The 57,193-nt window shown below is 39.9% G+C and carries 61 protein-coding genes and 1 other annotated feature (2 of these 62 cut by a window edge); of the genes, 43 read left to right on the top strand and 18 right to left on the bottom strand.

Features of this window, described 5'->3' with window-relative positions; translation table 11 throughout:
* From ACTHRG_RS08570 to ACTHRG_RS08555, 4 genes are all read left to right on the top strand, one after another.
* Positions 1-178, top strand: the final stretch of a protein-coding gene (locus tag ACTHRG_RS08570) for a serine aminopeptidase domain-containing protein (protein ID WP_076256663.1). 560 nt of this gene lie to the left of the window's left edge; 178 of the gene's 738 nt are visible here — the last part of the coding sequence; the start codon falls outside the window, past its left edge; its stop codon occupies positions 176-178.
* Positions 179-258: 80 nt separating this feature from the next.
* Complete coding sequence (locus ACTHRG_RS08565; protein ID WP_440231007.1) at positions 259-1,086, top strand: hypothetical protein; 828 nt, start codon at positions 259-261, stop codon at positions 1,084-1,086.
* Between the two features lie 109 nt (positions 1,087-1,195).
* On the top strand, positions 1,196-2,152 hold the full coding sequence (locus ACTHRG_RS08560) for a BMP family ABC transporter substrate-binding protein (RefSeq protein WP_076256667.1): 957 nt from the start codon (positions 1,196-1,198) through the stop codon (positions 2,150-2,152).
* 29 nt (positions 2,153-2,181) lie between these two features.
* Positions 2,182-2,370, top strand: coding sequence for a ComZ family protein (locus tag ACTHRG_RS08555; protein ID WP_076256669.1), 189 nt, complete (start codon positions 2,182-2,184; stop codon positions 2,368-2,370).
* Positions 2,371-2,426: 56 nt separating this feature from the next.
* Here the strand turns inward: ACTHRG_RS08555 and ACTHRG_RS08550 are convergent, their stop codons facing one another.
* Positions 2,427-2,780 (bottom strand): hypothetical protein, encoded by a 354-nt coding sequence (locus ACTHRG_RS08550; RefSeq protein WP_076256671.1) that lies wholly within the window; start codon positions 2,778-2,780, stop codon positions 2,427-2,429.
* A gap of 214 nt (positions 2,781-2,994) precedes the next feature.
* Between ACTHRG_RS08550 and ACTHRG_RS08545 the strand changes: the two genes are divergently transcribed.
* The 9 genes from ACTHRG_RS08545 to ACTHRG_RS08505 all read left to right on the top strand — a co-directional run bounded on the left by ACTHRG_RS08545 (position 2,995) and on the right by ACTHRG_RS08505 (position 13,316).
* The gene (locus tag ACTHRG_RS08545; protein WP_076256672.1) at positions 2,995-3,927 is read left to right on the top strand and encodes a beta-ketoacyl-ACP synthase III; all 933 of its coding nucleotides are present in this window, start codon (positions 2,995-2,997) and stop codon (positions 3,925-3,927) included.
* 46 nt (positions 3,928-3,973) lie between these two features.
* Positions 3,974-5,212: a beta-ketoacyl-ACP synthase II gene (fabF, locus tag ACTHRG_RS08540; RefSeq protein WP_076256674.1), complete on the top strand. Its 1,239-nt coding sequence runs from the start codon at positions 3,974-3,976 to the stop codon at positions 5,210-5,212.
* 240 nt (positions 5,213-5,452) lie between these two features.
* Positions 5,453-6,118: a DUF2268 domain-containing putative Zn-dependent protease gene (locus ACTHRG_RS08535; RefSeq protein WP_083675286.1), complete on the top strand. Its 666-nt coding sequence runs from the start codon at positions 5,453-5,455 to the stop codon at positions 6,116-6,118.
* A 147-nt stretch (positions 6,119-6,265) separates the two neighbouring features.
* The gene (locus ACTHRG_RS08530) at positions 6,266-7,291 is read left to right on the top strand and encodes an ABC transporter ATP-binding protein (RefSeq protein ID WP_076256677.1); all 1,026 of its coding nucleotides are present in this window, start codon (positions 6,266-6,268) and stop codon (positions 7,289-7,291) included.
* Positions 7,291-8,307 carry an ABC transporter ATP-binding protein gene (locus ACTHRG_RS08525; protein ID WP_076256679.1) on the top strand — a complete coding sequence of 339 codons (1,017 nt, stop codon included), beginning with the start codon at positions 7,291-7,293 and terminating at the stop codon, positions 8,305-8,307. Before ACTHRG_RS08530 ends, ACTHRG_RS08525 begins: the two co-directional genes overlap by 1 nt.
* Before the next feature lie 35 nt (positions 8,308-8,342).
* Complete coding sequence (gene opp4A / locus ACTHRG_RS08520) at positions 8,343-10,073, top strand: oligopeptide ABC transporter substrate-binding protein (protein ID WP_076256680.1); 1,731 nt, start codon at positions 8,343-8,345, stop codon at positions 10,071-10,073.
* A 97-nt stretch (positions 10,074-10,170) separates the two neighbouring features.
* The gene (opp4B, locus tag ACTHRG_RS08515) at positions 10,171-11,136 is read left to right on the top strand and encodes an oligopeptide ABC transporter permease (RefSeq protein ID WP_035327217.1); all 966 of its coding nucleotides are present in this window, start codon (positions 10,171-10,173) and stop codon (positions 11,134-11,136) included.
* A 12-nt stretch (positions 11,137-11,148) separates the two neighbouring features.
* On the top strand, positions 11,149-12,069 hold the full coding sequence (gene opp4C, locus ACTHRG_RS08510; protein ID WP_076256682.1) for an oligopeptide ABC transporter permease: 921 nt from the start codon (positions 11,149-11,151) through the stop codon (positions 12,067-12,069).
* Positions 12,070-12,569: 500 nt separating this feature from the next.
* Positions 12,570-13,316: a YjbA family protein gene (locus tag ACTHRG_RS08505; protein WP_076256685.1), complete on the top strand. Its 747-nt coding sequence runs from the start codon at positions 12,570-12,572 to the stop codon at positions 13,314-13,316.
* Positions 13,317-13,339: 23 nt separating this feature from the next.
* Here the strand turns inward: ACTHRG_RS08505 and trpS are convergent, their stop codons facing one another.
* Positions 13,340-14,329 carry a tryptophan--tRNA ligase gene (gene trpS, locus ACTHRG_RS08500; protein ID WP_440231006.1) on the bottom strand — a complete coding sequence of 330 codons (990 nt, stop codon included), beginning with the start codon at positions 14,327-14,329 and terminating at the stop codon, positions 13,340-13,342.
* Between the two features lie 112 nt (positions 14,330-14,441).
* Positions 14,442-14,659, bottom strand: a binding site (T-box leader).
* A 613-nt stretch (positions 14,660-15,272) separates the two neighbouring features.
* Here trpS and ACTHRG_RS08495 point away from each other — a divergent pair.
* From ACTHRG_RS08495 to ACTHRG_RS08470, 6 genes are all read left to right on the top strand, one after another.
* Entirely contained in the window at positions 15,273-16,919 is a 1,647-nt protein-coding gene (locus ACTHRG_RS08495) for a peptide ABC transporter substrate-binding protein (RefSeq protein ID WP_076256689.1), read from the top strand.
* 95 nt (positions 16,920-17,014) lie between these two features.
* Positions 17,015-17,950: an ABC transporter permease gene (locus tag ACTHRG_RS08490; RefSeq protein ID WP_076256690.1), complete on the top strand. Its 936-nt coding sequence runs from the start codon at positions 17,015-17,017 to the stop codon at positions 17,948-17,950.
* Complete coding sequence (locus ACTHRG_RS08485) at positions 17,950-18,867, top strand: ABC transporter permease (RefSeq protein ID WP_048010957.1); 918 nt, start codon at positions 17,950-17,952, stop codon at positions 18,865-18,867. Before ACTHRG_RS08490 ends, ACTHRG_RS08485 begins: the two co-directional genes overlap by 1 nt.
* Before the next feature lie 11 nt (positions 18,868-18,878).
* Positions 18,879-19,946, top strand: a complete 1,068-nt coding sequence (locus ACTHRG_RS08480) for an ABC transporter ATP-binding protein (protein WP_076256693.1) — start codon at positions 18,879-18,881, stop codon at positions 19,944-19,946.
* A 2-nt stretch (positions 19,947-19,948) separates the two neighbouring features.
* On the top strand, positions 19,949-20,884 hold the full coding sequence (locus tag ACTHRG_RS08475; RefSeq protein WP_076256695.1) for an ABC transporter ATP-binding protein: 936 nt from the start codon (positions 19,949-19,951) through the stop codon (positions 20,882-20,884).
* 424 nt (positions 20,885-21,308) lie between these two features.
* Positions 21,309-22,460 (top strand): putative glycoside hydrolase, encoded by a 1,152-nt coding sequence (locus tag ACTHRG_RS08470; RefSeq protein WP_440231030.1) that lies wholly within the window; start codon positions 21,309-21,311, stop codon positions 22,458-22,460.
* Between the two features lie 113 nt (positions 22,461-22,573).
* Here ACTHRG_RS08470 and ACTHRG_RS08465 read toward each other — a convergent pair whose 3' ends face one another.
* The gene (locus tag ACTHRG_RS08465) at positions 22,574-22,762 is read right to left on the bottom strand and encodes a hypothetical protein (protein WP_076256698.1); all 189 of its coding nucleotides are present in this window, start codon (positions 22,760-22,762) and stop codon (positions 22,574-22,576) included.
* A 244-nt stretch (positions 22,763-23,006) separates the two neighbouring features.
* Here ACTHRG_RS08465 and ACTHRG_RS08460 point away from each other — a divergent pair, with 244 nt between their 5' ends.
* The 5 genes from ACTHRG_RS08460 to pepF all read left to right on the top strand — a co-directional run bounded on the left by ACTHRG_RS08460 (position 23,007) and on the right by pepF (position 28,758).
* Positions 23,007-23,582, top strand: a complete 576-nt coding sequence (locus ACTHRG_RS08460) for a GNAT family N-acetyltransferase (RefSeq protein WP_076256700.1) — start codon at positions 23,007-23,009, stop codon at positions 23,580-23,582.
* Between the two features lie 472 nt (positions 23,583-24,054).
* A complete protein-coding gene (gene spxA, locus ACTHRG_RS08455) occupies positions 24,055-24,450 on the top strand; it encodes a transcriptional regulator SpxA (protein ID WP_009331204.1) in 396 nt (131 codons plus the stop codon).
* Between the two features lie 351 nt (positions 24,451-24,801).
* Positions 24,802-25,467: an adaptor protein MecA gene (mecA, locus tag ACTHRG_RS08450; RefSeq protein WP_440231005.1), complete on the top strand. Its 666-nt coding sequence runs from the start codon at positions 24,802-24,804 to the stop codon at positions 25,465-25,467.
* Positions 25,468-25,653: 186 nt separating this feature from the next.
* A complete protein-coding gene (locus ACTHRG_RS08445; RefSeq protein WP_440231029.1) occupies positions 25,654-26,817 on the top strand; it encodes a competence protein CoiA in 1,164 nt (387 codons plus the stop codon).
* A 123-nt stretch (positions 26,818-26,940) separates the two neighbouring features.
* Entirely contained in the window at positions 26,941-28,758 is a 1,818-nt protein-coding gene (pepF, locus tag ACTHRG_RS08440; RefSeq protein ID WP_440231004.1) for an oligoendopeptidase F, read from the top strand.
* Between the two features lie 515 nt (positions 28,759-29,273).
* Here the strand turns inward: pepF and ACTHRG_RS08435 are convergent.
* From ACTHRG_RS08435 to ACTHRG_RS08420, 4 genes are all read right to left on the bottom strand, one after another.
* Positions 29,274-30,143 carry a ClpXP adapter SpxH family protein gene (locus ACTHRG_RS08435; RefSeq protein WP_061791578.1) on the bottom strand — a complete coding sequence of 290 codons (870 nt, stop codon included), beginning with the start codon at positions 30,141-30,143 and terminating at the stop codon, positions 29,274-29,276.
* A 2-nt stretch (positions 30,144-30,145) separates the two neighbouring features.
* A complete protein-coding gene (locus ACTHRG_RS08430) occupies positions 30,146-30,550 on the bottom strand; it encodes a globin domain-containing protein (RefSeq protein ID WP_048010947.1) in 405 nt (134 codons plus the stop codon).
* A 245-nt stretch (positions 30,551-30,795) separates the two neighbouring features.
* Complete coding sequence (locus ACTHRG_RS08425) at positions 30,796-31,437, bottom strand: lytic transglycosylase domain-containing protein (RefSeq protein ID WP_440231003.1); 642 nt, start codon at positions 31,435-31,437, stop codon at positions 30,796-30,798.
* Between the two features lie 29 nt (positions 31,438-31,466).
* Complete coding sequence (locus ACTHRG_RS08420; protein ID WP_440231002.1) at positions 31,467-32,060, bottom strand: CYTH domain-containing protein; 594 nt, start codon at positions 32,058-32,060, stop codon at positions 31,467-31,469.
* A gap of 198 nt (positions 32,061-32,258) precedes the next feature.
* Here ACTHRG_RS08420 and ACTHRG_RS08415 point away from each other — a divergent pair, with 198 nt between their 5' ends.
* The 4 genes from ACTHRG_RS08415 (at position 32,259) to ACTHRG_RS08400 (ending at position 35,182) form a co-directional block, all read left to right on the top strand.
* A complete protein-coding gene (locus ACTHRG_RS08415; RefSeq protein ID WP_440231001.1) occupies positions 32,259-32,636 on the top strand; it encodes a hypothetical protein in 378 nt (125 codons plus the stop codon).
* Positions 32,637-32,780: 144 nt separating this feature from the next.
* Positions 32,781-33,419 carry a GTP pyrophosphokinase gene (locus tag ACTHRG_RS08410; protein ID WP_076256710.1) on the top strand — a complete coding sequence of 213 codons (639 nt, stop codon included), beginning with the start codon at positions 32,781-32,783 and terminating at the stop codon, positions 33,417-33,419.
* Positions 33,420-33,445: 26 nt separating this feature from the next.
* Complete coding sequence (locus ACTHRG_RS08405) at positions 33,446-34,240, top strand: NAD kinase (RefSeq protein ID WP_009331194.1); 795 nt, start codon at positions 33,446-33,448, stop codon at positions 34,238-34,240.
* 39 nt (positions 34,241-34,279) lie between these two features.
* On the top strand, positions 34,280-35,182 hold the full coding sequence (locus ACTHRG_RS08400) for an RluA family pseudouridine synthase (protein ID WP_440231000.1): 903 nt from the start codon (positions 34,280-34,282) through the stop codon (positions 35,180-35,182).
* Positions 35,183-35,557: 375 nt separating this feature from the next.
* Here the strand turns inward: ACTHRG_RS08400 and prpE are convergent, their stop codons facing one another.
* Positions 35,558-36,292, bottom strand: coding sequence for a bis(5'-nucleosyl)-tetraphosphatase PrpE (prpE, locus tag ACTHRG_RS08395; protein WP_440230999.1), 735 nt, complete (start codon positions 36,290-36,292; stop codon positions 35,558-35,560).
* A 242-nt stretch (positions 36,293-36,534) separates the two neighbouring features.
* Here prpE and mgtE point away from each other — a divergent pair, with 242 nt between their 5' ends.
* From mgtE to ACTHRG_RS08375, 4 genes are all read left to right on the top strand, one after another.
* On the top strand, positions 36,535-37,914 hold the full coding sequence (gene mgtE, locus ACTHRG_RS08390) for a magnesium transporter (protein ID WP_076256716.1): 1,380 nt from the start codon (positions 36,535-36,537) through the stop codon (positions 37,912-37,914).
* A gap of 12 nt (positions 37,915-37,926) precedes the next feature.
* Positions 37,927-39,786 (top strand): monovalent cation:proton antiporter family protein, encoded by a 1,860-nt coding sequence (locus tag ACTHRG_RS08385; protein ID WP_440230998.1) that lies wholly within the window; start codon positions 37,927-37,929, stop codon positions 39,784-39,786.
* 138 nt (positions 39,787-39,924) lie between these two features.
* Entirely contained in the window at positions 39,925-40,695 is a 771-nt protein-coding gene (gene fabI / locus ACTHRG_RS08380) for an enoyl-ACP reductase FabI (RefSeq protein WP_440230996.1), read from the top strand.
* A gap of 113 nt (positions 40,696-40,808) precedes the next feature.
* On the top strand, positions 40,809-41,351 hold the full coding sequence (locus tag ACTHRG_RS08375) for a CotO family spore coat protein (RefSeq protein WP_440230995.1): 543 nt from the start codon (positions 40,809-40,811) through the stop codon (positions 41,349-41,351).
* Positions 41,352-41,415: 64 nt separating this feature from the next.
* Here the strand turns inward: ACTHRG_RS08375 and ACTHRG_RS08370 are convergent, their stop codons facing one another.
* Positions 41,416-41,919: a CotY/CotZ family spore coat protein gene (locus tag ACTHRG_RS08370; protein ID WP_035327288.1), complete on the bottom strand. Its 504-nt coding sequence runs from the start codon at positions 41,917-41,919 to the stop codon at positions 41,416-41,418.
* Positions 41,920-42,050: 131 nt separating this feature from the next.
* On the opposite strand from ACTHRG_RS08370, the gene ACTHRG_RS08365 reads away from it, so the two are divergent.
* From ACTHRG_RS08365 to ACTHRG_RS08335, 7 genes are all read left to right on the top strand, one after another.
* Positions 42,051-42,404 (top strand): DUF1360 domain-containing protein, encoded by a 354-nt coding sequence (locus ACTHRG_RS08365; RefSeq protein ID WP_440230994.1) that lies wholly within the window; start codon positions 42,051-42,053, stop codon positions 42,402-42,404.
* Positions 42,405-42,747: 343 nt separating this feature from the next.
* Entirely contained in the window at positions 42,748-43,221 is a 474-nt protein-coding gene (locus ACTHRG_RS08360; protein WP_076256724.1) for a YhcN/YlaJ family sporulation lipoprotein, read from the top strand.
* Positions 43,222-43,236: 15 nt separating this feature from the next.
* Positions 43,237-43,710 carry a stage V sporulation protein AC gene (gene spoVAC / locus ACTHRG_RS08355; RefSeq protein WP_076256726.1) on the top strand — a complete coding sequence of 158 codons (474 nt, stop codon included), beginning with the start codon at positions 43,237-43,239 and terminating at the stop codon, positions 43,708-43,710.
* Complete coding sequence (spoVAD, locus tag ACTHRG_RS08350) at positions 43,710-44,726, top strand: stage V sporulation protein AD (RefSeq protein WP_076256727.1); 1,017 nt, start codon at positions 43,710-43,712, stop codon at positions 44,724-44,726. Before spoVAC ends, spoVAD begins: the two co-directional genes overlap by 1 nt.
* Positions 44,727-44,739: 13 nt before the next feature.
* Positions 44,740-45,096, top strand: a complete 357-nt coding sequence (gene spoVAE, locus ACTHRG_RS08345) for a stage V sporulation protein AE (protein WP_035327302.1) — start codon at positions 44,740-44,742, stop codon at positions 45,094-45,096.
* A gap of 161 nt (positions 45,097-45,257) precedes the next feature.
* Positions 45,258-45,371, top strand: coding sequence for a YjcZ family sporulation protein (locus ACTHRG_RS08340; protein WP_019381501.1), 114 nt, complete (start codon positions 45,258-45,260; stop codon positions 45,369-45,371).
* Between the two features lie 152 nt (positions 45,372-45,523).
* Positions 45,524-45,778: a stage VI sporulation protein F gene (locus tag ACTHRG_RS08335; protein WP_076256981.1), complete on the top strand. Its 255-nt coding sequence runs from the start codon at positions 45,524-45,526 to the stop codon at positions 45,776-45,778.
* Positions 45,779-45,816: 38 nt separating this feature from the next.
* Here ACTHRG_RS08335 and ACTHRG_RS08330 read toward each other — a convergent pair whose 3' ends face one another.
* Positions 45,817-48,135: a UvrD-helicase domain-containing protein gene (locus ACTHRG_RS08330; protein ID WP_440230993.1), complete on the bottom strand. Its 2,319-nt coding sequence runs from the start codon at positions 48,133-48,135 to the stop codon at positions 45,817-45,819.
* A 203-nt stretch (positions 48,136-48,338) separates the two neighbouring features.
* Between ACTHRG_RS08330 and ACTHRG_RS08325 the strand changes: the two genes are divergently transcribed.
* Positions 48,339-48,623: a hypothetical protein gene (locus ACTHRG_RS08325; protein WP_076256731.1), complete on the top strand. Its 285-nt coding sequence runs from the start codon at positions 48,339-48,341 to the stop codon at positions 48,621-48,623.
* Positions 48,624-48,654: 31 nt separating this feature from the next.
* On the opposite strand, the gene ACTHRG_RS08320 is transcribed toward ACTHRG_RS08325, so the two are convergent.
* The 4 genes from ACTHRG_RS08320 to ACTHRG_RS08305 form a co-directional block, all read right to left on the bottom strand.
* Positions 48,655-49,329, bottom strand: a complete 675-nt coding sequence (locus ACTHRG_RS08320) for a DUF421 domain-containing protein (RefSeq protein ID WP_076256732.1) — start codon at positions 49,327-49,329, stop codon at positions 48,655-48,657.
* Positions 49,330-49,478: 149 nt separating this feature from the next.
* Positions 49,479-49,901, bottom strand: a complete 423-nt coding sequence (locus tag ACTHRG_RS08315; RefSeq protein ID WP_076256734.1) for a GNAT family N-acetyltransferase — start codon at positions 49,899-49,901, stop codon at positions 49,479-49,481.
* Positions 49,902-49,905: 4 nt separating this feature from the next.
* Positions 49,906-50,424 (bottom strand): YjcG family protein, encoded by a 519-nt coding sequence (locus tag ACTHRG_RS08310; protein WP_076256736.1) that lies wholly within the window; start codon positions 50,422-50,424, stop codon positions 49,906-49,908.
* A gap of 189 nt (positions 50,425-50,613) precedes the next feature.
* Positions 50,614-51,336, bottom strand: a complete 723-nt coding sequence (locus tag ACTHRG_RS08305) for an alpha/beta hydrolase (RefSeq protein WP_175609050.1) — start codon at positions 51,334-51,336, stop codon at positions 50,614-50,616.
* A 229-nt stretch (positions 51,337-51,565) separates the two neighbouring features.
* On the opposite strand from ACTHRG_RS08305, the gene ACTHRG_RS08300 reads away from it, so the two are divergent.
* The 3 genes from ACTHRG_RS08300 to ACTHRG_RS08290 all read left to right on the top strand — a co-directional run bounded on the left by ACTHRG_RS08300 (position 51,566) and on the right by ACTHRG_RS08290 (position 55,174).
* A complete protein-coding gene (locus ACTHRG_RS08300) occupies positions 51,566-52,558 on the top strand; it encodes a TAXI family TRAP transporter solute-binding subunit (RefSeq protein ID WP_076256740.1) in 993 nt (330 codons plus the stop codon).
* A gap of 137 nt (positions 52,559-52,695) precedes the next feature.
* The gene (locus ACTHRG_RS08295) at positions 52,696-53,226 is read left to right on the top strand and encodes a DUF1850 domain-containing protein (protein WP_076256742.1); all 531 of its coding nucleotides are present in this window, start codon (positions 52,696-52,698) and stop codon (positions 53,224-53,226) included.
* On the top strand, positions 53,216-55,174 hold the full coding sequence (locus ACTHRG_RS08290; protein ID WP_076256743.1) for a TRAP transporter permease: 1,959 nt from the start codon (positions 53,216-53,218) through the stop codon (positions 55,172-55,174). The genes ACTHRG_RS08295 and ACTHRG_RS08290 overlap by 11 nt, the downstream gene beginning before the upstream one ends.
* 122 nt (positions 55,175-55,296) lie before the next feature.
* On the opposite strand, the gene ACTHRG_RS08285 is transcribed toward ACTHRG_RS08290, so the two are convergent.
* The 4 genes from ACTHRG_RS08285 to ACTHRG_RS08270 all read right to left on the bottom strand — a co-directional run.
* Positions 55,297-55,887, bottom strand: coding sequence for a hypothetical protein (locus tag ACTHRG_RS08285; RefSeq protein WP_076256745.1), 591 nt, complete (start codon positions 55,885-55,887; stop codon positions 55,297-55,299).
* A gap of 157 nt (positions 55,888-56,044) precedes the next feature.
* Positions 56,045-56,263 carry a hypothetical protein gene (locus ACTHRG_RS08280; protein ID WP_048009084.1) on the bottom strand — a complete coding sequence of 73 codons (219 nt, stop codon included), beginning with the start codon at positions 56,261-56,263 and terminating at the stop codon, positions 56,045-56,047.
* A 109-nt stretch (positions 56,264-56,372) separates the two neighbouring features.
* Complete coding sequence (locus tag ACTHRG_RS08275) at positions 56,373-56,987, bottom strand: YczE/YyaS/YitT family protein (RefSeq protein ID WP_076256747.1); 615 nt, start codon at positions 56,985-56,987, stop codon at positions 56,373-56,375.
* A 127-nt stretch (positions 56,988-57,114) separates the two neighbouring features.
* Positions 57,115-57,193: the end of a SurA N-terminal domain-containing protein gene (locus tag ACTHRG_RS08270; RefSeq protein WP_076256749.1), read on the bottom strand. It continues 686 nt past the right edge of the window; the window shows 79 of its 765 coding nt (coding positions 687-765); its start codon lies off the right edge, out of view — the gene reads right to left on this strand; it ends in the stop codon at positions 57,115-57,117.

The raw sequence follows: 57,193 nt of genomic DNA, 5'->3' as shown, positions 1-57,193 counted from the left end.
CATTCAGGTTCTGTCCGGCGGGAGAGCTTACAAGCAATCGGATTATTTAAAGAAACGATCCATACAATGGGAAAATGAAAATAGCCCTATCTCAGTGTTTTATATCCTCCCAGATAAAAAACAGCGAATTTCTTCCCAAATGACAAGCTTCTTTAGAAAATATGAAAAAGTCCTGTAAATCTGCTTCAATTCCGCAAAGAAATAAAGACAATCCTTTGAGCATAGTATACATTAATATGCTTCCAAGGAGGGGTGAAGATGGACAGGGCAGTCATTTTAGGGACATTTGAATATATAGGTTTCAGCCTGTGCAAGCATCTTCTGGAACAGGGCTGCGAGATAGACGGAATTCATTTCGACAGAGAAAAAGATGACGCTTTAATTCACGAAAAACGTCTGACAATCGGACGGAATGCCAACTTCTATGAAAAAAACTATTCTGCATGGATTAAATCTCAAGAAATATTAAAAAATGACATGATTTATATAGATATATACGACTTATATATTAGGAGTGGGCTTGCCGCTTTAAGGGAGAAGGAGCTTATTGAAGGATTTCTTATGAAAAACCTGGCTATATTCCAGAACCTTCAGGTGAAATTTGCATTTTTGCTCCCCATTCAGTGGCTTAAAGACATCAGCAGAACACACAGCCGGCTGGAAGATGCTATTACAATTCTTAAAGAAAACAATATTTCAGTTTCATCCTTTTATCTGCCTGTTATTTATGGTCCCTGGCAGCCTAAGGAATTTAGTTTTCATCAGTCTATTGCGGAAGAAAGAGTAATGATAAGTGAAAGAGAATGGATACATGATGCTATCTATATTGATGATCTCATCAATTTCTTATCAAGTTGTGCAGATAGGCCTTTCGATGAGTCCTATCTTTTAAAAAGCAGCATCACCGGGCATTGGCGAAAATGCGCTGACTATCTTTCCTTTGACAATAATGAAAATTGGAGATGTCCCGATTTGGCAATAGGGAAAGTAACTGAAAGAACGATTCAGTGTTCAGTAAACTTATCCGATGGTCTCGAAAAACAAAGAAGACATTTTATTTCATTAGGAAACCCGGATGACTTGTAAATTGGAAAAAAATCTTTCCATTTGAGATAAAGAAAAGGTAGAATTAAATTAGTCTGGTAAATTAAACCGGTAGCAGGTAGCGAAAGACAGAGAGGCGGAGAAAAAGAAGATGCATAAGACATTAAAGAAATTAGGGATCCTTCTTTTGTGCCTTCTTTTATTGGCCTCCTGCAGACAGCCGATGTCTGCAGGAAAACTTGAGAAAGCTGGATTATTAGTGCCCGATACTGTCAATGACCAAGTATGGGGGACCAAAGGCTATAAAGGCATGCTAAAGATTCAATCCCATTATGATATTGAGGTTTATTATAAAGAAGGCATGAATTCAGAGATGGTTGTTGAAAGAGCTGTTAAAGAGTTTGACCAAAAAGGTGTAAACCTGATCTTTGGACATGGCAATGAATACGCTGCATACTTTAATAACATCTCAAAAAAATATCCTGACATTCACTTTGTCAGCTTTAATGGTGACGCCCAAAATGAAAACACCACCAGTTTGAACTTTGAAGCATATGCAATGGGTTTCTTCGGAGGCATGGTTGCAGGACATATGACGAAAACGAATAATGTAGGAATACTGGCGGCTTTTGAATGGCAGCCGGAAGTAGAAGGATTTTATGAAGGTGCAAACTATATCAATGATAATGTAAACGTGCAGATCCAATATGTCGGCAACTGGGATAATGATAACAAAGCCATCGCTCTTTTGGACAAACTTATTGCCAGTAAGACAGATGTTGTATATCCCGCCGGAGATGGGTATAATGTTCCTGTTATCGAAAAGCTGAAAGAAGAAGGGCTCTACGCCATCGGCTATATTTCTGATCAGTCTGATTTAGGGGAATCAGTTGTCCTGACCAGTACAATTCAGCATGTAGATGTACTATATGAACTAGTGGCAGAAAAATATAATGAAGGCGAGCTTGAATCAGGAAATCTATCCTTCGATTTCGAGGATGAAGTGCTTTCACTTGGAAAATTCAGCCCTGAAGTCGACGAAGAATTCAAAAAAGAATTAAACGCTGTCATTGAGAATTACAAAAAAACAGGCAAACTGCCTGAATAGTAATTACCATACATAGGAGGTACTGCAAGATGAACGAAAAAAACATGGAATTCATGCAAATCGCCATGAAATACCTGCCAGAAGCCAAACAGCAGCTTGACGAAGCAGGCATCGAACTATCCATGGAAATGATCCAGCCATTCATGAACCTATTCACCAAAGTCATGAACGAAGCCTATGAAATGGGCAAAGCGGATGCCTTGAATGAGAGTGAATAATTTAGGAAACCAGCCTTTTGGGCTGGTTTTTGTTGTTTTTTGAGGAAACACAGCCTCTACTTCTTCCAAAACATTTCCAGCAAAGGACCCGCTTTTTTCAGTAAAGGCTTTAAATGATGTGCTGAAGACATCAGTGTATCGATGTTGCCCATTAGTTCCTCTACGTTTATGTTGTTCAGGATATTGTTTTCATTTTTTTTGCCAGAACTTTCTCTTTCAGTAGTTTCGATGCTTTTTCCCCCTAAGAGCCAGTCGTCAGCTTCATGAGCATTTCTGCTTCTGCCACCGAAAAGCCAATCATCATTCCCGTGACCTTCTTCAGCACTGCTATCGAAACCTTCAGCCCGTTTATTTCCAAATAAAAAATGGGTTAAAGGGTCTTCTGTTTTTTCTTTATCCTTATCAAGCATATGCCAATTACCTCCTTTCAGATGCCTATATATCAGCATATGAAGAAAAATTGACCGGGTATAGACATTTGTGGAGTAATCAGCAGGCAAGGTAAAAAGTGTTGCGTTATAGTATAAACTTTTGATAAAATTAGTACCAAGTCATAATAATTGATATTAATATTTAAATAGAGAATACTTATGGGTTTGTAAATATGAAAGGGAGTGGGACTCCATGAATGCTGGTATTATAGGAATCGGAAGATATCTTCCTGAAAAAGTGGTAACAAATGCTGATTTGGAGAAAATAGTTGATACTTCTGACGAATGGATCCGGACCAGGACTGGAATTGAACAGAGAAGAATTGCGGATGACAGCATAGATACATCAGATATGGCCTATGAGTCGGCATTAAAGGCATTGGATAATGCAGGTATTGAAGCAGAGGATTTAGATCTGATTTTAGTTGCAACGGTTACACCGGATAAGCCCTTTCCATCTGTTGCCTGCATGCTCCAGGAGAGGCTAAAAGCAAGTAAGGCGGCGGCAATGGATATTAGTGCTGCATGTGCAGGATTCATGTATGGTATCATAACGGCAAAACAATTTATTGAAACTGGGACATATAAAAATGTTTTAATAGTAGGTGTAGAAAAGCTTTCAAAAATTACAGACTGGAATGACCGTAATACTGCCGTTTTATTTGGAGACGGAGCAGGTGCAGCTGTAATTGGGCAAGTCTCGGATGGCCGGGGAATATTATCATTTGAATTAGGAGCAGATGGAACGGGCGCAAAACATCTATACCAGGATGAATATATCATCATGAACGGGCGTGAAGTGTTCAAATTTGCGGTTCGTCAAATGGGTGAAAGCTGCATCAATGTACTTGATAAAGCTGGATTATCCAAAGAAGACGTGGATTTTTTAATTCCTCATCAGGCAAATATCCGCATCATGGAAGCTTCCCGTCAAAGATTGGAACTTCCTGTTGAAAAGATGTCCAAAACAGTGGATAAATACGGAAATACTTCTGCTGCATCTATTCCGATTGCATTGGTGGAAGAGCTGGAAGCTGGAAAAATTAAAGATGATGATTTGCTTGTGATGGTCGGCTTCGGAGGAGGACTAACCTGGGGAGCCATTGCGATGAGATGGGGAAGATAAGAAACTCATTTAAAAATGATGATAATTTAAAAGGAGCTGCAATCTTATGAATAAAAGAAGGGTTGTTGTTACAGGCATTGGAGCTGTAACACCGCTTGGAAATAATACAGAAACGACATGGAATAATATTAAATCAGGTGTTTCAGGGGTTGGGCCGCTGACTAGATTAAATGCAGATGAGTACCCGGCTAAAGTAGCTGCTGAGGTAAAGGATTTCAATCCTGAAGACTTTTTTGATAAAAAAGATGCCCGAAAAATGGACCGCTTCACACATTACGCTGTTGCTTCATCCATGATGGCTGTTAGAGATGCAAACCTACAGATTACAGATGAAAATGCTCATCGCATCGGTGTTTGGATTGGTTCAGGCATCGGCGGAATGGAAACATTTGAAAATCAATATGAAATATTTATGAAACGTGGATACAGAAGAGTCAGCCCATTCTTCGTGCCAATGATGATTCCGGACATGGCAACTGGCCAAGTCTCGATCTACCTGGGGGCAAAAGGGTTTAACTCATGTACAGTGACCGCATGTGCCACTGGTACAAACTCAATCGGTGATGCCTTCAAGGTTATTCAGCGAGGCGATGCCGATGCGATGATTTCAGGCGGAGCCGAAGCACCAATCACAAAAATGTCTGTAGCTGGATTTTGTGCAAACACCGCGCTTTCAACCAATCCGGATCCAAAAACGGCCAGCCGTCCATTTGATCAAAATCGTGACGGGTTTGTTATTGGGGAGGGTGCTGGAATTGTAGTACTTGAAGAACTGGAGCATGCACTTGCCCGCGGCGCAAAAATTTATGCAGAAATAGTAGGCTATGGTGCTACAGGGGATGCCTATCATATCACCGCACCTGCTCCAGGAGGAGAAGGCGGAGCAAGAGCTATGAAAATGGCAATCGAAGATGGCGGCTTAAAGCCGGATGATATCGATTATATTAATGCTCATGGTACAAGTACAGATTATAATGACAAGTTTGAAACGTTGGCAATCAAAGAGGTGTTTGGAGATCATGCCTATAAATTGGCAGTAAGCTCGACTAAATCAATGACAGGACATCTACTGGGAGCTGCAGGCGGAATTGAAGCCATTTTCACAGTTCTGGCAATGAAGGAAGGAATCCTGCCGCCGACCATTAATCTCGAGAATCCGGATCCTGAATGTGATTTGGATTATGTTCCAAATAAGGCCAGGGAAAAAGAAATAACAGCTGCAATGAGCAATTCACTGGGCTTTGGCGGCCACAATGCAACCATTGTTTTTAAAAAATATGAATAAGAAATAACCAAAGCTGATTTAAGGGAAGTCAAACCTCCTTTGAATCAGCTTTTTTTTGATTAACAAAATCCTTATACCTACATATTATCGAGTATAAGGAGGTGCAGAAATGGGATAGTTAGAACAGATTTATGGCTCGAGGAAGGCTTTAAGGAACCGCTTAAAATATGTGAAAAGCTTACCGGACCCTTCAATGATGATAACCCCCGAAAAATATACGAGTACCTAACGGGCTTCGGCATGTATACACCTGACCGGTTCAGCAGGAATATTTTCAAGGAGTTAAAAGAAAAGAAAGTGTGGGACCTGGCAAAAAGCATTCACTTAAAATATAGGAGGATGTGGGCGGGACCTGACATCAATGTTTACATTTTCCCTTCTGCTGGAGGAGGACTATTTACGCGTCATTCTGGTAAATCGGGAGTATCCTTTGCAAATATGCTCTTTCTGTTTCTTCCTTCTGAAATAGAAGAAGCTGAACTAGAGGCTTTATTTGTGCATGAATATCACCATGTCTGCAGAATTAACTCACAGAAAAAAAAGCTTGAAGAATTTACGCTGCTCGATTCCATTATACTGGAAGGGCTTGCCGAACATTCAGTAGAATTATACTGTGGAAAGAAATTCAGAGGGCCCTGGTGCACCAGGTATTCAAAAGAGGAAATCAGGAAATTTTGGGATAAATTGATTAAACCGAACCTGAAATTAAAAAAGAATGATAGTCTCCATCAAAAGATATTATATGGTGAGAGACCTTATCCTCTATTACTTGGTTATGCTGCCGGCTACGAAATTGTAAAGGAATTCAAAGAGGAAAAAAGTTTTTCTGCAAAAATTTCTTTTAGTGCGTCTTCAGAATATTTTGTAGATCAAACTTTATATAAACTGGATTCATATTCGCTTTAAAGTCCTAAAATGCGGGCTTTTTTTTTAATGTAGAAAAATGAATTTTAATAAATTTTAAAAAAATCTTGCAATTGTAATAAGTTTGTAATAATATTTTAGACAAATAGAATGAATTGACAGAATAATTAAAAATGTAAGAGGTGTCCTATGAGCGCAAATCCCCGTCAGCATAAAGACGCACCATTACTAGAGGTGAAGAATCTAGAAACGGCTTTTTCCATAGATGGTACATATTATAACGCAGTTGATAATGTTTCTTTCCGAGTAAAACCCCGACAAATAGTTGGAATAGTGGGAGAGTCCGGGTGCGGAAAATCTGTAATGAGCCTCTCTGTTATGAAACTCCTGCCTAAGGGCATTGGCAAAATCCGAAACGGTGAGATTCTCTTTGACGGTGTTCATTTGGAGAACATGACAGATTCAGAGATTAATAAGATCAGGGGAAAAGATATCGCGATGATATTCCAGGAACCTATGACTTCATTAAATCCTGTTTTCTCGATAGGGTTCCAGCTGCAGGAAGTATTATTCAATCATATGAAGATCTCCAAAAAAGAAGCACGGCTTAAAAGTATTGCACTTCTAAAAAGTGTAGGAATTTCAAGACCTGAAAAAATTGTAGATGAATATCCGCATCAGCTTTCAGGAGGTATGAGGCAAAGGGTCATGATTGCCATAGCCATTGCCTGCCAGCCGAAGCTGCTGATCGCTGATGAGCCGACTACTGCCCTGGATGTTACTGTACAAGCCCAAATTCTTGAGCTTTTAAAAGAAATCCAGGAAGTCAATGATATGTCCGTCATTCTGATTACTCATGATCTTGGTGTAGTGGCTGAGATGTGCGATGAAGTAATTGTTATGTATGCAGGGAAAATAGCAGAGCGGACAGATGTAGATTCTTTATTTCACAATCCCAAGCATCCATACACTCAGCTACTGATGGGAGCCATTCCGAAAATGGATGAAGAAGTGGAAAAGCTAAGCACAATAAAAGGAATTGTGCCTTCATTAAAAAATATGCCTAAAACAGGCTGCAAATTTGCGGCACGCTGCCCTAAGGCAATGCCGGAATGCCTGACAGTTACACCTCAATTGGCAGAAAATGAAGAAGGACATGAGGTTGCCTGCCTGCTTTACGAGACAAGCCAGCCGAAACACGAGGTGAACGCATAATGAGTACAGAGCATAATAATACAGCTGTTCTAAAAAAGGATAAAAGCAGCAATGAAGTGCTATTAGAGGTTAAAAACCTAAAAACATACTACCCGATAAAAGGCGGAATCCTTAGAAAGACTGTGGCGGTCGTTAAGGCTGTCGACGATATTTCCTTTGAAATTAAGAAAGGGGAGACGCTGGGGCTGGTGGGAGAATCAGGCTGCGGAAAATCAACAGCAGGCAGAACGATACTCAGACTTCTGGAACCGACAGAGGGGCAAATCATCTTTGACGGACAGGATATTACAAATGTAAGAGGAACCAGCCTGAGGAAAATCCGCCAGGACTTCCAGATGGTTTTCCAGGATCCTTATGCATCATTAAATCCCACGATGATGGTTGGGCATCTTGTGTCAGAGCCAATCAGGAACTATAACAGCAAATCCGAAAAGGAACTGAAGCCGGAAGTAATGGATCTTCTTGCGAAAGTTGGGCTGCCTGAGGATGCTTACTATAAATACCCGCATGAGTTTTCCGGCGGGCAAAGACAGCGTATCGGAATCGCAAGAGCCCTGGCTTTAAGGCCTAAGCTGATTATTGCGGATGAGCCTGTCTCAGCCCTGGACGTTTCGGTCCAATCACAGGTATTGAATCTATTAAAAGAGCTGCAGGATGAATTTGATCTTACTTTCTTATTTATTGCCCATGATTTGAGTGTTGTTAAACATATGAGTGACCGGATAGGGGTTATGTATCTGGGAGGCCTTGTAGAAGTTGCTGAAAAGGACAGCCTCTATGCAGAGCCTCTGCATCCATATACTCAGGCACTGATCTCTGCGATTCCTGAACCCGATCCGCGCAAGAAAAAAGAAAGAATCATATTAGAGGGTGATGTACCAAGCCCGATTGATCCTCCAAAAGGATGTACATTCCATCCGCGCTGCGCACATGCAATGCCGGAATGCCATAGTGTAAAACCGCAATTAAAGGAGGTGAAGCCTGGGCATAGAGTCGCTTGTCACTTATATAAATAAGGCTTTGTCAAAAAATATTTTTCGGGGGGAAAACAATGAAGAAATCAGCATTTTGGCTGCTTTCGCTTCTGCTTGTCATGTCTGTATTCCTTGCAGCATGTTCTGGCGGCGGAGAGAAAGCCAACACTGAAAAGGAACCAAAAGATGATGGGAAAGCATCTGGAGAAGTAAAAGAAGGCGGCAAAGTAACATTCGGTTACACACAGCCATTTAAAGGCGTTTTATCTTTTGCTTATTATGAAGGTGAAGATGATGCAAATGCCCTTCAATTTATGCATGAAGGATTGCTTAAAGTAAATGATGAGCTTATTTCTGAACCGAACTTGGCAGACTATGAGTTATCTGAAGACAAAACTAAATTAACCTTCAAGCTTAAGCAAGGTGTTAAATGGCATGATGGTGAAGAATTAACAGCGGAAGATATGGAATATGCATGGTATTTAATTGCAGATCCAACGTATGAAGGTGCTCGTTTTGCTAACGTAGCAATGATCAAAGGTGCTCAAGAATATAAAGATGGAAAAGCTGACAAAATTGAAGGTATCAAGGTAGTAGACGATTATACAATTGAGGTAACAGTAACTGAGCCTTCTGTTAACTTGTTGGAAAACATTTGGATCTATCCTGAACCAAAGCACTACTACGGAGATATTTCTTCTAAAGAGCTTCCGGATGCCGATCAAATCCGTAAAGCTCCAATCGGTGTAGGTCCTTTTAAAGTGAAAAACATCGTACCTGGCGAAATGATCGAATTTGAGCGTTTTGATGATTACTGGCAGGGACCAGCCAAATTGGATGGCGTAGTTTACAAAATTATTGATGGTTCTCTTGCGCAAGGTTTAGTGCAAAACGGAGAAATCGATGTTATTGAAGCTCCAAAAGATCAGTGGGAAGCTATTAAAGCTCTAGATAATGTAAATCCGGTAGAAGCAGATGCTATGTCTTACAGCTATATTGCTTTTGACTGGGGTCACTATGACACTAAAAAAGGTGTAGTAGTATCTGATAACAAGAAGTTCCAGAACAAATCCCTTCGCCATGCAATGGCACATGCCATTGACCGTCAGGCATTTATCGATGGTTTTGCAAACGGCTTAGGAAAACCATTAAACACTCCTTTCCCTTCAGTATCATGGGCTAAGATTGATGATTCAGAAATCAATCCATATGAGTATGATCCTGAAAAAGCAAAGAAATTACTTGACGAAGCAGGCTATGTTGATAAAGACGGCGACGGCTTCCGTGAAGATCCAGAAGGCAAGCCATTTACAATTAACTTTGATGCTATGGCAGGCGCTGAAACTTCAGAAGCACGTGCTCAATTCATCCTGCAATCCTGGCAGGAAGTTGGCTTAAACGCAAAGCTTAATGGCGGTTCATTAAAAGATTTCAACCTTTTCTATGACACTATCGAAGCAGATGATCCGTCTGTTGAGACATTCATGGGTGCATGGGGACTTGCTAATGATCCGGATCCAGCTGGAATCTGGTTATCTACGGATAAGTGGAACATGTGGAGATGGTACAATGAAAAGTCTGATGAGCTAATTAAGAAGGGTATTACGTTCCCTGAAGATGCAAGTAAAGATGTTACTGAACACCGTCAGGAAGTCTATAATGAATGGCAAAAGCTAGTAAACGAAGAATTGCCAATCATCTTCTTCGAACAGCGTGTAGATCCATGGGCGATCAACAAGCGTGTTGGCGGAGTTAAAGTAACTCCATTTGGAACAGATGAGTTCCACAAGTGGCACATTGTAGAGTAACAGAATAATAGGAACCTGTATTCCTTGGGGGAATTGCTCCTCCAAGGAATACAAGTTTAACCAGCGAATAAATTTTTGTTTGGTAAGGGGAATGGAAATGCTACAGTACACAATTCGACGACTTATAGGTATGATTCCCATAATTTTCCTTATCTCGGTAGTGGTTTTCACCCTGGCAAAGCTCATGCCTGGTGACGCACTATCTGGAAAAATTGACCCATTAAACTCAGATCCGGAGTATATTGAAGAAATGCGTGAGCAGATGGGATTGAACGATCCTATTCCTGTGCAGTATGTCCGCTGGATGAGTGGTGTGGTCCAAGGAGATTTTGGAGATTCATTTGTTCATAAGCGCCCGGTTATGGAATTAATTGGTGACCGTTTGCCGAACACGATTATTTTAGGAATATCAGCTCTTTTAATCACTTATTTATTAGCCTTTTTAATGGGAAGATACTCTGGGCGATTTGCCTATAGCATTGGAGATTATTTAATATCAGCGTTTAACTATCTAGCACTTGCAATTCCAAGCTTTGTTGCAGCTTTGGTTGCCATTTATGTTTTTGCCATCAATCTTGGATGGGTTCCAGCCAGTGGAAGTATCGGCAGCGGGGTAGAAGCAGGGACACTGGAATATTACTTAAGTAAAGCAAAACATACAGTCTTGCCGGCTATTGTGCTTGGAGCCATGGCTACAGCCGCTTATACACAGTTCTTGAGAAATGATATGATCGAAAGCTCTCGCAAGGATTATGTTCGTACAGCAAGAGCTAAAGGTACGAAAGAATCTGCGATTTATAATAAGCACATTCTAAGAAACTCAATCATACCTATTGTTACTTTACTTGGATTTGATATTGCCAATCTATTTGGAGGGGCAATTATCACAGAAACCATTTTCACATACCCTGGCATCGGTTATTTATTCGTAGAATCAGTTAATTCACGTGATTATTCAGTCATGATGGCTATTGCCATGATGCTTACAATTTTAACGCTAATTGGAAATTTAGTTGCAGATTTACTATATGGTTTAGTAGATCCGCGTATTCGTTTAAGTTAGGTAGGTGAGAGTATGGAACCATCAATTTCACAGCAAACTTCGCCCGGTTTAGCAGAGCCTGTTAAACCTCCGAAGAGTCAATCACCATGGGCTCTCGCCCGCCGCAAGTTTTTGCGCAATAAAGCAGCAATGATTAGTCTTGTTTTCCTGCTGCTTGTCTGTGTAATGTCCATATTAGCTGAGCCGCTAACTATGCCGGTTGAGGAGACAGCTAAGATTAATTTAACACAGATGAGCAAAGAACCATCTGCTGATCACTACTTCGGCACAGACAAGTCTGGCAGAGACGTTTTTGCCAGAACTCTTCACGGCGGCAAGACATCACTCTTGCTTGCATTCTCTATCACGCTCTCGGTTATTACCATTGGTACTCTAGTTGGTGCTACTGCCGGATACTTTGGCGGCTGGGTTGATAATGCCCTGATGAGATTTACAGACTTTATGATGAACTTTCCATTCCTGCTGTTTGTTATCGTATTGAAATCCATTTTTATCGAATCAAGTACAGGAACCCTAATATTTGTAATAAGTGTACTAAGCTGGACAGGAACGGCACGTCTGGTGCGAAGCAAGGTCATGGCTGAGAAGGAAAATGAGTATATTATGAGTGCTGTATCCATTGGATGCTCTGCACCAAAAACCATTTTTAAACACTTGCTGCCGAACGTCATGTCGACCATTATTGTTCAGGCAACCATTACTCTTGCAGCGATGATTGTAGCTGAGACAGGCCTAAGCTTCCTCGGATTTGGTGTACCAATCAACATTCCAACCTGGGGGAACATGCTTCAGGAAGCAAGAAGTCCTGATGTTTTAACAAGTAAATGGTGGATTTGGATTCCGCCTGCTGCGATTCTGACATTTACAATCCTATCAATCAACTTCATAGGGGAAGGTTTGAAAGATGCCTTCAACCCTAAATCCAACAGATAGCAAAAAAAACGCCTGTAATAAGGCGTTTTTTGCTGTCTTGTGGCCTATAGCTTGTACATATCTAAACAAATGCCTTCATATACATGTAAAAAAGATAGTGGGAGTGAGTTTATGGCACCAATAAAACCTTTTATGACTCACAAATATAGTAAAGAACATGTTATTTAGGGCATTTTGGCTTTTAACGGGGTTTGGAGTCTCTGTTTCGGGAGGGGTCAGTGTCATAGGGTATTTGAATTTGCTTACAACTGGACAAACCTTCAAAGAATATTTGCATTTTATCACCTATCGCCCGGAATGCTATTTGCTTCCGATCGGAATAATTATAATTACACTGAGCATATATCTTCCCTATTCAAATGAGGATGATTAATAGACATCTCATCAAATATAAAGCCTGCTAATTACAAAAAATGGATTGTGAGTTCAATATAGGAATAAATTTACTGCCTGCTGCCCATACTGAGTGACAAATAGTTTGTTGAAGTGGGGGTTGAAAAATGTTGTATCTTCATGATGTTTGGGTGAATTGGTTTGAAGGAGAAGAAAATGGATACAATGTATGCCATTTTCATGAATGGAGAAAAGATGATGGCGTAGAACTGCTTGACCAGGTTCCGCTGCTGAAGATTGACCCGGTTCTTTTTAATTATATTGAAAATGATCTTTCTGAGCTGCCACAACAACTGCTAGATGATATTTATCAAAAAGCTTACTTAAGGAAAAATCATGAACGCATCCAATTGGAGTATTGCTTTGTTGTATCAGATGGGACAGGCATAATGGCTGTAGATACAATCGGCTACAATATTCCAATCAGAAAAAGCAGGTTAATACCAAGGCAGGAGCAGCTGGCATATGAAATGCTGGAAAATCAGGAAACGGCTAATTACTCTTTTAATGATCAAACCGCATTGAAGGAATTCCATATTCTTTCTCCTTCTCCGGATTTGATGGCTGGCCTGACAAGAAAAGAAAGACAGCTTAAACAGCTTCTGTTTATGGCGCTGGATCAGCTTCATTCCTCCAAAAATGATGCTGAAATCCGTTATTGGTATACGGAGTGGAGCCCTGAACGCTATACGAAAATACAATCAATGAATTTCGAAGAGGCCTGGTATGAATTATTTGATGAAAGTAAATACGGCTGGTCAAGTAAACATGAAAAGTTTTGTGAAAATTTAATAAAAGGACAGCCGTTTTTTGAGAAGTTGTGGGAAATGGAACATGGTCCAAAAGTAAATTAAAAAAACAGCCCAAGGCTGTTTTTTTATTTTCTCTTTCTGCCAAGTCCCATGGCGCTTTCCATTTTTTTAATCATTTTGTATGCGACTTTATTCGCTTTTTCTGCTCCTTGATCGAGTACAAGATCAAGTTCTTCTGATTCCATTAATGCATAATATTTATCCTGAATAGGTTTAAGTGTTCCAATAACAATTTCAGAAAGGCCGGCTTTAAATTCACCGTATCCTTTGCCTTCATATTCTCCTTCGATTTCTGCAACAGTTTTACCTGAAAGTATTGAGTAAATGGAAAGGAGATTGGATACGCCTGGTTTGTTTTCCTTATCATACTTAACAATGCCTTCAGAATCTGTTACGGCACTTTTTATTTTCTTTTCAATTTGCTTAGGGTCATCTAATAATGAAATAAATGACTTTTTATTGGGATCAGATTTGCTCATTTTCTTTAATGGATCCTGAAGTGACATTACCCTTGCGCCTTCTTTGGCGATTCTTACTTCTGGAACAGTGAAGATGTCGTTGTACTTCTTATTGAATCTCTCAGCAAGATCGCGGGTTAATTCCAAGTGCTGTTTTTGATCCTCTCCAACCGGAACCAGGTCAGTATTGTATAGAAGGATATCTGCAGCCATCAAAGGCGGATAGGTCAGCAGTCCTGCAGATACGGCATCTTTACCTTCGGATTTGTCTTTGAACTGAGTCATGCGCTCGAGCTCACCGATGTAAGAAACACATTGCATCATCCAGCCTGCCTGTGCATGGGCTGGGACTTCCGATTGGATGAACAGGGTGGATTTCTCAGGGTCAATTCCAACAGCCAAATATAGGGCAGCAAGGCTTTTGATGTTTTTCCTCAATTCCAGTCTGTCCTGGGGAACAGTTATGGCATGCTGATCAACAATGCAAAAATAGCAGTTGTAGTCATTCTGCAGTTCAACAAATTGTTTCATGGCACCAATGTAATTGCCAAGAGTAATTGTACCGCTGGGCTGGATGCCGGAAAATATAGTTTTCATGTTTTTCCTCCTTTAATCGGCTTAAAAGATCATGAATTGTCAGGCGTTGAAGTGAAGTTTTTGACATGTAATCATAAAAAATGGCATAAAAAAGAACCATTCATCCCTATAAAATAGGGACGAATGGTCCGCGTTGCCACCCTAATTACTCAAAAACTGAGTCACTCTGCCCTATGCAGAAAAACGCATAGGTCCCCGATAACGCAGGGAAGCGCCTGAACAATCAGAGGCTCAAAAGTCCATTCGATTTACCGGGCTGCCTGTTTGCACCATCCACAGACTCTCTGCTAACCCTGAGTAAATGTACTACTCTTTTTTCATTGCCGACAAGATAATTTAATTTTATCGTATTATATTATACGGTAAACTATTCGGATACAAAAATCAAGCTCAGAATAAGAAATTAAAGGGCGTTCATGCCTGTAGTTTAAGGAGACGTTTTACCAATATATGGTTGAATAATCCTGGTAAAATAGCAAAATATCTTAAAAAGAAAAATTTTTTTATTATCTCAAAAATCTTAATTTATAAGACTTTTTGACGAAAAATGTCGTACTTCAAGGAATTGCATGTACAAAAAGCCACTTGCAATAAGTTTTTAAACTATTTATAATAAACGTAACAAACATAATCTTTACGAATTTGTTACATTTAAAACAAAACTATATCACTCCAGATTGCGAGAATATGGTGCATATTGAGTAAGTTTATAGCTTACATATTATAGATTACCCATTTTAATCTGAATTATCAGAATATAAGGATAATCTATCTTTAAGAGAATATAAACTTGCTTTTTTTGTTGCCTTTTAAATAGTCTGCAAATTTTTTAAATTGAATTAACAGACTATTTAAGTAATATATCCGGGGCGCACAGTTGTGTTTTTTATGAAAGACAGATGGTAAAGAGATTGTTTGAGGAAATTAATAGGGGGTTAATACCGTGAACAAAAGATTATCGATCTTTTTTAGCATGCTGCTTGTGCTAAGCATGTTCCTTGCTGCATGCAGCGGCGGCGGAGACAATGCTGACGGCGGCGAAAAAGGCGGAGACGACGGCGGAAAGTCTGATGTACCGCAGGAATTAAGAGTAAACATCAACACTGAACCACCATCTTTAAATCCAGGGTTAGCTGAGGATGCTACGTCTGGTACTGTTCTTCGCCAAATCCTTGAAGGATTGACTCGTATTGGTAAAGACGGCAAGCCAGAAAATGCAATGGCTGAAGATGTAAAGGTTTCTGATGACCAAAAGACTTACACTTTCAAAATCCGTGATGCAAAGTGGTCTAATGGTGACCCTGTAACTGCTAATGACTTTGTATATGCTTGGAAATGGGCGCTTGATCCAGCTAACAACTCAACATATGCATACCAGCTTTACTACATCGAAGGTGCTGAAGCAGCTAATACTGGCAAAGGTTCACTAGATGCTGTAGGCGTTAAAGCAGTAGATGACAAAACCCTTGAAGTTAAACTTGTAAACCCAACTCCATATTTCTTGGAATTGACAGCTTTCTATACTTATCTGCCGGTTAACAGCAAAGTTGCTGAAGCTAATCCAGAGTGGGCAACTGATGCTGGTGAAAACTATACAACTAACGGACCTTTCCATTTAACAGAATGGTCTCACAGCGATAAGATCGTTCTTGAAAAGAGCGAAACTTATTGGGATGCTGAAACAGTTAAGCTGGACAGCATTGAAATGATTATGATCAATGATCCAAATACTGAATTATCAATGTTTGACAATGGCGAACTAGATTGGGCTGGAGCTCCTACTGGTGCACTTCCAACTGATGCAATGCAGGCACTTAAAGATGAAGGCCGTTTAACAACACAGCCAATCGCTGGTATTTATAACTACAAGTTCAACACAACTGTTGAGCCTTTCAACAATGTTAATATTCGTAAGGCATTTGCACACGCTCTAAACCGTCAGGAAATCATTGACAACATTCTTCAGGGTGAACAGCTGCCAGCTATGGCGATTGTTCCTCCATCAATGTTCGAAGAGAATGAAAAAGGTTATTTCCCTGACAATGATGTAGAAAAAGCAAAAGAATATTTACAAAAAGGTTTAGAAGAACTTGGATATAAAGATGCGTCTGAGCTTCCAGCTGTAACGCTATCTTACAACACTTCCGAAGCACACCAAAAGATTGCTCAGGCAATTCAGGATATGTGGAAGCAAAATCTTGGTGTTGAAGTAACACTAGATAATGCTGAGTGGAATGTATTCCTTGATAAAGTAAATCAAATGGATTACCAAGTGGCACGTATGGGCTGGCTAGGTGACTTTAACGACGCAATGAACTTCCTTGAAATGTATCGTGACGCTGATGGCGGAAATAACAATACTGGATGGGAAAGCAAAGAGTTCCAGGATCTGCTTGCTAAGTCTTCAACTGAAACAGACCCTGAAGCTCGCCAGCAGCTATTAAAAGATGCTGAAGCAATCTTCATGGAAGATATGCCAGTAGCACCAATTTACTTCTACACTAATAACTGGGTACAGGCTGAAAACTTAAAAGATGTTGTTGTATCCGGTCTTGGTGATGTTCAGTACAAGTGGGCACACTTTGAATAAAAAATAGAGATTAAGACGAAAGGTATATGGGATTAATTGTCCCATATACCTTCGTTTCTGAATAAGGCATAGTAATAAATTGGAGGTGTTTGACAATGGCGAAATATATTGGAAAACGCTTGCTGTACATGCTTCTGTCCTTATGGATGATCGTTACGGCAACTTTTTTCTTCATGCGCATTGCACCCGGAAACCCTTTTGCATCTGAGAAAAAACTTCCTCCCGAAATTGAAGCTAACCTGAATGCTCATTTTGGCCTGGACAAGCCTTGGTATGCACAATATTGGGAGTATCTTGTTCGCATCGTGAATTGGGATTTCGGCCCGTCATTTAAATACAAAAGTCAAACTGTTAACGACTTGATTAATGAAGGTTTCCCTGTTTCATTTCTTCTTGGAATGGAAGCCATTTTTATCGCCGTTGCAGTAGGAGTTCTTTTAGGAATTATTGCGGCATTAAAGCACAATAGATGGCCGGATTACACAGCAATGATTGTAGCTGTATTAGGTATCTCTGTACCTTCCTTTATCATGGCATCGTTCCTGCAATATTTCCTGGCAATAAAAATGGGTATTTTCCCTGTAGCACGGTGGGAATCTTTTATGCACAGCGTTCTGCCAGCCGTGGCATTGGCTTCAACACCAATGGCATTTATTGCGAGGTTAACTCGTTCGAGCATGCTTGAAGTTCTGGCGAATGATTATATTAAGACTGCTAAATCAAAAGGTTTAAGCAGGGGAGTAATTACAGTAAAACACACGATTCGTAATGCCCTTTTACCAGTAGTAACTTATATGGGGCCACTGACAGCGGGTATTTTAACAGGAAGTTTCGTTATTGAAAGAATCTTCGGTATTCCTGGACTTGGTGCGCACTTTGTAACTAGTATCAACAACCGAGACTATACGGTCATTATGGGTGTAACCGTTTTCTACAGTATTCTGTTGCTTGTATCTATTCTCCTTGTTGACATTGCATACGGAATCATCGACCCACGCATCAAACTTGCAGGCGGGAAGAAAGGAGAGTAATTATGCAGATTTCGAAAGATAAATTTAAGTTAGTCGGAACACAGCTTGGTGAAGCTGAGAAAATTTCAAAACCAAGTCTTTCTTTCTGGAAGGATGTATTTATTAGATTTCGAAAAAACAAGCTTGCCCTGTTTGGATTAGTATTATTAGGACTGCTGATCTTCATGGCAATCTTTGGACCATATATGACTCCATATGATTATGCATCAAATGATCTAAGCAACAAAAACCAGTCTCCTTCTTCTGAACATTGGTTTGGAACGGATGATCTTGGTCGTGACATGTTTGCCCGTACTTGGGAAGGTGCACGAATTTCCATCTTCATTGGAGTTGCAGCAGCTGTAATTGATTTGATTATTGGTGTGCTTTGGGGCGGTATTGCCGGTTATAAAGGCGGACGCACAGATGAAGGAATGATGCGCTTTGCCGATATTTTATATGGTGTACCTTATTTATTATTAGTAATCTTGTTAATGGTTGTACTTGGACAGGGATTGTCGACTATGATTATAGCCATGTCCATAACTGGATGGATCAATATGTCGCGTATCGTCCGCGGACAGGTGTTATCTCTTAAAAATCAGGAATATGTCCTGGCTGCCAAAACACTTGGTGCCAATACAAGCAGGATTATGGGCAAACACTTAATACCAAATTCAATGGGGCCTATTCTAGTCACAATGACGCTAACTGTCCCTTCTGCTATTTTTACAGAAGCATTCCTAAGCTTTATTGGTCTTGGATTAACACCGCCGATTGCGAGTTGGGGAACAATGGCCAATGATGGACTGGCGGCTATGCGTTACTACCCATGGCGCTTATTCTTCCCAGCTGTGTTTATCTGTTTAACGATCTTTGCATTTAACGTGGTTGGCGACGGCTTGCGTGATGCTCTAGATCCAAGAATGCGTAAATAAGGAGTGAGAACATGGAAAAATTACTCGAAGTAAAAAATTTAGAAGTCTCATTCCAAACATATGGAGGTACAGTAAAAGCAGTCCGTGGAGTCAGCTTTGACCTTCATAAGGGAGAGACGCTTGCGATTGTTGGTGAATCAGGGTCAGGCAAAAGTGTTACTTCCCAGTCAATTATGAAGCTAATACCTATGCCGCCAGGCCGAATTTCAGGCGGGCAAATCCTGCTAAGCGGTGAAGACATCGTACCCAAAACAGAAAAACAAATGGAAAAGATCCGCGGCAAAGAAATCAGTATGATTTTCCAGGATCCAATGACATCATTGAATCCAACGATGAGAGTTGGAACACAGATAATGGAAGTGCTGGTTAAACATCAGAATATGTCTAAGACTGATGCCAAAAACAGAGCCACTGAATTACTGAGACTTGTTGGTATTCCGATGCCTGAGAAAAGGGTAAATCAATATCCTCATGAATTCTCCGGCGGTATGAGACAGCGTGCGATGATTGCGATTGCCCTTGCAGCCAATCCCAAACTTCTTATCGCTGACGAGCCGACAACTGCACTTGATGTTACGATTCAGGCTCAGATTCTGGAGCTTATGAAAGATCTGCAAAATAAAATGGATACATCCATAATCTTTATTACGCATGACCTCGGTGTTGTAGCAAATGTCGCGGACCGGGTAGCTGTAATGTATGCTGGCCAGATTGTTGAAATGGGTACTGTAGATGAAATATTCTATGACCCGCGTCACCCTTATACATGGGGATTGCTTGCATCCATGCCAAGCTTGGAAAATGATGAGAAAGCTGAACTAGCTGCTATTCCAGGGACGCCCCCGGATCTGACGAACCCTCCAAAAGGAGACGCGTTTGCAGCAAGAAATCAATATGCACTTGCAATTGATTTTGAAGAAGAGCCGCCGATGTTCCAAATCTCAGAAACACATTTTGCAAAAACTTGGCTTCTTCACCCGGATGCTCCAAAGGTTGAGCCGCCCGCAGCAGTAAAAAAACGAATGCGCCAATTATCCTCCACTTTTGAAAAGCCTGTATTAGTGAAGGAGGGAAAATAATAATGGCAGAAAAATTGCTCGAAATTAAAAACTTAAAACAGCATTTTAATGTAGGCCGTCCGAATATGGTAAAAGCAGTTGATGGGATTACTTTTGATATTTATAAGGGAGAGACCCTTGGACTTGTTGGTGAGTCTGGCTGCGGTAAATCAACTACTGGACGAACTATTATCAGATTATATGATGCAACAGATGGGCAGGTTCTTTTTGAAGGTGAAGACGTTCACGGCAAAAAATCTGCGAAAGAACTGAAAAAGTTTAACCGTAAGATGCAAATGATCTTCCAGGATCCTTATGCTTCCTTAAACCCGCGTATGACGGTTGCCGATATTATTGCTGAAGGAATCGATATTCACGGCTTGGTAAAAAGCAAAAAGGAACGTATGGAGAGGGTTTACGAACTTTTGGACACTGTCGGTCTGAACAAAGAACATGCTAACCGTTACCCTCATGAATTCTCTGGAGGACAGAGACAGCGTATCGGAATTGCCCGCGCCCTTGCGGTTGACCCTGATTTCATTATTGCGGATGAGCCAATTTCAGCATTGGATGTTTCCATTCAGGCTCAGGTAGTAAACCTTATGAAAAAACTGCAGCGTGAAAAAGGATTGACATATCTGTTTATCGCACATGATTTATCTATGGTTAAATACATCAGTGACCGAATCGGTGTTATGTACTTCGGTAAACTGGTTGAACTTGCACCAGCTGAAGATTTATATAATAACCCTATGCACCCTTATACTCAATCACTGCTGTCAGCTATTCCGCTTCCAGATCCTGAAACGGAACGTTCCCGCAGAAGAAAATCATATGATCCGGCAGTTCACAATTACGCTGATAATGAAAAGCTGGAAATGCGCGAAATAACACCTGGTCATTTTGTTTATTGCTCTGAAAAAGAGTACAACGAATTAAAAGCTAAATATGCAAAATAATAAAAAACGATCTCGACTGAGATCGTTTTTTTACATCCTGGAAAAGTAAATGTTCGCTATAAAGGAATTACCAAGATGTAAATGGTCCAGTCAAATATGCAGAGTATGGAAATTCTCTTTAACACTTTTATTCGCTAATGTGTACTTTCTATATAATACATCATTTTCCGGAATATTACTATGAGAATTTTCAATTATTTATATTTTTCCGCCAATTTGTTTATTTAAACAGGATTTTGATAGTTTTTTATTAAAATTGGTTTAAAGAATACTTATTAAGATAATTTAGTATAAAGATAGTTCTTAATTCTTTGAAATAATTTTATAATTAGGGTAACAAAGAGAATACTCAGATAAGGGGGCAAAACATGTGAACAAGGCATTAAACGTAGCTGCTGCCTTAATGTTAGTATCAGCTTTATTCATGTCAGCCGATCCAGGTGAGGCAAAAGAACAGGAAAATCAGGAATCAGGACTAAATCCTAAAAGGGAACATGTTTCGCTTGTGAAAACCCTTCCTGAAAAAGTAAGCCGTTTTCAATTTGATTCCGGCTATCACTTTCAATATCCCGATGCTGTTAGGGGTATATATGTTACCGGTCATTCAGCAGGGGGTGAAAAGTTTAATAAATTAGTAAAATTGATGGATGATACCGATTTAAATGCGATGGTTATTGACATTAAGGATGATTGGGGCAACCTAACGTATATTCCAGAAGATAAATCACCATATACTGATATCGGCAAGCCTTACATAAAGGATCCCAAAAATATCTTGAAAACCATGGAAGAAAAGCAAATTTATCCGATTGCACGGGTTGTGGTTTTTAAGGATTCTATTCTGGCGAATAAAAAGCCTGAATGGTCGTATAAAGAAGGAAATACAGTATGGAAGAATGGCAGAGGTGAATCATTTGTAAATCCATTTTTAAAAGAAGTTTGGGATTACAATATTGGAATTGCAATCGAAGCTGCAAAAATGGGATTTCAGGAGATTCAATTTGATTATGTCCGATTTCCTGAGGGGTTTGAACACCGAGATAGCTCCTTGAAATATAGTATGGGTGAATACGAAAATCTTAAAATTGAAAATGTACAAAAGCGTGTAAGTGCAGTTACTGACTTTGTCGAGTATGCCAGGAAGCAGCTCGAGCCATATGGGGTAAAGGTCTCGGTCGATATCTTTGGCTACACGGCGACCCTTCCTGAGGCACCGGGAATTGGCCAAAATTTCTCTAAGATCTCAGAACATGTGGATGTAATTTCTTCTATGATTTATCCAAGCCACTGGACATCTTACTTCGGTATAGCCAAGCCGGACCTGGAACCTTATAAGCTGGTTTCTGAGTATGCTAAACTTGAGAATCGAAAGTTGGAAGAGTTGGATAGTCCTCCTGTATCCAGACCATGGCTTCAGGACTTTACAGCCTCTTATTTAGGAGCCGGAAACTATAAGAAGTATGGAAGGGCGGAAGTTGAAGCGCAAATAAAGGCACTGAAAGAACAGGGAATTGATGAATTCCTTTTATGGAATGCAGGTAATTCATATACACAAAATGTGGATTATACACCTTAAAAGCAAAAAGAGGCCGATTATTTCGGTCTCTTTTTGCTTTGTTTATCAATTAATTAAGTTACATATTATTTGACACGAATTTTGTATACGGTATCATAGTATAGAGGCATAGGCTACTGCTTTTTTTGTCCGCCTACGCTTTTCCATCCAGTCTGCACTCTAGCGGATTGATCCACGAATTCGGATTTATTTTTACCGCCAAAAATCTTTTCTCCAATACCATTAGTTAGTACACCTAACAAGGCAGTAAATCCAATTATAAGCAATGCAACAATCGTTAAATCAGTTATGTAACCAACCATGATAAACCTCCATCTTTCTTTTCACAGTTTCCTGTGATTAGTTAGTGTATAAACATCCCTAATCATATTTTATTCGAAATTTTCCAGTATTAAAAGGGGAAATTCCACAAATACTTAATCTGATTGGAAATAATATAAGCCTAAGTAAGTAAGTGGAAAGGAAAGCTGGGAGCTTATCATGCTGGAATAAATATTCATGCCCTAAAAACAATACGTTGTTTGCGGGCAAAAAAGGAGAAGATCCATGCATTGGTATGAAAAACTGAATCAATATTTCCCGATTGAAGAAATGAAATCAAGAGAACATATGGAAACCTTATTAAAGGAACGGTCAGACATCTATCATAAAGATGAAGGTCCACATCATGTGCTTATGTATGTTGAGCTGGATAACTTTGTTTTTATTGATTATCTGTTTGTTTCGAAGGAATCCAGAGGACAGGGGCTTGGTCATAAACTGCTTCAAACGCTTAAAGCCAAAGGCAAACCGATCATATTGGAAGTGGAGCCGGTTGACTATGAAGACACGGATACTGAAAAGCGGCTCAAGTTCTATAAAAGAGAAGGTTTTGAGCACGCCCAATCAATCGGCTACAGCCGCCGGTCTCTTGCGACCAATGAAATCAATACAATGGAAATTCTATATTGGTCCCCTGCGAACGAAAGTGAAGAAATGATTTATGAAGCCATGAAGAAAACCTATGAAATGATTCACACTTATAAGGATTCGCATTTTTATGGAAAGTCATATCAGCCAGTAGATGAGGTTCTGACTTATGAAGAAGATAAAAATGGAACGGATGTCTTAGAGGATTTATAAGGAGTTGGAAAAACACAGCCATTTTTGTAAATGGCTGTGTTTTCATTTTCATTAATTAATTGAGAAAATATTTATAAGCATTTTGGTTTATTAAAAATTAACAGGGGTATATAAAGAATAATTTAGTAATGAACTAAAAAAATTCATACATAAAATTTCCTTAGGTTTAGGCTTAAGAAACTTTATGGAAGGAATTATAACAAAAAACATATAAAAAAATGAAACTTTTTGCTTGTTCATTCGTCTTATTAAGTAGATTCTAATTCTTAATCCGTTTGTTTAATGAATGTTTAATACTTTTATCATATTTATAAAAAGTTATACCAAAGAGATATAGTTTAGTGTATAATTAATAATATAAATTCCTTGATTAAAGTTATTTTAATCTAGAATACTCTAGAAATATTTGATTAAACAAATAATCTCTGATAGTTTCATATATGTCTAAATTTAAGGAGTGTGAATTTGTAAAATGGTCACATTATACACTTCACCAAGTTGTACATCCTGCAGGAAAGCTAAATCATGGTTGGAAGAGCATGAAATTGCCTATAAAGAACGAAATATCTTTTCAGAACCGCTATCGATTGATGAAATTAAAGAAATTCTTCGAATGACTGAAGATGGAACAGATGAAATTATTTCAACTCGCTCAAAGACATTTCAAAAGCTTGATGTAAACCTTGAATCAATGCCTCTCCAAGATTTATTTGAGCTAATCAAGGAAAACCCTGGACTGCTTCGACGTCCAATCATTCTTGATGAAAAACGTTTGCAGGTTGGATATAATGAGGACGAAATAAGACGTTTCCTTCCAAGAAAAGTCCGTACTTACCAGTTGCGTGAAGCACAGCGTATGGTTAATTAACAAATATACTTAAAATTGAGAGGCCTTCTTTCTGTTTAACAGAAGAAGGTCTTTTTGTCTTTTATGTGAAAAAGAAAAAGGAAAATGGATATAATAAGAGAATATTTAGTTAAGCCAATGAGATAAGATGACCAACTGGGACATTATAGGCATTTAACGGTTTTTTTAAACATATGACTTTTTAATTCCCTTTATGCTCAATTTGTCATAAAATAAAAGTACAAGGTACAAAATACACTTTACCTTCAATTTAATCGGGGATTAACCAATTGATTTACGGGTAAATGGATAACACATGACTGCTGGGGGTATTTAGTCCCTTCAATCATAGCCAGAAGGGAGAGTTGCTGCATGGAAATCGAACGTATTAATGATCATACCGTTAAATTTTATATTTCTTATCTTGATATAGAAGAAAGAGGCTTTGACCGTGAAGAGGTTTGGTACAATCGTGAGCGGAGTGAGGAACTCTTTTGGGAAATGATGGACGAAGTCCATCAGGAGGAAGAATTTCTTGTTGAAGGCCCTTTATGGATCCAGGTTCAAGCGTTGGATAAGGGTTTGGAGGTTCTTGTAACAAAAGCTCAGCTATCAAAGGATGGTCAAAAGTTTGAGCTTCCTGTCCCGGATGAAAAAGTGAAAGATTTGCCTGTGGATGAACATATAGAGGAAATGCTTGATCATCATTTCCGTAAATCCGATGATGACAATGATAACGGATATGAAGGAGATCTTGAGTTTCTACTAACATTTAAAGATTTTGAAGACATTATTTCATTATCAAAGCGGTCAATTCTTGATTCCATTACTACGAGGCTATATTCCTTTGAAGGGAAATACTATTTATTCGCAGAATTCCCTGAAGAGCTTTTTGAAGAGGATGACATAGATAACATGCTGAGTATTCTTCTTGAATACGGGCATGAAACAAGTACAACTATTCACCGTGTAATGGAATATGGTAAATTGATTATAGAAAATGATGTGTTTGAAAATCTGAGAAAACATTTTAAATAGTAAAGAAAAGCCGATTTCTCTATGAAATCGGCTTTTTTGTACGTGAACTGCCTTTAGAAGTAATCGGTTAGCATAGAAAAATCTTGTAAGAGAATACATCAGATAAAAAGGAATTTAGCCATTAAAAATAGAACATTAAGGGGGAAAGGAGTTGGTCATTTGTTAGTTGCCTCAACAGAGAATGGAGTGCGAATAAGCCTTATAGGTTCACACAGCATCCCGGCTTTACAGCAGTACAGGGAACATCACAACTTTTACTGCCCGGAATGCAAAGAGAAAGTAATAATGAAAATCGGAAAGAAAAGAATCCCGCATTTCAGCCACAGAAAGGGTTCTGAATGTCCGGAAAGGTATGAAAGGGAAACAGAATACCATATGTCCGGAAAGGTGTTATTGTTTCAATGGCTAAAGAAAAAAGGTTTAAATCCAATTCTGGAACCATTTTATCCGGAAATATCACAGCGGCCGGATATTGATGTCCATTATGAAGGTGTACATTATGCTCTTGAATATCAATGCTCAAACATTTCGGAGGTGTTATTTATAAAGCGGACAGAAGCCTACCTTAAGACAGGTATCGTTCCAATTTGGATACTGGCAGGGAAAAGTATTAAGCGTATGGGCAAAGCAAAGATTTCTTTATCTGGTTTCCAATACCTATTTCTTCGGCAAACAGCTTCAGGCCATTGGGTAATCCCTTCTTTTTGCCCCACTACAAAGTCTTTTATCAATATCCACCATATCCAGCCCCTTACAGTCAGAAATGCCTGCGCGCATTATGATGTAAAATCAATTTCCCGAGCAGATCCAGCTATATTATTTAATCCATTTTTTAAAAAAGATATAAATCTGGATGAATGGAAAAGAGAAGTTCGGAAAATAAAGAATTCCCTTTCACAAAATAGCAGTGCTATTAGAAATAACTTTCTTCAGGATTTATACTCCCGCTCAATTGCTCCTGCGTTCCTCCCGCCTGAAATTGGCCTTCCTGTACGTCATTCTCCATATATAGAAACCTCACCTATACAGTGGCAGAGTTATTTGTTTATGGATATAGTCGGCAAAGAGAGGCCCTTCTCACTTCCGCAGATGATTGCAGCCTTTCGCAGCAGGGTAAAGAATAACGATATAAAAATCAGGTCAATCCCGCTTGTTCAAACCGGCTCCGAAATCCATGCGATTAAAGAATATCTTGATGTCCTTATTAACTTAAACATTGTTAAACATGCAGAAAAAGGTTTATACAAAAAAACTGCATTAAGCGGTGAGCCTGAGCATTACTCCCGTATAATCCAAATAGAGGACGATTTTTATAGAGGCATCACTCAAAGGATTTTGCAGGGCAAATAAATGAAAAAGTCTTATTTAACATAAAATAATCAAAGACTTCCACTTTTGCTCTTTGAAAAAGCAGGAATTTTATTCTTCAAGGAGAAGATAGTGTAATGGGACTTTTGAATGGAGGATGAATGTATGGCTAATGAAACGACTGTAAAGAAACTGCCGGCAAGGAATGAGATTTCACCTGAAGATACGTGGCGTTTGGAGGATATTTTCCCTTCTGATGATGAGTGGAACAAGGAATACAATGAAGTACAGCAGCTGATTCCGGATGCAGGCAAGTATCAGGACAGGCTCGGAGAAAGTGCTGAAACATTATATGCAGCGCTTCAGTTCCAGGATCATTTACTTTCGCGCCTTGGGAAGCTTTATACATATGCCCATATGCGTTATGACCAGGATACAACAAATTCATTTTATCAGGGAATGGATGACAAAATTAAAAATTTGTATTCTGAAGCTGCTAGTGCACTTGCCTATATTGTTCCTGAGCTGCTTGCTGAAAATGAAGAGAAGATTGCAGGCTTTTTGAAGGAAAAAACCGAGCTGCAATTATATAAACATTCACTGGAGGAAATAAATCTTCAAAGGCCTCATGTATTATCTGCTGAGCAGGAATCCCTGCTTGCTCAGGCTTCCGAGGTGCTTGGGGCTTCCAGTAATACATTTGGAATGCTGAATAATGCGGATTTGGAGTTTCCGTCCATTAAAGATGAAAATGGGGAAGAAGTCGAAATTACTCACGGACGATTCATCCGTTTTCTTGAAAGTGACGAGCAGCGTGTCCGGCATGATGCTTTCAAAGCTGTATATGAGACTTATGGGAAGTTTCGCAATACATTTGCCAGCACTCTAAGTGGAAACGTAAAAAAAGATAATTTCAACGCAAAGATCCGGAATTATGACTCCGCGCGCCATGCTGCCCTTTCTGCGGACAATATTCCTGAAAGTGTTTATGAAAATCTGGTCAATACCATTAACGATAACCTGCATTTGCTGCATCGCTATGTCAAACTCCGCAAGAAGGTTCTTGGGGTTAAGGAGCTTCATATGTACGATCTCTACACTCCTTTAGTGAAGGAAGTAAAAATGGAGATACCTTATAATGAAGCAAAAGATCTGATTTTAAAAGGATTAAAGCCGCTTGGTGACGACTATATAAATATTTTAAAAGAGGGTTTTGAAAATAGATGGGTTGATGTTCATGAGAATAAGGGCAAAAGGAGCGGCGCTTATTCTTCGGGAACATATGGCACCAACCCTTATATACTAATGAACTGGCAGGATAATGTGAACAACTTATTTACTCTGGCTCATGAATTTGGCCATTCGGTACACAGCTATTACACAAGAAAATCTCAGCCATACCCTTATGGAAACTACTCAATTTTTGTTGCAGAGGTTGCCTCTACTTGTAATGAAGCCCTCTTAAACGATTATCTGCTAAAAACAATTGATGATGATAAGAAGCGGCTGTATCTGCTGAATCACTATCTTGAAGGCTTTAGAGGCACTGTTTTCCGCCAGACCATGTTTGCAGAATTTGAACATCTTATTCATCAAAAGGCGCAAAACAATGAAGCCTTGACTGCTGATTCATTGACTAAAGAATATTATGAACTTAATAAGAAGTATTTTGGGGATGAAGATATCGTAATTGATGAGGAAATCGGCCTGGAATGGTCCAGAATCCCGCATTTCTACTATAATTATTATGTTTATCAATATGCAACAGGCTTTAGTGCGGCTACGGCATTAAGCAAGCAAATTCTCAAGGAAGGCCAGCCTGCAGTTGACAGATATATTGAGTTCCTGAAATCCGGCAGCTCGGACTACCCAATTGAAGTGCTAAAGAAAGCCGGTGTAGATATGACGAGCAGCAAGCCGATTGAGGATGCCTGCAAAGTATTTGAAGAAAAGCTTAATGAAATGGAAAACTTGCTTTCTTAACAGTAAAGGTGCCAGGCTGTATTGCCCGGCACCTCTTTTGATGTTAAAAACCCTTAAATCTCCTTCGGTCATTCAAGTATAATAATAAGATCAGGAGTGAAATAAATAGAATAGGTGATGTAATGAAAAGGGGAATAAGTTTCATAAGGCCAAAAATATTCAAAATAAAGGAGACTAAAATGAGCATCAGCATCAGAAATCCAGGCAGCTTTTTCATATTGCAGTCTCCTCCTTGGACATATTTACAACTATTTTATGCGGTTGTCCAGATTGTCATGACTTGATTTTGACAATATTGTGAAAAAGGGCACAAACTAATTGCCTTGTTCATTTTCGTCATGATATAGTACAGATGTGAAGTTGATCACATGCAAACATTTACCCCTTTTGTTTGGACGTGAAAAATTTCTCCCATCCCCTTTGTTCGTAAAAAATATACTGTGAAAGAGCCGTGCATTAGACTGCATGGTTTTTTCATGAAAAAATAAAGCTGTGCAGTTTGCACAGCTTTGAGATTACCCGGAATATCTCCAGAAATTACCGTATTTTGCAGGTACATATTCAGCGATTTGCTTTAGCTGAAGCTTTTTCATTTCCTTGTTCACTTCGCTGTCTGTCATATCGTATACTACGGAGATCTCCTTACTGGCCACCAGCTTAAAATATTTTAAGAAATATTCCAGGGGCGGAAGAGGAGCACGCTCAGGTTTAGCAGGCAGCATTTCTTCCAAAATCTGTTCATAAATTTCATAAGGATAATACCCGGTTACTTTGATGCCTTCATCTTCTATGTTTTCATTGAAAAAGACAAGAGTTGGTATTTCTTGAACATCCATTTCAGAAGTTATTTTTAAATCGCATTGAAAAGCTTTGGCTGCACTATCTGAATGAATATCAGAAACAAATTCTACTACATCAAGACCGACTTCCTTAGCACAATCCTTTAGGACCTCAAAATTTGACACATTCTGCTTTTCAAGAAATAAAACTTCCTGGAGCTTGCGTAAAAATCTGATGCCAGCTTTTCTCCCCTGCAATTCAGCCGCCTTAATTGCAACTGAAGCCAGATGCGGGGAAGAAATTGGATTCTCGAACCAGAGGTTTCCATCACATGACATTCCAGAACGGCTTGCTGTCTTTTCCCACAAATCAGCAATGTTTTCGTAGTTTTGTCTTTTCCCCATATTTAAAGTTGCCAGCCTGCCGCTTAATACATGCTTTATGGAGAAATAGCGGCCATATTCAATCAGAAGCTTTTTTAAGGTTGGCTCCAGAGCCCAGCATTCAGGGCAAAGCGGGTCAACAAACATATAGACTTCAATGGGCTTTTTTTCACTGCCATAGCAATGTGGTGACGTGAACTTGATTTCATTGGATTCTGGCATATTCACGGGCTATCACCTTTCACTCCGGCCTCGGGTGTATTGATCATATGCTGAGCAGTGAGCACAAGTCTGGAGAAAAAGTCTTCCCTCAATTGTCCATCCAGCCCAATATGGTCCATCGCTTCATTCATGCATGAAAGCCAGGCCCTTGCCCGGGTTTCTGTTATAGGAAATGGCATGTGCCGCGCGCGAAGCATAGGATGTCCATGTTCTGAAGTATATAAAGGAGGTCCCCCTAAATACTGAGTCATAAATTGTTTTTGTTTTCTGGCTGTCTCTGTCAGGTCATCTGGAAAAATAGGAACGAGATCAGGGTGTTGTCCTACGCGCAGGTAAAAAGCGTCAATTAGCTGGTGAAGCTTTTCCTCACCAATAGCGTCGAAGGGAGTGTGCATTTTCTCGGCCATATTTAAAACTCCTTTTATGAGTTAATCATTGTAAAAAACTTCCTATTTAATATCAATTGCTGTAATCTCTTTATATTTTATCAATGAGGGATTTATATCTCAAACAAATAGCTTATGTACACTATTAACGTCTCCTTGGCCAGCTTATTTTTTAGTATGGATTAAGCCCATGCTGTCAATCCGGAACATTTGCTGAAAAAAAACATAAAAAAGCCGCCCGGTAAGTCGGGCGGCCGTTCTGAAGCTTAAGCCATAAACGAAGTGGTAACTTTCTTTATGTAATTTAGGGTTTCTCTAAAAGGCGGTATACCCCCGTATTTATCTACATTTCCAGGTCCGGCATTATAGGCTGCCAGTGCCAGTTCTACATTATCCCCATATCTGTCCATCATTTGCCGTAAATATTTGACTCCTGCAAAAATGTTCTCTGCAGGGTCGAAGATATTTTTAACACCAAGCCCCCTGGCTGTTTCCGGCATAAGCTGCATCAAGCCGGAAGCACCTGCATGACTAACGGCATTCGGATTAAAGTTTGATTCCTGCTTAATGACTGACTTAATCAGATTAACAGGCACATTAAACATATCTGATGCTTTTTGAATCAAATCATCAAAATCACTTTTTGAGGATTCGGCTAACTTGGTTAGCTTAACAGGCGGTAGAGAAGCAGCTGCAGGAGAATCGGTTTGTAAAGCGCTAATATAAGGCTTTAAAGATGCAACTGCTCCAAGTCCGCCGGTGGTTTGAAGTGATGAACCATTGTTTTCCGAAACCAGCCCTGCCAGCAGCTCTTGAAACAGAGGGTTAGAAGTATTTGTTTGTTTAGAGTTATTGAAGCCTTGCAGTGCCTGCAGCTCCATCAATAGTTTTAACTGATCTATGTTCATTGTATTGCTCCTTGGCAAAAGGTCAGTTACTATTCGGCCTTTTGCTGTCTGTATTTTTCGTTATAAAACCTCTTAATTTTATTTTCGGTCTTTCTGACAGGAATGTTAAGCTGCTGAAGTAAATTAAGAAAAACCATTTGCCCTTCCTTCCGATTATCTACTTCAAATTCTATCTCAAAATCTTCCTTATTTAAATATCGGCTGTGATCAAGAACAGCCAATCCTTTAATGTATTCCTTTTCTGCACGTTTTGTTGCGAGAGTGCCAAAGTATTGAAGGTTATTTGTCTTTATGCCAAGCTCTTCTAATGATTTTTTTATTTGTTCCCTAGGGATTTTCCCTGTCTGAATCATCTCTGCTGCTTCGGACTCAGAAAGATCTTCATTAGTCTCCAGCAGCCCTTCAGGGTGGGGCTGTTTTAGAGTCAATTCAAACGAGCCGTTTTTCTGCCTGATCCTTAAGGCACTTCCTTTTTCCTTCAATAAAAAATCAGGTGTATCAAAATAATGATTCTCCTGTTCGGAAAAATCTTCACTTCTTAAATTCAAAAAATTCATTAAAGCGGTAAATTCATCTCTGGTGATCATGTTTTTAAATTCGATTTCAATATTTTTATTAGACAAGCCTGTACACCTCAGCTATAAGTAATTATCTGTATTATCTCCTTATTTAGCATGGACTTCAATCCTTTGAAGAGCTTTTTAGGCTTGTGATAAATTCATTCAGGGGAGTTTGATTCCTGCTGCTGTAAAAATTGCAGCAGGGGTTTTACTGTCCATAAAATCTGCGATAGAATAGGTAATGACAATGGAGGTAGAAAAATGAAACAGAAACTTACAATTGTAAATGCAGAATGGATAGGAAATGAATTAATCTTGGGAATAGAGTCTGGGACCGTTTCAGGCTTAACCGCTATGCAGCAAATATTAGCTGATTCCGACAATCTTTCATTTATTTATATAGCAGAGAAAAACGATGACTATACATATATTTCCCTTCCGGAAACAGTCTGGCCGGAATTAAAGAAGGCACTAGATGGCCGCATGAGGGTTTATGCTTCTGACATTAATCAGGCTCGCTTTGAGCTTGCAGGATTTCATGAGGAATTAGGAGACTTAATAGAAAATATCCGCGGGAACAGCAATTATGGAAATGAAATGGTAGAAAAAGTAGAGAATGTATTCCAATTGGATGTTTAAGCGGCTTAATACTTGGATATAGAGATAGGCTATGTATTTGAATAGAGATTTATTTTTCTGATTCACAGGAGCATGTAAGCACCTGCCATCCAGGTGCAGTACGGTTGCCGTCTTTTTTATTTCGGATATTTGGTGGTGTTGCAGGTGAAGCATTGGGACTTATTTTTGGCGCCATATAAGCAGGCGGTTGAAGAGTTGAAAATAAAGCTTAAAGGAATGAGAAGCCAATTTGAAATGGATTCTTCTCATTCTCCGATTGAATTTGTTACCGGAAGGGTAAAGCCAATTGCCAGCATTCTAGATAAGGCAAATCAAAAAGGCATTCCACTCGACAGATTGGAATCAGAAATGCAGGATATTGCCGGTGTAAGAATGATGTGCCAATTTGTTGATGATATTAAGAGAGTGGTTGAACTGCTAAGAAAAAGAAATGACTTTGAAATAGTTGAAGAAAGAGATTATATATCTCATAAAAAAGCAAGCGGTTACCGTTCTTACCACGTCGTGATCCGTTATCCAGTTCAGACAATCAAGGGAGAAAAGAAAATACTTGCGGAGATTCAGATCAGAACTCTTGCCATGAATTTCTGGGCCACGGTTGAACATTCCCTGAACTACAAATATAAGGGCCAATTTCCTGAGGATATTCAGATGAGGCTTCAGCGGGCGGCAGAGGCTGCTTTCAGGCTGGATGAAGAAATGTCGCTCATCCGCGGTGAAATCCAGGATGCCCAGGCATTCTTTACAAGAAAAAAAGAAAAACAGCAAAAGGGAGAAAACTAACAGTATAAAAGAGGAGCTTGGATAAGATGAAATTTGCCATTACCTCAAAAGGAGATTCAAAATCGAATACACTCATGCACAAAATGAGAACCTATTTATTGGACTTCGAGCTTACATATGATGAAGAAGAGCCTGATATAGTCATATCGGTAGGCGGGGATGGCACTCTACTCTATGCCTTTCACCGATACAGCAGCCGCCTGGACAAGACCGCCTTTGTAGGTATACACACAGGCCATCTTGGCTTTTATGCAGACTGGGTTCCGGAGGAAATAGAAAAGCTTGTTATTGCAATTGCCAAAACCCCGTATCAGGTAATTGAATATCCGCTCCTAGAAGTGATTATCCGCTACCAGCATGGCGGGAAAGAAACCCGTTATCTTGCATTAAATGAATCTACGGTCAAGGCTGTAGAAGGTACCTTAGTTATGGATGTGGAGATACGAGGCCAGCATTTCGAACGGTTCCGCGGAGATGGCCTGTGTGTTTCTACACCATCAGGAAGTACTGCTTATAATAAGGCGCTTGGAGGGGCAATTCTTCACCCTTCTTTGCCTGCCATCCAGCTTGCTGAAATGGCTTCCATTAATAACAAGGTATTCCGTACAGTGGGCTCGCCGCTCGTACTGCCGGCCCACCATACATGCATGCTGAAGCCTGTGAATGAACCGGATTTTCAAATTACTATTGATCATTTGACACTTCTCCATAAAGATGTAAAATCAATTCAATTCAGAGTGGCAGATGAAAAGATCCGTTTTGCGAGGTTCAGGCCATTTCCATTCTGGAAAAGGGTCCACGATTCTTTTGTTGCTGATTGAAGAAAGGTCACCATCTGACAGAACAGGAGCCTACAGCTCATGGCGCGTTTTGAATTACAATGGAAAATTAAAGCCCGGCAGTCGGGCTTGTTAATCAGGGAATTTTTAAAAGACAATCATATTTCCAAAACTGCACTGACAGATATAAAATTTGCCGGCGGCTTTATTCAAGTGAATAATCAGGAAGTCAATGTCCGCTATGTGTTAAGAGAAGGTGATGTCCTTCAGGTTGGTTTCCCTGAAGAAGTTCCAAGTGAAGGAATGAAGGGGGAAGACTTGCCCCTGGATATTCTTTATGAAGATGATTACCTTCTTGTAGTAAACAAACCGGCAGGTGTGAATTCCATTCCTTCAAGAGAACATCCTTCCGGAAGTCTGGCTAATCGGCTGATTGGATATTATCAGCGAATCGGCTTAAAGTCTGCTGCCCATATTGTGACACGACTGGATAGAGATACTTCTGGCCTGGTTCTGATTGCTAAACACAGGCATGTACATCATTTGTTCAGCGAACAGCAGCGCTCACGAAAAATCCATCGCGTGTATGAAGCCTTTGCTGAAGGCTCAATCTGCCCGGATGCAGGAACAATAGAACAGCCGATTGCGCGAAAGAAAGACAGTATAATTGAGCGGGAAGTCAGTGAGGAAGGCCAATATGCATGTACTCATTATCAGGTCATCGGCCGGCATAAAGAATTTACACACGTAAAACTGAAGCTTGAAACTGGCAGAACTCATCAGATCAGAGTTCATTTGGCATGGCTTGGTTTTCCTCTTGCAGGCGACGAATTATACGGGGGCACAAGGCTGTTCATCAGGCGGCAGGCGCTGCACTGCTGCAGCCTTTCCTTCGAACATCCAATCCTGCACAAAACCCAGATATTTGAACAACAGCTCCCGGAAGACATGAATTGTCTTTTGTCGCAGTCTAACGGGCAGTAAGACCCCCACTTCAAGACTCAGAGGAATCAAAGGAGGATAAGTGGGAGTCAAACTGCCCAATCTAGCTGCGGCTCCTATGGGCTCAAGGTCATAAGCCAATCAGCTGATGGGAACAAAAGCACTTCCCGCCATCTGCTCGTCTTATGCTTGTCACCCCTGGGCAAGTCGCCTCGCTTTATAATGTAAAGGCCCGAAAGAAGGACAAAGACTAAGAACGCCACATCCTCCCAAAAGCTGCCGCTTTCGGTCGTGCGATGTATCGCTGCCGTAGCTTTCCTTGTCCTGTGGGCCTCAACTAACAATCGGTGGGGGATAAAGAGCTCCCCACTGATTGAAGTTTCACTTTATAAAAGCCGGCATTTGCCGGCTTTTTGGTTACATCTTCCTGAATTTCTCTTCAACATAAGGCATGCGGGATTGGACAGATACCACTTGCATTTCCGGATATCTAAGCGCGGTTAACTTATTGCCAAAAACAGCGCCTGTATCAATATTATAGGTGTTATTAATTCTCCTCACTTCCTTTAAGGGAGTATGGCCATAGACGATTACAGCCTCACCCATATACTCTCTTGCCCAATCACGTCTTACAGGTGTGCCGTCAGGATTTTTTTCTCCTGTAATATCACCATACAGAACAAAGGTTTTTACTTTTGAAGAATGTTTCCCAATATAGCTTTCCTTCATTCCAGCATGTGCGATAACCAGTTTGTTATTATCGATTACACGATACAGAGGTGCGTTTTCATATAACTCCATAAATTTCTGTCTGACCTCATCCTGTGCTTCGGGAGACAGATGCTCATATTCAGCGACTGTTGTTTCAAGTCCATGTGTAATTTGCACTTTATTCCCTAAAAAGAAGCGGTATAGTTTATTGCAATGGTTGCCCGGGACATAGTATCCCAAGTTGTTTGCTGCAAGGTTATATACTGCATCAATGACTGCAAGTGAATCTGGGCCTCTGTCAGTTAAGTCTCCCACAAAGGCCAGTTTTCTGCCGCTTGGATGGACAGGAAATCCCTTTTCCCAGATATAGTCCAGCTTTAAAGTCAGCTCCTTAAATTCAGCAAAGCAGCCGTGAATATCACCAATAATATCAATTCTCATTTTTTATGCTCCTTTAAAGTTCTACTGTTATCATATCAACTTTCATAATCTTTATCATAACGCATTATTTTTCCGATGCAGATAAAGCTTTAACGATTGTAAAGTTCGAGGAATGGGGAAATTAAATTTACAAATTGCTCAGAGACGACAAAAAAACAAAGATTTGCTAGTATAGTGAAGTACATTTTTCTGTTATCCAACAGAGTATGGATCTTTATGGTATGAAAGGAGGTTAATTTTGTATGGAAAATCATGCAGAGGAAAGATCAGGATCTCAAATCAACGCCAGTCTTTTAATCCAATCTTTACAAAATGAAGAAATTGATATCTTTAGAAATGAATTTCTTGATATGCACCCATATGATCAGGCTTCATTTTTTAAAGATCTGGATGAGGACATCCGTGCAAAAATTTATCTTTATCTATCTCCTGAAGAAATGGCAGCTCTTTTTGAAAACCTGGAGATTGAGGAAGAAGATTATAAAGACGTTCTTGCCGAGATGAATCCCCACTATGCAGCAGATATGCTTTCAGAAATGTATGCCGATGATGCGGTTGATGTTTTAAATGAACTTGATAAAGACCAGGTTGTCAGCTATTTAACAATTATGGATGATGAATCCGCAAAAGAAATTAAGGATTTGCTTCATTACGAAGAATATACAGCAGGAAGTATTATGACAACTGAATTTGTCTCTCTGTCAGCCAATCAGACGGTTCGTTCTGCTATGTATATCTTAAAGAATGAAGCGCCAAGAGCTGAAACCATTTATTATGTGTACGTTGTAAATGACGATAAGAAGCTTATTGGCGTCATTTCATTAAGGGATTTAATAGTAAGTGACGATGACACGATGATTTCAGAAATCACCAGTGACAGAGTAGTTTCCGTATCTGTGGGTGAAGACCAGGAAGAAGTCGCAAGAAAAATTAAGGATTATAACTTCCTGGCTGTTCCAGTTGTCGATTTTCAAAATCATTTGCTGGGTATTATTACAGTTGATGATGTTATGGATGTCATGGAAGAAGAAGCATCTGACGATTATTCCAAATTAGCTGCTGTATCGGATATGGATCACATTGACCGGAATCCGGTTTCTGCTGCGCGTAAACGGCTTCCATGGCTTATCATCCTGCTGTTTTTGGGTATGTTAACTGCAAGCCTTATCGGAAGGTTTGAGAACACATTGGATAAGGTGGCCATACTGGCTGTTTTCATTCCTCTTATTGCAGGGATGGCTGGAAATACCGGGACTCAGGCATTGGCCGTTGCTGTCCGGGGAATTGCTACAGGAGACCTTGAAAAAGAAAATAAATGGAAATTGGTGATAAGGGAAGCAGGGACCGGCTTAATCAATGGAAGTATTTGCGGTATTCTTGTTACTTTCATTGTTTATTTCTGGAAAGGAAATTTCTTTCTGGGTGTTTTAGTTGGCGTTTCAATATTGTTTACATTGATCGTTGCCACCCTTGCAGGTGCACTAATCCCTTTACTAATGCACAGGATGAAAATTGATCCGGCTGTAGCGTCTGGTCCATTTATTACAACCATCAATGATCTAATCAGTATTTTAATTTATTTTGGAATGGCGACATTATTTATGAGTTATTTAACAGGTTAAGGGGGTTAATTTATGGAACATGGGGCATCGGTTGCATCACTTGTCATTGTTATTATTGCCGCTTTTCTTACGCCGATATTACTGCACCGGCTGAAAATTAATTTTATTCCGGTAGTGGTGGCTGAGATTCTTATTGGTTTAATTATCGGTAAGAGCGGTTTTAATATCGTCCATGAGGATATGTGGCTTGAAACTCTTTCGACACTTGGATTTATCTTTTTAATGTTCCTGAGCGGACTTGAGATTGACTTTACAGCTTTTTCTTCTTCAAAGAAGAGAGAAACGCTGCCCAGCGGAAAACTTGAGCCAAATTCATTTGCAGTGTCTTCAATTGTTTTTATAGGAATATTCTTTGTTTCATTAGGACTATCCTATTTATTTGTCTGGGCAGGATTCATTGATAATGCTTTTTTAATGACTTTAATTATTTCCACCATCTCTTTGGGAGTTGTAGTTCCGACTCTTAAGGAAGCACACTTGATGAAAACAGGCATTGGCCAAATTATTCTTTTAATCGCAGTTATTGCAGATTTGGCTACAATGATTTTATTGGCTGTATTTGTATCTCTGAATGACAAAGGCGGAGGAAATACATGGCTCCTTCTCATCTTATTTGGTGTTGGCGTATTGCTGTATTTCCTCGGCAGAAGGTTTAAGAACCTTAATTTTCTTGAGGCGATGTCGACAGGGACTGTTCAGATTGGAACAAGAGCAGTATTTGCACTAATTATTTTCCTTGTGGCATTATCAGAAACAGTCGGGGCAGAGAATATTTTGGGTGCATTCCTTGCCGGGGTTCTTGTATCGCTGCTGGCGCCAAATCAGGAAATGATCCATAAGCTGGATTCTTTTGGATACGGGTTCCTTATACCCATTTTCTTTGTAATGGTTGGGGTAGGACTGGACGTATGGACGTTGTTCGGAGATCCGAAGATGCTTATGCTTATTCCATTGCTGCTGATTGCTCTGCTGCTGTCAAAGCTTTTACCGATTTATATCTTAAAAAGATGGTATGACATTAAAACGGTTATCGCCTCAGGTTTCTTGTTGACATCAACTCTTTCCCTTGTTATTGCTGCAGCAACAATAGGCGAAAGAATGGGTGTTATAACTGCAGAAATGAGCGGCACATTAATTTTAGTTGCTGTCATAACAAGTATATTCACACCTGTTGTCTTTAAAAAGCTATTTCCTCAAGAAGCTGCTGAGGAGAAGAAGCTTAAAGTATCCTTTATTGGTGCAAACCAAATGACTATGCCGATCTATAATGAGCTTAAGTCATCCCTTTACGAGCCGGCTTTATATCATAAGAAGCAGGAAAAGGCGGAAAAGCAGATAGCGGACTCTTTGTTCGATATCATTGAAGTAGATGAGTTTGATATTGAAAATTTCGAAGGCACAGAGGCTTTTGAGTCGGATATTGTTGTAATCTCCACAGGGGATGAAGAGACAAATGCTACATTATCCATTGCTTTTAAAGATAAGGGAGTGGACCGGGTCATTTGCCGGATGGAAAGCCCTGATATGGAAGAAACGCTTCGGGAGCATGACATTGAATTGTTTTCAACTATTCTTTCCTCAAAGGCGCTGCTTCGTGCATTAATCGAGTCACCAAGTGTGGTGAACATATTAACGAACCAGGAGACGGCTTTATATGAAATCCGATTAAAGAATGAGCAGTTTGAAGGCATGATGCTTCGGAGATTCCCGTTTACGGGGGATGTAATATTCGTCCGGATATTTAGAGGAAAGGATTCCATTGTTCCTCACGGAGATACTGAACTGCATGTCAATGACCGCTTGATTGTTACAGGATCTAAGGAATACGTTGATGAATTAAAACGGGAACTTGAATTTTGTGAATGGTGTTAGATCTGATTGACTTCATCTTGCCGAAAAAAATCCTTCAATGACAACAGGATTTTTTTCGGCTTTTCTTTTGCACAGAATTGATGTACAATTAGTACTAGGTACTAATAACATGTAATAATAAATCAGGAGGATTTAATAATGACTCTTTCTTTAAATGGAAAAACATTCGTCGTAATGGGTGTAGCTAATAAAAGAAGCATTGCATGGGGAATAGCCAAATCCCTTCACGATGCCGGTGCCCGTTTAATCTTTACATATGCGGGAGAAAGACTGGAGAAAAGTGTTCGCGAATTAGCTGAATCATTGGAAGATGCACATTCATTAGTGCTTCCATGTGATGTAACAAGTGATGATGACATCGCTAAATGTTTCAGCACAATTAAGGAAGAAGCAGGTGTAATTCATGGAATTGCCCATTGCATCGCCTTTGCTCATAAGGAAGAACTTCAGGGAGAATACATGAACACAACAAGAGACGGGTTCCTGCTGGCTCACAATATCAGTTCTTATTCACTGACTGCTGTTGCAAAGGAAGCAAGGGGATTAATGGCAGAAGGCGGAAGCATTGTGACTCTTACATACCTTGGCGGGGAAAAGGTTGTGAAGAATTATAATGTTATGGGTGTGGCAAAAGCATCCCTTGATGCAAGCGTTAAATATTTGGCTAATGACCTTGGAAAGGATGGAATTCGGGTTAATTCCATTTCAGCCGGTCCAATCAGGACTCTTTCTGCTAAAGGAATAAGCGAATTTAATGCGATCCTTAAAGAAATTGAAGAAAAAGCTCCGCTCCGCAAAACCACGACTCCTGAAGAAGTAGGAGATACTGCTTTATTCTTATTCAGCAGCCTGTCCAGAGGAATAACGGGTGAAAATATTCACGTGGATTCCGGCTATCATATCCTTTAATAGAATTTGTCCGCTCCAATGTGAGCGGGCTTTTTTTATTTCCTCAGAAACGAAAGCCCATTTTCTGCATACATATAATACGACGAACCATATCGATTGCGGAGGTGGGCATAGTGACTGAGAAAAGAGAAAAAGAACCTTTATTCTATATACAGCAGCCGAATTTTCAAATTCCTGAAAACAGGATGCAAACCATCTATTCCAGCAGAAAAGCAGAGCAGGAGCGCAAGCAGAAACAAAATGACAGTTTATTGGATTTGGCTGGCACTAAAGAGGAACAAACGGTGCCGGAAGAAAAAAACGAAAATACTGCAGGGCAAATGGAAGTGCAGGAAGCCATTGAAGAGTATGAATCCGGGAGAGAAGAGAAAAAAGGTGCATCCTTTGCTTTTACGACTGAAAAAAGAAAACCATCTTTCAATCGTGTAAAGAGTTTTAAGGAAATGGACACACTTGAACGCCTGGATTACTTAATTGATTTTCCAAAACAGCTTCCGCCCATACCATGCATATTTGAAACCGGGGAAAAGGCCATAAGGGGATTTCTTGTTTCAAAAAATGAAGAATGGATTGAGGTAAAGTTATTTGATGAAAGTACTGAAAAATTAAATCTTCAATCATTAAAAGCAGTCAAAATGATTGGTCTTAGAAGGTAGATCTTTTTGCTAAAGCAGGCCGGCAAAAAAATAGCCAGCCGAATGTTCGGCTGGCCTCATTTAATTAGTCTTCGCAAATATCCAGGTCAACATCTGCAATACATTGAACAGCGCAGAAGCATGTTAAGTCAACTGTTACGCAATCATTTGTACTGCGGAAGTAGTCAACTTCGCAAACCTTTTTCAGGTCGATGCAGCAGTCATCAACTAGGTTTACTGTTTTGTCAGGGCCAGATTTTCTGTTTACTGGCTCCAGAACGCGAAGCACTGCACAGCAATTATCAAATACTTCTTCTACTCTAAAGAAGATCGATACACAAGCACAGTCATTTCCTGTAAAGAATGCATGGAATGGTGACCCGTCCGCAGTTTTTAGTGTGAATACGCGTGTATCTGGACGCTTATGGCGCTTTCTGCCGGAAGGTGATATAGCTCCAAGCGGCTCCAGGAAACAGTTTGAAGGGCATTCGCACGAATCATCTGCGTTATCTTGAATATCTTTTATAGCACGAAGTACTTCACATACACAGCTTTTGCCTTTGAAGTCGTCTTTTTTTCCACAACCCATTTTTGTTTTCCTCCTTGTTTGTTTCTTGTGGTCTACACTACTAACATATTGCCGAAGTGCCCTATGGGTTACGGACAAACGCCTTGTTTTTTCAAAAAATAGGCTATTTTTTTATAGTTGAGGTGAAAAAAATGGACATAACACCTATGGAGCTGCTGATTTTTGCTCTTGCAAGCTTCAGGCTGACCAGACTGATTGTATTTGATAAAATTACCGAATTTTTGCGCAAGCCTTTTCTGGAAGAAGTGGAAGAAAAAGATGAAAACGGCGAAATAGAAGTTTTTTGGGTAGTGAAAGAAGGAAGAGTTCGGAGTTTTTTCGGGGAGCTTTTAAGCTGTTATTGGTGTACTGGTGTGTGGAGTGCCATACTTTTATATGCTTCCTATTACTTGTATGCATCTTTTGCAGCTCCGGTGCTGCTTATTTTAGCAGTTGCGGGACTGGCAGCTATTATAGAAGTCATTGTGCAAAAACTGATTGATTAGCATAGGTCTATTTATATTTTATTTGGGCGTTTGTTTTACACAAGCTCCTGAGGCTCCGCATAAATTATTTAGTGGAAAATTATTGTTAATGGAGGGCCTCATCGATGATTAATCAGGATAAAGATCAGCAAACGGAAAAATCTCAGCCGGTCATTAAGAAAAAGAAAAAGAAAAAGAAAAAGGGATGCGGCTGCGGAAAAAAACAATAAAAAAATAGGAGCCGGTGTTTCCGGCTATTTTTTTTGGTTTTTTTCTGGTAAAAATAGGCTGGATATTAATGTTCATAAATCCAATACATTTCGAGGACAATATAATTAAAGATTTTACATAGGAAGGGACTAATATGAAAAAGAGACTGTTATTGATTATTGCATTTTCACTGAACTTATTATCAGGATGCAGCGATGATGGAAAGGTAACGGACAGCGACCTTGCACTCCTCAAAACGACCCATCCGCCTGCAGTATTAATTGATAAAAATACGAAGGAAAATTTGGATTTAGTCAAAAACATTGAGCATGACGTTGAAAAAATGAAAGAACTTTATGATGTAGCTGTGGTCAAAAGCAATGGGGATACACTTGTAGCCTATAAGGTGAAGCACCTGCAGCGATTCCACATGAAAAAAATTGAAAAGAGAATGACAAAAATGCTTGAGGAGAAATATCCTGATGAGAACTTCATTGTTTCAAGTGATTATAAAATCTTTATTGAGGCAGTAGAACTCCAGGAAAAAATGAAAGATCCCGAATTTACAGACAAAGAGGCTAAAAAGAAGCTTGATAAAATCATTAAACTTAAAAATGAAATGACATAGGAGGGAGCGGGAATCATGAGCAAAAAAAGTAATAAAACCCCTGAACAGCAGCAATATGAGAAGCTTGAGCAAAAGCATGAACTTAAACGCCCGGTCCTGAAAAATTGTATTCGTGCTTTCTGGGTAGGAGGTCTTATCTGTACTGTTGGACAGGCAATAACGTATTTTTATATCTATTTCTTTAATTTCACCGAACAGACAGCGGGAAATCCAACTGTTGCTACCATGATTTTTATTTCCATGCTGCTGACAGGCTTTGGGGTATATGACCGTTTGGGACAGTTCGCAGGAGCAGGCAGCGCCGTTCCTGTAACAGGCTTTGGGAATGCTGTCATTTCAGCTGCTATTGAGCATCGAACGGAAGGTTTTGTGCTGGGTGTAGGCGGGAACATGTTCAAGCTCGCTGGATCAGTTATACTTTTTGGTGTATTTTCTGCTTTTGTAGTAGCCCTGATAAAAACGTTATTAACTATTTGGGGGGTTATTTAATGCTGAAGGGAAAACAATCCTGGGTTTTTCAGAATCTCCCGGTCATTGCAGCAGCCGGTGTTTCAGGCGGGCCTTTTGAGGCAAATGGCAATCTGTCAGAGGATTTTGATGTTCTTCATGATGATTTATGGATGGGTGAAGACTCTTATGAGAAAGCGCACCGGATCCTTTTGGAAGAGGCGGGGCAAACGGCCTTAAATAAAGCAAATCTCCAAAAGGAGGATGTTCAGTTTTATATAGCAGGGGATTTAATTAATCAGATAACACCTTCAAGTTTAAGTGCAAGAGCCAATAAAATCCCTTATTTCGGGATCTTTGGAGCTTGTTCAACTTCAATGGAAGGACTTGCTCTGGCATCCTTCATTGTCAATTACCGGGGTGCTGATTACGTTTTGACAGGAGCTTCCAGTCATAATGCCGCTGTTGAAAAGCAATTTAGATATCCTACAGAATACGGAGGCCAGAAACCTCCAACAGCCCAATGGACAGTAACTGGTGCAGGTGCGGCTCTGGTATCCGCTAAAGCAGCTGGAGGACCTAATATGCCGGTTACCACTTCAGCCACCATCGGCAAAGTAATTGACATGGGTTTGACAGATCCTTTTAATATGGGAGGGGCAATGGCGCCTGCAGCAGCAGATACCATTACGGCACATTTTAAGGACATGCAGCTCGATCCATCCCATTACGATTTGATTGTCACAGGGGACCTTGGCAGAATTGGCCAGGAAACGGCTTATGAACTGCTCACAAATAATGGGTTGAAAATAGACAGAGAGAAATTTAAAGATTGCGGATTAATGATTTATAAAGATGATCAGCCAGTCCAGGCCGGAGGGAGCGGTGCAGGGTGCTCGGCTACTGTTTTGTACGGTCATCTCTTAAATCAAATGAAGCAAGGGGCTTATAGAAGAATTCTTGTGGTCGCAACGGGTGCGCTATTATCGCCTTTGACATTCCAGCAGAGTGAAAGTATTCCCTGTATTGCCCATGCTGTTTCTATCGAAATGAATTAGAGGAGGAAATTGAATGCTGCCTATGTTTTTCTGGGCTTTTGTAATTGGAGGCCTGTTTTGTGTATTCGGCCAAATAATGTTTGATGTTTTTAAACTGACACCAGGCCATACATTGAGTCTTTTAGTTGTAATAGGAGCTGTTTTGGATGGTGTCGGACTATATGAACCACTTGCGGATTTTGCCGGAGCCGGTGCGACAATCCCGATAACCAGCTTTGGCAATTCCCTTGTCCATGGAGCCCTTCAGGAAGCTGATCAACACGGGCTGGTCGGCGTGTTGACAGGAATGTTCGAAGTGACCAGCTCCGGTATTTCAGCAGCCATTATTTTCGGTTTTATCGGTGCATTAATTTTTAAGCCGAAAGGTTAAAGGACAAAAGGAAAATACAGAGGAATGCTCCTTTAAGTTATATAGTACAGGCCCCTTATTCCATCTGAAAGAATAATCCAAGCCCGTCTTGGGAGCTTGCCCATACATCCTGCTTATTAATCACATATTGTGTAGGGAGAAATCCAAGTGAGGTGAGAGGCATGGGCTATGGCTATGGAGGCTGCGGATATGGCGGGGGCTATGGAAATACGTTTGTTTTAATCGTCGTCCTATTCATTTTACTCATTATCGTCGGAGCAAGTTTCTACAACTAGATTGTAAAGAGCTGACTCAGAACCGGCAGCAGGTTTTGTGTCGGCTTTTTTGTATATAATGTACATAAATGATTAATGATTAATACATTTCACGTTTTCCGCCCACCTTCATAAGATATAAAAGAGTAAATGAAGGAGCGTGATTGAGCAGCATGGATAACAACTTTTTTAAAAACCTTGAAAAGAAAACAGGCGTAAATATGAAGGATGTATTTGAACTGGCCGGCTCTTTGCAGAGTGCAAATTTTAAAGATGAGAAAACAGTGCGAAATGTAATCAAAAGGGTTTCTCAGATTGCAAACAAACCCGTCTCAAAGGATATGGAAGATAAGATTGTCAAATCGATCGTTGCTGATGGTAAGCAGCTTGACTTTAATACCATTTCCCAGATGATGAATAAAAAATAACAGAAGGGCCTGGCCGGGTTAGCAGCCAGGTCTTCTGTTTATTTTTCGTCTTTGTTTCTGCCGCTTCTTGTGATGGGGGCAAGGAACCTTGATGGATATGCCTTTCGTCCACGCCTTTTTTCCGGCACAGATATATATAAATCCTTCCTGGCCCTTGTTACAGCAACATACATTAATCTTCGCTCTTCCTCTAATGGGGCAGACTCACCTGAACGGTAAGTTTCCAGAGCATGATCATGCGGGAGGTTTCCTTCAACTGCACCGGCAACATATACCACATTATATTCAAGCCCTTTCGCACGGTGGATAGTGCTTAATGTAACGGCATTATCATTATTTCTGCTTAGGCGCTTAATTTCTTTGTTCATGGCTTTCATATGTTCAGTATGCTCCAGAAACTCTTGAAGAGACTGGAAATTACGCGCAGCGACCTTCAAATCTTTTATATCATCAGAGCCTTTATCCATTTTATTGCCTTCATTGCCTCGTTTTTTTATAAAGTCCTGAAATCCCAATTCTTTTTCAACCGTTTCAATTGCGGCGGTGGGAGTAAGCCCTGAGATTGATCTTGTAACAGGGATCACTTTTTTTAATTTGCTTTCCTGAAAAGCAAAGCCTGTTTTTATAAACTTCAGGCTCTCCAGCAATGAGCAATCCTGTAAGATGCTTTCTGCCTTAATATCCTGAAGGACGGATTGTTTAACAAACAAAGAAGGCAGCATATCCTTTAAAGCATTTTGGTCATCCTCATTTACCGATAGCTTTAGAAAAGCAAGCATGCTTCGAACAATAAATCGTTCATAAAATGATTCGGCATCCTGATCCAATTTAAAGGGAAGGCTGGAATTAGCCAGCCGCTCAAAAATGGCTCTGCTCCCGGTATGGGTACGGAATAATACTGCAAAATCCCCCGGTTCATATCCTTCTTCAATTTTTTCCCGGATATCAGTCAGGATCATCGTAGCTTCTTCTTCCTCATCATAAGGAAAAAAGAGGAAGGGGTGCTGTCCACCGGAAAATTGAGCACTCATGCTTTTGGGACGTCTAAATTTATTCAGAGAAATGATTTTGTTTGCAGCTGATACAATCTCATGAGCAGAGCGGTAATTCTGGTTCAATGTTATTACCTTGGCACCAGGGAAATCTTTCTCGAAATCCAAAAGGTATTGGGGATCGCTTCCTCTGAAGGCATATATAGATTGATCATCGTCTCCCACGGCACAGACATTTTTAGTTTTATCAGACAGCATTTTCATTAGCTCATATTGAACATTATTAATATCCTGGAACTCATCAATCAGGAAATAATGAAAGCGATTTTGATATTGTTCAAGAATCTCTGGCTCTTCCAGAAAAAGGGCATGGCAGCCTGTAAGCATATCATCAAAATCAAATAATTCTTTTTTTGTTTTTGTTTGTTCATACCTTTGATAAAGAATAGCAGTTTGTTTCTCCCAATCATTCTTTGGGTTTACCTTGCCAGGTATGATAAGAGAATTTTTCCAATAGCTGATTTGCTGGAGGGCAAGATCAAAGGCGAATTCCTTTTCATCGAGTTTTAAGTCTTTGCTGGATTCTTTAATAATCTGTTCCCGTTGCCATTCTTTATTAAGAAGCTTTCCTGAAGCCCATTTATCCGGATTGTGGAAAGATAGGATCCGATAAAATAAGCTGTGAAAAGTGCCTGAAACAATTTGCCTGACCTTTCGGGCATCCATTCCGGGGTATTGGATAAGGCGCTCCTTCATTTCAGCAGCAGCCTTAGCTGTAAATGTAACAAGCATTATGGATTTAGGGTCGATATTTTTCTCGCGAAGCATAAAAGCAGTTCGTGTTGTTAAAACACGGGTTTTGCCGCTGCCTGCACCTGCAAGAACGAGCAGCGGGCCATCTAAATGAGACACAGCCGCTGCCTGCTGTTTATCTAAGAATACACCTGCCTGTGAAAGGGACTTTAGGTATTCATCAGGGAAACTGGGACTCGCAGTACCTTCATTAATATAGGGTGGGATATTTTTTACCGGCTGAGCTTTTTTAAAGGCTGATTCGGTTTCCTTTATTGCCGCTGAAGCAATTGACCTCGAAACAGGAATTTTAAACCCATTTCTTTCTATATATTCTTCAGTCTCAGTCTGGACTGGTTCGGTGTTAAGAATTATATCTTTGCACGTTCTGCTGCTCTGATGAATATGATAAAAATGAGGTTCCTCAATAATTCCCAAATACAAACGGACAGAAGCTCCGCAATCAGGACAGCACAGCTTTCCTTTTTTGCCTTCTTCATAAATATGCTGAATACTTTCTCTGTTCAATTGTTCCAGATCCACAGTCTTATTATGTAACTTTGCTGTTTTCATAAAAATACCCCATTATATATAAATTGCCGAGTTTAACAATATTATTTCTTTATAACAACAAGACAAATTTAATCATAACAAACCGGTAAAGGATTCTAAAGTGCTTTTCTGTTTAAAATTTCATGGAAACGGGTACATAAAATTAAATATAGTTACGTATTCTTTTATAATCAGATAAATACATAATTGAAAGGGGAGTCTTCATGGGCTATATTCTGCCTGTAACTTCATATCAATATAATCAGTATGCAGAAAGAGAGATTGGCACAAAGTATGATCCTTTCCGCTTCGTGCCAGTTTCCAGGATATCAGCACAATCCAATGAAAAAGCTTTCCGCCACGAACTCCCCCTTGATTTTCAAAGAAGGTCAACTAAATCAATTACTAAAGAGCGGGAAGACACCCAAACACGCAACACAAGGAAAAAAGCAGAAGAAACATATGGAGAGCTGACAGGAAAAGGGCGTTTTATTAGTGAATGTATTTAAGAAAGAGGCATCAGGCAGAAAAAGGAGAGGCTTAGTACGTTTGCACGTGCAATGCCTCTCCTTTTTTCCATTCAGCATACAAAACATCTTTGACACCGTTCGCTCCCCATTTTTTTATTTCTTTCTTTAGTATCTTTTCGTCCCAATTAATGCTCTTAAGATTATCCCAAACCACCTCTCCGTCTAAAATTAATGTTACAGGCAGTTCTGCATTATTTATTGGGAGATTTAAATCCTGAATAGTTGGTGCCGCGAAAAGCGGCTTTTTTAATGCGCTGACCGTTCCATCTGTTTCCAGAATGGCATATTCACATTCCCTGATTGAAAAAACATCTTTTGATCGGAGGAGGTGCTGAAGCTGATTGATATCAAGATGATTTTTCTTCAGTTCTTCGTAAATAATTTTCCCTTTTTTTATAACTATTGAGGGTTCACCTTCAAGAAGCCTGCGTGCCCGTTTATATTTCTGAGTAAGGATTTCCGTCGCGTAAATTAAAGTTCCCCATACTGTAACAGCAAAGAAAATTTCGGGTATTCCAGTCTCCTGGTCGTATAAAGCATTGCCAACCAGCTCGCCTAGCACGATGGCAGAGATAAAATCAAAAGGAGTAATTTGTGTAATTTGTGTTTTTCCCAGGAGTTTCGCCATAATAAACAAGAAAAAATATCCTACCACAAGTACACTTAAGATATGTAAATATTCCATTCAAACCACTCCTTAGAATGCTGTATCCCAAATAGTGTTTGCAGACAGCCCGAAAATTATTGCATATAAGTTTCAAAGCAGCTTCTAACGCGTGTTGTCTGGGATGAGGCATCAAAAAAGCTCCCGCCATCATGGCAGGAGCTTGTCCGTTATATCGTTTTCTTCATTGTACGGTGCGGGATTCCTGCATCCATAAATTCTTCAGAGATCACCTTATAGCCCAGTTTTTCATAAAAAGGTATGGCCTGAGTCTGGGCATTTAATTTTAAGGCAGACAATCCTTGTTTCAAAGCATGTTCCTCAATTTTATCCATTATTGCTTTTCCGGATCCGCTCTTGCGGTGTTCCTTCAATACGCAAATTCTTTCCACTTTGCCATTGCCGTCAACGGTACGAAACCTTCCGGCACCTGCTGGCATGCCATTATTATAAAGCACAAAATGGACTGCTTCGTCCTCGAACTGATCGATTTCCTCTTCTTCAGGAACATTTTGCTCGCTGACAAAAACGTGTTTCCTTACTGAGAAAGCATCTAGCAGTTCTTGCTCAGATGATACAACTTTTACTTCCATTTCACTATTCCTTTCCTAGCCTGAATGTTTCATATACGGTCCAAGAACCATTTTCCAGCTGATACAGAAGGTGAAAACGATCTATAACCTCTTCATGATTCACGGGCTGCATCCTTAAGCTTCCATAAACATCTGAATGCTCATCATTGGAGAGTTTTTGCCCGATGGTAATATGTGGGACAAAATTATATTCGGGTGTTTCTCCGCTAATATGATCATTTAGTTCAATATGTAACTCTTCGAGCTGTGCTGAAGGCTCAATTTTGAAATAAATCACATTGTTGACAGGCTGGAAAGAGCTGATTTTTGATGCATTTATTTGAAATGGGTCGTGTTTCTTAGCTATTTGATAAAGCGTTTCTGTCAGCTGCTTTATTTCTTCTTCAGATGCTTCAAAGCGCGATCTTAAAGTTATATGCGGAGAAATTAGAGCATAATGCGGGTCATACCGCTTTCTATAAGAATTGGCCAAATCCTGCAGCTTTTTTGACGGGAAAATAACGATGCCGTAATTAGTCTCCATACAACAACCTCCATGTTTATTAATAATTTTTATAATTTGCAGGTTAACTTAAATGAAAAACACTATGTTGAACTATTATAGCAAATTTTCTAAATTCACTATATAATTATACCTTTTTTCACAATAAAAAGCAGTGAGCTTAGGTAATCTTTTTATAGCGGAGTATAGTTCTTTTTACTCAATTTCCAGTTAAAACATAAACTTTAATGCCCTTTTTAAATCAGGCTGCCAGTATGTCCATGTATGATCTCCATCGAATTCATCATAGAAGTAAGGAAATTTCCTTTGCTTAAACAAATTGGAAAGATCCCGGTTTGGAGTAAGAAAATCTTTCTCTTCCCCTCCTGTGGTTTTTACAGATGTCTCGCCTTTCCCGATAACATGATAAATATTAAGAAGGTGAGGATGGGTAAATTCCTTTACTGCTTCTGAAACGGAGTTATCAACATAAGGTGATTGAAGAATTAACCTCCCGAAAGTATTAGGGTATTGAAGGGCCGCCATTAAGGAAACAGTTGCAGCAAGGGAATCTCCCATAAGTGCTCGTCCCATTCCCATTTGATAGGTAGGGAATTCCCGGTCAAGATATGGAACCAGTTCATGTGCAAGAAAACGGATATATGCATTATGCTGTCCGCCGTCCGGATGATATTTCTCCCATCTGTCCTTGACGTTTTTATAAGGGACACCAACAATAATGATGTTTTCGATTTCTTTTCCATCTAATAATTCATCTGCGATGCGCCCGACTCTTCCCAGCTGGAAGTAATCTTTCCCGTCCTGAGCTATAACAACAGTGTATTTATATAAAGGTGAGAAGGAGGCGGGTAAATAAATGAGCAGTTCAACTTCTTCACCCAGTTCTTTGCTTTGAATGCTGATATCCTGTATTGATCCTCTAGGGTAATCCATAATGTCTGTTCCTCCGTTTAGTCTTTATGTAAGAGTTTACATGATGATTTTATCATATATATATAGGAATTGCTTTTTACTTGCATTCTCATTCATAGACCGGAATGCAATTTTATTGGAGTAAGTAAGTTTCCATATCATAATACAGCTAGGAATCATTTGACAATTCTAATAAGGTTTATGTTAGTATATAATTGATAAAATCTAATCTTTAAAAGGGGGAAATAGGATGAAAAAGAGAAGTATATTCCTAGCCACAGCTCTTCTGTTAGCGCTTTCTATGGTTCTTGCAGCCTGCGGCGGCGGAAAAGATGAAGGCGGCGGAGATGGAGAAGGCGGCGCAGACAAGCCTAAGTTCATGAGCATCGTGACTGGTGGAACAGGCGGTACATACTATCCGCTGGGCGGATCATTCGCTGAGATTATTTCTGATGCAACAGGCATTGATACAAATGCTGAAGTTTCAGGTGCATCTGCAGAAAACATGAACACACTGAAAGATGGCAACGCAGAGATTGCTTTCTCTCAAACTGACATTGCTTCATATGCGCAAGAAGGTAAATTAATGTTTGAAGGTGCAGCGGTTGACAATGTAAGTGCGATCGGCACACTTTATCCGGAAACGATCCAGATCGTTACTACTGCAAAATCTGGCATTAAATCTGTTGAAGACTTAAAAGGCAAAAAAGTTTCAATCGGAGCGCCTGGTTCAGGAACTGCTGCAAACGCAGAACAGATTCTTGAAGTGCATGGAATCAAATTGGATGACATCCAAAAACAGGACCTTTCTTTTGATGAGTCAACTGCCGGAATCCAGGATGGCAATATTGATGCTGCATTCGTTACAGCCGGAACACCTACAGGTGCTGTAGAAGGACTTTCTGCAACTGAAGATGTTGTGATTGTTCCGATTGAGCAGGATAAAATTGATGCATTAATTGAGAAATATCCTTACTATGTGCAGGATGAAGTGCCATCTGGAACATATAAGCTTGCAGAAGCTGTACCGACAGTAGCAGTACAGGCAATGCTTGTTGTTTCAAATGACCTTTCAGATGATGTAGTTTATGATATTACGAAAGCAATCTTTGAAAACCTTGATAAAGTTACACATGCCAAAGGAAAAATGATTAAGGCTGAAAATGCTGTTAAAGGTACTGGTATTGAACTGCACCCTGGTGCTAAAAAATACTTTGACGAAAAAGGCTTTAAAGCTGAATAATCTTTCACTAACATAATCGAATGATGAAATCTGGCCGGCTGTAAAACCTGATAAGGTTATTGCGCCGGTCAATTAATTTTTAAAATGAAGTGGCAATCTATTGTAAAAGCTGACAAATTTTTTTAGGTGGAGGTTTCATGAACTTTAATAAGCCAGGGTATAAAAAGGCGTTCCTGGCACTCCTCGTAATCATAACCATTGCAATCATGTTCTTCATACCCATTAAGCAGGCAGTTGTTTTTGAGTATCAAAACAAAGGAAAGGTGATTGCTTATTTCCCTATTAAAGAGGACAGAACATTTAAGATAAAGTATACACATTCCATCCACCTTACTGATGTTGTAGAAAGCTATACCATAACCGGAGATGGAAGTATTAAATTGTTCGAACTCATGTATGAGGATTTTGCCATTGGCATGCCTGAAAATGCTTCAGATGGAGAAACATTTGAACAAAAGAACGGCAAATATTATATTAAGAATATGAAAAGGGTTTTTCCTTCATTTGACTTAAGGCTGGGTAAGGTCAGAGCCAATCACAGATTGATTTTGCAAGGCCGGGAATATGTCCTTACAGATTATATCGAACCTGGTACATGGGTACGAATAAAGGCGAAAAAGATAAACTTAATCGAGGTGTTGAAAGGAGTGAATATCCTTGGAAAATAAAGGAGAAACATTATCTCTTGAGGAACAGCAGAAATTGCTGGAGAAATACGATCCAGAGGCTGGTACAAGGAAATTAGGAGGAGTATTAGGCTGGATCGTCTTTTTTGGGCTTTTGGCATTTTCGCTTTTCCATTTATATACAGGGGTTTTCGGGATGCTTACAGCCCAGCTGCAGCGTTCGATTCATTTAGGTTTTGCATTAGCCCTAATCTTTCTATTATTCCCTGCAAGGAAGAAAGACAGGGGACGAAAGCATAAGGTTGCCTGGTACGATATCATTTTAGCTATACTGGGTATTGCTGTAGGAGCTTATTGGCCACTTTTTATTGATGAAATTGTCATGAGGGCAGGCCGTCTGACCGAGATTGATTTTTATGTAGGTCTAATTGCAGTTCTTCTGGTTCTGGAAGCGACCAGGCGTGCGGTTGGTCTTCCCATCACCATTATTGCCGTCATTTTTCTTGCCTATGCGATGTTCGGGCCATATATGCCGGCATTTTTGGCGCACCGGGGTCTTGATTTAGAAAGATTGGTGCAGACCATGTTCTTTACGACCGAGGGAATTCTGGGTACCCCTTTAGGCGTATCTGCTACGTTTATTTTCCTATTCTTGTTATTTGGTTCGTTCCTGGTAAAAACGGGGGTTGGCCAGTATTTTAATGATTTGGCGGTATCCATCGCTGGAAAGAGAACAGGCGGACCGGCGAAGGTTGCCATATTCTCAAGTGCACTGCAGGGAACAATTAGCGGAAGTTCTGTAGCTAACGTAGTAACTTCAGGCTCATTTACCATCCCTATGATGAAAAAGCTTGGCTACAAAAAAGAATTCGCTGGCGCAGTTGAAGCGACTGCTTCAACCGGCGGCCAGATTATGCCTCCAATCATGGGTGCTGCTGCCTTCTTAATGGTTGAGTTTATTGGCGGCGGAATTACATATTGGGATATTGCAAAGGCAGCAGCAATTCCTGCGCTTCTATATTTTGCAGGAGTCTGGATCATGACTCACTTCGAAGCGAAACGTGTAGGTCTTAGGGGCCTTAAAGACGAAGAGATGCCTAACCGCAAAGAAGTTATGAAGAAGATTTATTTGCTGCTGCCGATTTTAGCAGTTATCATCCTGCTGATGAGCGGAATGAGCGTAATACGTGCTGCTCTTTGGTCAATTGTCATTACGGTTGCAGTAAGTATGATCAGCAAGGAAACACGTATTGGATTCAGAGATGCAATCGATGCTTTAGTTGATGGTGCACGCACAGCTTTGGGCGTTGCTGCAGCAACAGCTGCGGCAGGTATTATTGTTGGGGTAGTTGTAAAGACAGGTCTTGGATTAAAGATGGCGAATGGCCTTCTTGATCTTTCCGGCGGGCTGTTGATTCCTACTTTGATGCTGACAATGGTTGCAGCAATTATCCTGGGAATGGGATCACCAACAACGGCAAACTATGTTATTACATCAACAATAGCCGCCCCGGCAATCATTCTCCTGGGTGTACCTGATTTATCTGCTCACTTATTTGTATTCTACTTCGGTATTGTGGCAGATGTCACACCTCCAGTTGCTCTTGCAGCATTTGCCGCAGCTGGAGTATCTGGCGGAGATCCGATAAAGACAGGCGTAACAGCATCCAAGCTTGCCATCGGGGCTTTTATTATCCCATACATGTTTGTCCTGTCACCGGAGTTATTGATGATCGATACCACCTGGTATTACTTAATCTGGGTAGTATTCACCGCTTTAGCAGGTATGATGGCAATTGGCGCGGGTGTAATTGGCTACTGGCTGCGTAAGTTGAATATTTTTGAAAGACTGCTTGGAATTGCAGGAGGCCTGCTGCTTATTTACCCTGAAGGGGTTACTGATATTATAGGATTAGGTATCTTTATCCTGTTAATTGCATTGCAGGTTTTCATAAAAAAAGACGATCAGGCCAAGCCGCAAACAGCTTAATCTGTTAAAAAAAGTTTACGCGTTTGAGTCAGAAATTTCCCGAAGTATAAAAATAAATTTAAAGCAAAAAGGAAGGATGCTCATATGAGATCCTTCCTTTTTGCTTCTGTTTGCCGGGGATGTCAAGCTCCTTGGTCGCTATGGCCGATAGAAAGTGTGGCACTGACATAATCTTCTTCACTGCTGGTTAATAGAACAGTGAATGTACCGGGTTCATCGCCTTCATATACTTCTTCACTGAGGGTGTCTTTTAATAGTTTGCTTTTATACTCAATGATTTCACGCTGGTTATTATCTTCTTTAACTCTGTTAACTTCCTCAGCATCTTTCGGAATCCTTTTTTCGATAAATGCAAGAACCTCTTCATTACTCATCTCTTTTTCCATATCCTCAAATTGCAGCTCAATATTAACTGCGCGATGGGTTTTAAACTCTACCAGCATACTGTCTCCATTAAAGCGGGCTATCTCCTCGTTGTTTTTATTTTCACCATAAGCCTCTGTGAAAAGGTCTCGAGTGTCTCCCAAGCCAACTTCTTCAGTTATTCTTTTGTTTTCTTCGGGTGTTTCTTCCGTTTCTGCCCGCTGTTCTTCCGTAGAAGGGTTGTTTTTGTCTTCCTCCTCTACAATTTGCTCTTCAGTCTGATTACAGCCTGCCAGTATAAGGCTGCCTGCAAACAATGCAGTAATGAAAGATAATGAGCTAGATTTCATAAAATCCTTCCTTTCCTAATCATGTGGAATTTAAGGGTCCATTCCCAGTTAGGGAATATATACCCCAAAGGGAGCAGAATAATCGGGAAGGAATCATAATAAAAAGCCGTATTTCTTCTGTGAAATACAGCCTTGATGGATGAAGTGAATTTGTCCTTTAGCTGATCTGGCGAGCTTTCTTTTCGGGCAAAATGGACATAATATGATTCAAATTAAAGATACGCATTTGTTTTCTATATAAACAATAGGCTAAAATCGTACTGCCTCGAAGTTCTTTGATTAATATTTTTCTTTGTGAAAATGAATTGCGTTTGGAGAGATAAATGATTTCCACAGGCTTTCTCTCTTCCATAGCACGATAAAGAATTCCTTTCATAGAGAAATCCCTCCTTACGTTTATTTACATTATAAACGAACATGCGTTCCTAATCAAGTGAAATACGAAAATTTGTTCGCATAAAAAAAGACCTCAAAAATGAAGTCTTTTAAATAATCTTTAAACCCTTATCTTTTAAGTGATTGAGAAGGACAGTTCCATATTGTATGGCATAGCCTAAAAAGATGGCTACTAACAAAGTACCCAATCCGACCGGACCGCCTAAGAGAAGGCCAATGGCCAATGCTAAAAATTCATTAATAATACGTGCAGTCTTCATACTGATATTGAGCCTTTTGGCAGTTGCGATCATTAATCCATCAATGGGGCCGCTGAATAATTGCGGGCGGATATAGATAGATACTCCGAAGCCCAGAAGGATAATACCAGTAAAGAAGGCAAGTATCTGATAGGGATAGTGTGTAACGGTGAAGCCGCTAAAAACAAGCTCCATCCAAAAATCGATCCCCAGACTCGCTAAAATGGTTCCAATAAATGATTTAAACTGCGGTTTTTCCCAGGAGAGTATGGCATTGAAAAATATAAGGGAAGCCGTAACCAGGAATGACCATGTTCCAATGGTAAGACCGAACTTATTGAAAAGCCCAACATAAACAGTGTCCCAGGCACCTGCACCTAGATTGGATAAGATGATTAGTGAAACACCGAGAGTGAGAATTAAATAGCCTGCAATTATTTGAATGAATGTAGTGTATTTAGTCATGTAGAATCCTCCCCAATACATATTACAGCATTTAAATAATTACTCAAGGGGAAGAAGATGTCCAATAGATTCCATGTGGAAAAATATAGAAAAACAGCTCCCGTAAACGGGAGCTGGTCAATGATAATTATACCTTAATATCAATTTTTGCGTTTTTCTTCAATTCTTCTACATGCTTAACGAGCATTTCCTGCTGTTTTTGCTGT

Origin of the sequence: Cytobacillus sp. SAFR-174, from assembly GCF_051964675.1 — a bacterium.
Taxonomy (GTDB): Bacteria; Bacillota; Bacilli; order Bacillales; family Cytobacillaceae; genus Cytobacillus.
The sequence above is the reverse complement of the archived record's forward strand: the minus strand, read 5'-3'. Positions and strand labels throughout refer to the sequence as shown.

Bases quoted from the DNA above. Each gene is read 5' to 3' on its own strand.
- fabF (WP_076256674.1), top strand. From the start codon at position 3,974: ATGAATAAAAGAAGGGTTGTTGTTACAGGCATTGGAGCTGTAACACCG.
- opp4C (WP_076256682.1), top strand. From the start codon at position 11,149: ATGGAACCATCAATTTCACAGCAAACTTCGCCCGGTTTAGCAGAGCCT.
- ACTHRG_RS08285 (WP_076256745.1), bottom strand. From the start codon at position 55,887: ATGAAATCTAGCTCATTATCTTTCATTACTGCATTGTTTGCAGGCAGC.
- ACTHRG_RS08565 (WP_440231007.1), top strand. From the start codon at position 259: ATGGACAGGGCAGTCATTTTAGGGACATTTGAATATATAGGTTTCAGC.
- spoVAC (WP_076256726.1), top strand. From the start codon at position 43,237: ATGAGCAAAAAAAGTAATAAAACCCCTGAACAGCAGCAATATGAGAAG.
- ACTHRG_RS08370 (WP_035327288.1), bottom strand. From the start codon at position 41,919: ATGGGTTGTGGAAAAAAAGACGACTTCAAAGGCAAAAGCTGTGTATGT.
- ACTHRG_RS08535 (WP_083675286.1), top strand. From the start codon at position 5,453: ATGTATACACCTGACCGGTTCAGCAGGAATATTTTCAAGGAGTTAAAA.
- ACTHRG_RS08335 (WP_076256981.1), top strand. From the start codon at position 45,524: ATGGATAACAACTTTTTTAAAAACCTTGAAAAGAAAACAGGCGTAAAT.
- ACTHRG_RS08470 (WP_440231030.1), top strand. From the start codon at position 21,309: ATGTCAGCCGATCCAGGTGAGGCAAAAGAACAGGAAAATCAGGAATCA.
- trpS (WP_440231006.1), bottom strand. From the start codon at position 14,329: ATGAAAACTATATTTTCCGGCATCCAGCCCAGCGGTACAATTACTCTT.
- ACTHRG_RS08365 (WP_440230994.1), top strand. From the start codon at position 42,051: ATGGACATAACACCTATGGAGCTGCTGATTTTTGCTCTTGCAAGCTTC.
- ACTHRG_RS08300 (WP_076256740.1), top strand. From the start codon at position 51,566: ATGAAAAAGAGAAGTATATTCCTAGCCACAGCTCTTCTGTTAGCGCTT.
- prpE (WP_440230999.1), bottom strand. From the start codon at position 36,292: ATGAGAATTGATATTATTGGTGATATTCACGGCTGCTTTGCTGAATTT.
- opp4B (WP_035327217.1), top strand. From the start codon at position 10,171: ATGCTACAGTACACAATTCGACGACTTATAGGTATGATTCCCATAATT.
- ACTHRG_RS08555 (WP_076256669.1), top strand. From the start codon at position 2,182: ATGAACGAAAAAAACATGGAATTCATGCAAATCGCCATGAAATACCTG.
- ACTHRG_RS08315 (WP_076256734.1), bottom strand. From the start codon at position 49,901: ATGGAAGTAAAAGTTGTATCATCTGAGCAAGAACTGCTAGATGCTTTC.
- spoVAE (WP_035327302.1), top strand. From the start codon at position 44,740: ATGCTGCCTATGTTTTTCTGGGCTTTTGTAATTGGAGGCCTGTTTTGT.
- ACTHRG_RS08505 (WP_076256685.1), top strand. From the start codon at position 12,570: ATGTTGTATCTTCATGATGTTTGGGTGAATTGGTTTGAAGGAGAAGAA.
- ACTHRG_RS08325 (WP_076256731.1), top strand. From the start codon at position 48,339: ATGGGCTATATTCTGCCTGTAACTTCATATCAATATAATCAGTATGCA.
- ACTHRG_RS08530 (WP_076256677.1), top strand. From the start codon at position 6,266: ATGAGCGCAAATCCCCGTCAGCATAAAGACGCACCATTACTAGAGGTG.
- ACTHRG_RS08310 (WP_076256736.1), bottom strand. From the start codon at position 50,424: ATGGAGACTAATTACGGCATCGTTATTTTCCCGTCAAAAAAGCTGCAG.
- mecA (WP_440231005.1), top strand. From the start codon at position 24,802: ATGGAAATCGAACGTATTAATGATCATACCGTTAAATTTTATATTTCT.
- ACTHRG_RS08385 (WP_440230998.1), top strand. From the start codon at position 37,927: ATGGAACATGGGGCATCGGTTGCATCACTTGTCATTGTTATTATTGCC.
- ACTHRG_RS08320 (WP_076256732.1), bottom strand. From the start codon at position 49,329: ATGGAATATTTACATATCTTAAGTGTACTTGTGGTAGGATATTTTTTC.
- fabI (WP_440230996.1), top strand. From the start codon at position 39,925: ATGACTCTTTCTTTAAATGGAAAAACATTCGTCGTAATGGGTGTAGCT.
- ACTHRG_RS08465 (WP_076256698.1), bottom strand. From the start codon at position 22,762: ATGGTTGGTTACATAACTGATTTAACGATTGTTGCATTGCTTATAATT.
- ACTHRG_RS08280 (WP_048009084.1), bottom strand. From the start codon at position 56,263: ATGAAAGGAATTCTTTATCGTGCTATGGAAGAGAGAAAGCCTGTGGAA.
- ACTHRG_RS08435 (WP_061791578.1), bottom strand. From the start codon at position 30,143: ATGCCAGAATCCAATGAAATCAAGTTCACGTCACCACATTGCTATGGC.
- ACTHRG_RS08475 (WP_076256695.1), top strand. From the start codon at position 19,949: ATGGCAGAAAAATTGCTCGAAATTAAAAACTTAAAACAGCATTTTAAT.
- ACTHRG_RS08415 (WP_440231001.1), top strand. From the start codon at position 32,259: ATGAAACAGAAACTTACAATTGTAAATGCAGAATGGATAGGAAATGAA.
- ACTHRG_RS08405 (WP_009331194.1), top strand. From the start codon at position 33,446: ATGAAATTTGCCATTACCTCAAAAGGAGATTCAAAATCGAATACACTC.
- pepF (WP_440231004.1), top strand. From the start codon at position 26,941: ATGGCTAATGAAACGACTGTAAAGAAACTGCCGGCAAGGAATGAGATT.
- ACTHRG_RS08330 (WP_440230993.1), bottom strand. From the start codon at position 48,135: ATGAAAACAGCAAAGTTACATAATAAGACTGTGGATCTGGAACAATTG.
- ACTHRG_RS08275 (WP_076256747.1), bottom strand. From the start codon at position 56,987: ATGACTAAATACACTACATTCATTCAAATAATTGCAGGCTATTTAATT.
- ACTHRG_RS08480 (WP_076256693.1), top strand. From the start codon at position 18,879: ATGGAAAAATTACTCGAAGTAAAAAATTTAGAAGTCTCATTCCAAACA.
- ACTHRG_RS08305 (WP_175609050.1), bottom strand. From the start codon at position 51,336: ATGGATTACCCTAGAGGATCAATACAGGATATCAGCATTCAAAGCAAA.
- ACTHRG_RS08460 (WP_076256700.1), top strand. From the start codon at position 23,007: ATGCATTGGTATGAAAAACTGAATCAATATTTCCCGATTGAAGAAATG.
- ACTHRG_RS08295 (WP_076256742.1), top strand. From the start codon at position 52,696: ATGAACTTTAATAAGCCAGGGTATAAAAAGGCGTTCCTGGCACTCCTC.
- spxA (WP_009331204.1), top strand. From the start codon at position 24,055: ATGGTCACATTATACACTTCACCAAGTTGTACATCCTGCAGGAAAGCT.
- ACTHRG_RS08360 (WP_076256724.1), top strand. From the start codon at position 42,748: ATGAAAAAGAGACTGTTATTGATTATTGCATTTTCACTGAACTTATTA.
- ACTHRG_RS08400 (WP_440231000.1), top strand. From the start codon at position 34,280: ATGGCGCGTTTTGAATTACAATGGAAAATTAAAGCCCGGCAGTCGGGC.
- ACTHRG_RS08550 (WP_076256671.1), bottom strand. From the start codon at position 2,780: ATGCTTGATAAGGATAAAGAAAAAACAGAAGACCCTTTAACCCATTTT.
- ACTHRG_RS08340 (WP_019381501.1), top strand. From the start codon at position 45,258: ATGGGCTATGGCTATGGAGGCTGCGGATATGGCGGGGGCTATGGAAAT.
- spoVAD (WP_076256727.1), top strand. From the start codon at position 43,710: ATGCTGAAGGGAAAACAATCCTGGGTTTTTCAGAATCTCCCGGTCATT.
- ACTHRG_RS08560 (WP_076256667.1), top strand. From the start codon at position 1,196: ATGCATAAGACATTAAAGAAATTAGGGATCCTTCTTTTGTGCCTTCTT.
- ACTHRG_RS08545 (WP_076256672.1), top strand. From the start codon at position 2,995: ATGAATGCTGGTATTATAGGAATCGGAAGATATCTTCCTGAAAAAGTG.
- ACTHRG_RS08490 (WP_076256690.1), top strand. From the start codon at position 17,015: ATGGCGAAATATATTGGAAAACGCTTGCTGTACATGCTTCTGTCCTTA.
- mgtE (WP_076256716.1), top strand. From the start codon at position 36,535: ATGGAAAATCATGCAGAGGAAAGATCAGGATCTCAAATCAACGCCAGT.
- opp4A (WP_076256680.1), top strand. From the start codon at position 8,343: ATGAAGAAATCAGCATTTTGGCTGCTTTCGCTTCTGCTTGTCATGTCT.
- ACTHRG_RS08430 (WP_048010947.1), bottom strand. From the start codon at position 30,550: ATGGCCGAGAAAATGCACACTCCCTTCGACGCTATTGGTGAGGAAAAG.
- ACTHRG_RS08525 (WP_076256679.1), top strand. From the start codon at position 7,291: ATGAGTACAGAGCATAATAATACAGCTGTTCTAAAAAAGGATAAAAGC.
- ACTHRG_RS08425 (WP_440231003.1), bottom strand. From the start codon at position 31,437: ATGAACATAGATCAGTTAAAACTATTGATGGAGCTGCAGGCACTGCAA.